Genomic DNA, 57,671 nt, shown 5'->3' on the forward strand with positions numbered 1-57,671 from the left:
AGTTTTCGCGACTGCAATCATCTCATCAGCAAAATCCACAGCTGTAATATGTGCTTGCGGAAATAAATTCGATAATTGCTCTGTGACATACCCTGTCCCGCATCCAAGTTCTAAAATACGTATTGATGATGTTTCACTATATCGCCGATTCAATGTAGAAAGTAACGAATGTGCCATCTTTTTTTGTACGTTTGCATATTGATCGTAAGATACGGCCGCCCCGTTAAACCGTTTTTGCAGTAACGTTTTGTTAATCATGTCGTATCCCCTCTACAAATTGGATAATTTCATTCGCGCAATATTCGAAATTCGTTACACATAATGCATGACCAGCCTCGCTTACTACTTTTAGCGTAGCATTCGTATTCTCTGCCATACTATGAGCTGCGGATAATGGACATATCACATCCTGTTCTCCATGAAGAAGTAACAACGGGACTTTGACATCTGTTAATTCGTTTCTCATATCTGTTTCTATTAAATAGTCTAAGCCTAATTGTAATGACTGAATCGAGTCTCCTTTAAAATTCAGCGCAATCTCTTCAAAACTCGTATTCTCCTTCAGCTCATTTTTTGTAAACATATTCTCATAGAAACGCTTCAAAGTATCTTCTTTCTTTCTCGTTAAATTCTTTTTCATACGTTCTACATGCAAGGAATTCCATCCACTTGTATAATCACTTGTATTGGTAAATTTAGCGGTAGCACCGATTAGTACGATACCTTTTGCCTTAATCTTTTTATAAGCTTGTACTGCTGCTAACGCTCCTAGCGACCATCCAACTAAAATTACATTTTCATCATGCGCTACCTCTATTATTCGTCCCGCAAATTCACTTTTCTCTTTCACGTTACGCCAATCTATGCATTGAACAGAATATCCTTTAAAATACGGCAGAACTAAAGTCCAAACACCTTCTTCCATTCCCCACCCAGGAATAAAAATAATCTTTAGCTCTTTCATACGAAAAACCCCTCTTCTTTACCAATGCGTATAATATGCTGGATAGCCCATTTCAAATCAGCTATTGTATGTTGTGACGTAACTGCAAAGCGAATTCGGGAACTCCCCACTGGAACAGTTGGCGGACGAATTGCAATGGCTGCGATACCTACCTCTTGTAATCTTTCACTAAACCGTAAAGCATTTTCATTTGAACCGACTACAATCGGTACAATATGAGTTGAGCTATTCCCAATGTCAAAACCAGCTTCTTGTAAATGCGTTCTGAAATATGCACCATTCGCTATAAGATTCTCTCTTCTTTCTTTATCTTCTTTTACAATCTCAATTGCTTTTTGCACTGCTCCTAATGTTCCTGGTGGTAAAGCTGTAGTAAAAATAAAGCTTCTCATCATATTTTGTAAGTACTCTATATAAATTGTATCACCTGTTAAATACGCACCATAACACCCTAAAGCCTTACTAAACGTCCCCATATGTATATCAATTTTTTGAGCAATATCCTTTTCTATATGAGATAATCCAGCTCCGCCGATTCCATATATTCCACTCGCATGCGCTTCATCAACTATAATAATCGCCCCGTATTTCTCTTTAAGCTGCACTAATCCTCTCAAGTATGCAGTATCACCATCCATACTAAAAACAGTATCTGTTACGATTAATTTCCTCTTTTCAGGTGACGCTATTTTCAACATCTTTTCTAAATAATCCAAATCATTATGACGATATCTTTTATGCTCTGCTCCGCTTAATATAATTCCATCAACGATACTTGCGTGATTTAATTTGTCACTAAAAACAATATCATGGCGACCAACTAATGAAGAAATCGCCCCAACATTCGCGGTATATCCACTATTTACAATTAAGGCTTTTTCAGTGCCTTTCCAATCGCATATACTTCTCTCAACCTCTTCATACAGCGGATAATTCCCTACAACAAGACGAGATGCTGTCGCTCCAGTTCCATATTTTCTCGTGCAGGCAATAGCAGCTTCTTTCAGCCTTTCATCTCCAGCTAACCCTAAATAATTATTTGACGCTAAATTTAGCATCCTTTTCTGATTTCGAATAAGCCATGTCTCTTCTGATCGCTCTGTTACATACAAATTGCGATACTGCTCTTGCTCATGTAATTGTTGTAATTTAGATTGAAGATGTGTGCGCCACATTTGATTCATTTTGAATGAACTCCTCTAATTTCGAGATCATAATATGTTCTTTTGCAGATTCTACTACTTCTTCCCGAGTAAATTCATCTGTAAAGAATGGTAATAAACCTAAAACCGGTACTCCGCTTAACTCTTCAATCATCTCTTTATTCTCTTGTACTCTTTCCATTTCAGACTCTTTACAACCAGATAAAATTACACCTGCTACTTTTAAACCATGCGCTTTTGCATAAGAAATTGTTAAAACAGTATGATTAACTGTCCCTAGCGTAGGACGTGCTACTACAATAAGAGGAAGCTGTAATTCTATTGCAAAATCAATTACTAGAGCATCTTCTGTATATGGGACTGCAAGCCCACCAGCCCCTTCTACAAATAGGCTATTAAACTCTTTTAATAGTTCATTGTAGTGCTCAGTAATTTCTTTTAACGTTACTGTCCTTCCAGCTCTTTGCATAGCAAGTCTCGGAGCAAGTGGTTCTTCAATAGAATACGGACAAATTTCTTCTTCTCTTGTCGATACACCCGATAAGGCTTTTAACCTTGCTGCATCTCCCTCTGCGTTTGATGCAGCATGTCCACTTTGCAACGGTTTATATACCCCTACGTTATATCCCAATTCTCTAAATACACCTGCTAACGCACCAGCAACCACAGTTTTTCCAACTTCAGTATCTGTTGCTGTTATAAAGAAACCACTCATTACTCTCCCTCCGTAACATCCGAGATTGATTTATATAAAATGCGTAACATCTCATCAATTTCAGCAATTGTAGATGCAAGAGGAGGCATAAATACAATGGTGTTACCAAGCGGACGTAAAATCATACCTAACTCTCTTGAACGTTTACACACTTGAACACCGACTCTTTCTGTCCATTCAAACGATTCTTTCGTTTCCTTATTTTTCACAAGTTCAATGCCAATCATTAACCCGCACTGACGAATATCTCCCACGTGCTTATATTCATTAAGCGCTTCTAATTGCTCTGCTACATATTCTGTTTTATGCGCAACAGCTTCTATTAATTTAGTTTTTTCATATAGTTCTAAATTCGCAATTGCTACGGCACACCCTAACGGATTACCTGTGTAACTATGCCCATGGAAAAATGTTTTTTGTTCTTCATAGTCTCCTAAGAAGGCATTATATATTTCGTCTGTCGTTATTGTAACTGCAATTGGTAAATATCCACCTGTTAAACCTTTCCCAGCCGTTAAAATGTCTGGCGTCACATTTTCATGTTCACATGCAAACATTTTCCCGGTACGCCCAAATCCAGTCGCTACTTCGTCTGTAATAAATAATACATTGTATTTTGTACATAAATCGCGAAGCCCTTTTAAGTATCCTTTTGGCATTGTAATCATCCCGCCAGCACCTTGCATTAATGGCTCCACAATGATAGCTGCTACTTCTTCATGTTTTTCTTTCAACAACTCTTCCATTTCTTCTAAATGTTTTTTTACAATTTGCTCCTTATTGTTTCCGTAAGGAGAACGATATGTATATGGATACGGCATTTTAATTGCCTCAAATAATAGTGAACTATACACTTGGTGAAACAAGTCTATCGCTCCTACTGAAACCGCTCCAATTGTATCGCCGTGATACGCTTCTTTTAATGTAACAAATCTTTGTTTTCTCGGTTTCCCTTTGTGCTGCCAATATTGAAAAGCCATCTTAATTGCAATTTCAACAGCTGTTGAACCAGAATCTGAATAGAATACTTTCTTCAAACCTTCTGGTACAACATCAATTATTTTTTCTGCTAATAAAATAGATGGAACGTTAGCAAGTCCTAGCATAGTAGAATGAGCGATTTTATTTAATTGCTCACGAATTGCCTCATCTAGTTCTGGTACTTGGTGCCCATGAACATTTAACCAAATAGATGAGACACCGTCCCAATATTCATTTCCATTTACATCGTATAGCTTTCTTCCCTCTCCACGTTCAATAATGACAGGATCTTCTTCTAAATAATCTTTCATTTGTGTGAATGGGTGCCATACATAAGCTTTATTTTTCTCAGATAATTCTTCATATGTATAAGACGATTTTTCAGTCGTTTTACTATTAACAGTCACAATTGTCACCCCTAATGTTAACTTGTTTATAAATATAGTTAACATTAAAATTAAAAGACTGTCAATTATTTTTAAATCAAATAGTTCTTAAAAAAGAACAACTTATCATACGATAAGTTGTTCTACTTTCCATGTTGTATCTTTCCAATTTCTAAAATAATCTCTTCATCTTTTTTTCCTTCTGTATCAATTCCAAGTTGCTTCGCATGTTCAATTAATAAATCATGGCGCTGCTCAAATCTTGCAGTATTTACTTCTTTCGTAATCTCTTCTTTTGTTTTTCCCTCAGTAGAAACTCCTAGTTTCGTAGCTGCTTTTTCCATCGACTTCTTCTCTTCAGTTTCTTTCACTTTCTTCACTTCTGACTGCTGCATTTGTTTTTGTTTCGACTGCTCTGATTCAGCTGCAAAAGCTGTGTAAATTCCAGCACTTCCGCCAACGACTAGTAAGGTGGTAAAAAGAATTATTTTTTTCTTCACTCTTTCCTCCCCTTTCAAATTCATTATAACGCACAATTTTAGAACATTAAAAACATTTCTCCTTTATTTACCTAAAAAATTATTGAATGTTTTTATTGACATGTAAGATGAAAATATGATAAAAATTTAACTAACATCATATGAATCGGCGTTGATAGGATTTAGTAGTATTTCGATTTCTGATTTCAGAGAGCTGGTGGTCGGTGCGAACCAGTACAGAGCGAATTATGAATTACCCCCTGGAGCTTCTTTTACGAAACGTAAGGAGTAGTGAAAGACGGTTATAGACCGTTATGTCTAAAGAGTGGTGAAACGATACTGTTTCACAATTTAGGGTGGTACCGCGAATTTTTCGTCCCTGCATATATTGCAGGGGCGTTTTTATTTTATTAGCGCATATCATATGACCCTTTATTTTGTGATACATTCATTTTACAAGCTAGGGTGGTACCGCGATTTCTTCGTCCCTGCATAATTATATGCAGGGGCGTTTTTTTATCCAATCATTTCCGTATCATATTGAGATATTGACAATTACCGGTAATTTGTCACAAGATTCTAAATTTTAGAAGGAAATAAACAGTATTGGCGAATTTTATATAAAAAAGTCTATTTTCGATCAATTAGGAGGGAAAAACAATGGTTTCAAAAATTGAATCTGTTCTTTTAACATTTTTTATCTTTTTCTGCATTGGCTTTAGTGTTATTCAATTAGAAGTTTCACCGCATATCCCAATTTTATTTGGTATTGTTCTTTTATTAGCATTTGGATTTATGAAAAAAATCTCTTGGTCTACTATGGAAAAAGGAATGATCAGTAGTATTTCAGCTGGTATTCCATCTATATTTATTTTCTTACTTGTAGGAGTATTAATTAGTGTTTGGATCGCAGCTGGAACAATTCCAACTTTAATGGTATACGGATTCCAACTTGTATCTCCAAAAATTTTCGTTCCTACCGTTTTTGTTGTTTGTGCGATTGTTGGAACAAGTATCGGTAGTGCATTTACAACTGCTGCAACTGTAGGACTTGCCTTTATGGGAATGGGCACTGCCCTTGGATACGACCCAGCTCTTATCGCTGGCGCAATTATTTCTGGTGCATTCTTTGGAGATAAAATGTCTCCTTTATCTGATACAACAAATTTAGCTCCAGCTGTAACGGGTGTAGATTTATTTGAACATATCCGTAACATGCTTTGGACGACAGTTCCAGCTTTCATTATTGCTTTTATTGCATATTTCATTTTAGGAAGCGGCACTGGAGGAGACGTTGATTTCACAAACTTTATTAGCACGTTAGAAAAAAACGCAACGATTTCTATCGTTACACTGATTCCAATTTTATTACTATTTTTATTCGCATTTAAAAAAGTTCCAGCAGTTCCAACATTACTTGCAGGAATCGTAGTAGGAATTATTATTCTCTTTATTTTTAAACCTAGCACTTCTTTAGCTGATTTAATGAAAATTATGCAAGACGGTTACGTTTCTAAAACTGGTATAAAAGATATTGATAGCTTATTATCTCGCGGCGGTTTACAAAGTATGATGATGTCAATTGCTCTTATTTTCCTAGCTCTTTGTATGGGAGGATTATTACAAGGAATGGGTATCATCACGCAGCTGATGAATATCATCTCTAGCTTCGTAAAAACTAGTACACGCCTTATTATTTCTACTGCATCAACTGCAATTGGTGTAAACTTCTTACTTGGTGAACAGTACTTATCCATCGTTTTAACTGGACAAGCATTCGCTAACAAGTACGATGAAGTCGGTTTAGAACGTCGTAATTTATCACGTGTACTAGAAGATGCAGGTACAGTTATTAACCCGCTCGTACCATGGGGAGTAAGTGGCGTATTCTTAACAAACGTCCTTAGCGTTCCAACACTCGATTATGTTCCATACGCAATCTTCTGCTTAGCTTGTCCAGTCTTAACAATTATTGTTGGTTTCACTGGGTTTGGTCTTTCATGGAAGAAAGAAAAAACAGTACCAGTTTCATAATATGCATACAAAAAAGGATTACCGATTACGGTAATCCTTTTTTGCGTGCAACACTTTACTATCTATTCGCTTTCTTCCTTCTAAATAACATAAGTACTCCTGCACCAACAAACGCCAGACCCGCTCCTATTGTAGAAGCAACACTTGCACCTGTTTTCGGTAGATCACGTTCCTCTTTATCTGCTTCTTTATTTTCACTTACAGTTGTTTCTTTTGTATTTTGATTGTCCGTCGTAGTTTGTCCATTTCCTGCGTTATTTCCATTATTACCTTCATCCGTTGGTGGTGTCGTTGGATTTCCTCCGTTATTGCCTTCACCTGTTGGTGGTGGCGTTGGATTTTCTCCGTTATTACCTCCATCTGTTGGTGGCGTTGTCGGATTCTCTCCACCAGTTTCCTTATCATCATTCTTCTTCGTTATATCAATTGCATATTTAGCAAATTCGTTTTCAGATGGTCCAACATATGATATTTTCCCATCCTTCTTTATATACTTTTGTGCATTTGGTGAAGAATCAAATGTTGTATTTAATTTATCTGCAACAATCGGTTTGAACGTCCAATTTTGATCAGCCGCTGGATCAATAACTGGCGTTTCTTGCATATACTTCACAATGATTTGACGTGTTTCATCTTGGGATTGGTAGACAACCTCCCCTTTACTTACACCAGGGAACGTTTGGCTACTCCCGCGATAGTTATTTGTCGCAACGATGAACTCTTGATTGTCAGCTACAGGCTTACCTTCATACGTCATATTTATAATACGATTCGTATTTGCATTTACAACTTTTCCATCTTTATCGTATTTCGCCGGTTGTGTCACATCAATCTCGTATTTTAAACCATCTAAAATATCAAAGTTATATGTAGGGTAGCCTATATTTACTAATGGCTGTTCTTCTGTTTTCTTTGGATCAATTTGATTAAATTGACCTGCAGACATTTCAAGCCATTCTTTCACTTGCGCTCCATTTACTTTCACAGCATATAATGTATTCGGATATACATATAAATCTGCAACGTTTTTAATCGCTAACGTTCCAGCTGGAATATCAGTATAATATGTAGCACCGTTTCGGCCACCTGCTTTAAATGGTGCTCCTGCAGATAAAACTGGAATTCCTTTATATTTACTATATTGTCCATTTTCCGCAAATAGCTTTTCTACATACCATTTCTGTGCATTTGTCACAAGTTGTACAGAAGGATCATCTTGTACTAATGAGAAATAACTATTAATTGGCGCTGTCGTTTTTCCTACAGCTGTATTCACATAATCAATTGTCGCTTGATGATCGTCTTTAATTTCATTCACTAATTTTTCATCAGATTGTACTAATGGGTTCCCTTTACTATCAGCAATCGGACGAAGTTGTGGCTTCGATTGCTCTTTTTGTACTTCCCATTTTCCGTTTACCTTTTTCAATTGCATATCAATAATACCTAAGTTACTTCCAAAGACACCAGGCATTACAACTGGAACCCCATTAAATACATCCTTCACTTCAGTATGTGAATGTCCCATTAATACTGCATCTACACCAGGCACTTCTGTTAAATAAAACGATGCGTTTTCCATCCCAACATTGTATCCACTCTTATCAACACCTGAATGAGCTAATGCAACGATAACGTCTGCACCTTCTTCTTTCATTTTCGGTACCATTTTCTTCGCTGTTTCAACAATATCTTTCGCTTTTACTTTTCCTTCTAAATTCGCTTTATCCCAGTTCATAACTTGAGGTGGAACAAATCCCATTACACCAATTTTCACCTTTTGCTTTTGACCCGCTTCATCTTCTACTTCTTTTTCAATAATATGATATGGTTTAAAGTAATTTTGGTCGTTCTCTTCATTATTATCATGATCATCTTTATAAACATTCGAGTTAATAACCGGGAATGTCGTTTTACTAATCACTTTGTTTAAATAGTCTAAACCATAGTTAAATTCATGATTCCCAAGAGAGATGACGTCATACTTCATTAAATTCATTAAACGATATAATGGATGTACATAACTAGAATCAACAGGATTCTTCGGATCATTGATTTTATTCGCCACATAATCCCCAAGCGGCGTCCCTTGTAATGCATCCCCATCATCAAATAGGACAGAGTTCTTCGCTTCTTCACGTGCTTTATTAACAAGTGTTGCTGTTTGCACGAGACCTACTTTATTATCTGTTTTCGTTTGATAATAATCGTAATTCATTAAGTTAACATGAATATCCGATGTTTCTAAAATTCGTAAGTTAACTGTACTCTCCCCAGATTGCTCCTCCGCATGAACTGTTGTTGGCAAGACTTGTGGCGCTATAACACCAATTGCAAGTGTTGCTCCAGCTATCATTTTTTTTGACTTTTTCACAAAAAATCCCCCTTATACAATTACCCCAAAATAATGAAATGAATCTCTATCAGTCCCTAATCACATACCTTTTTCTTCTATTAGAGCGATGATTTTCACCTTATCTGACATTATCATATATAATGTACTTTCATATCGTCAATATTTTTTGACATACTTCTACAAATTTTCTGTAAAGTTATTGTGAATTTTTCATAAATATATACTATGCCCTTACATTACTAATACTGCTGAATATGATACAATTACCAATTACAAGGAGGATGAATTTATGAAAAAAGTCATCTTAACAATTGTTTGTCTCCTCCTTCTAATCATTTCTTATTCTTATTTTGAAAAGAACGATGAGACAAAACAAAATGAACCCGAAGAAAAAACTGAAAAAACAGCTGCTCCAAGTTGGATTGATAAGCAAACAAACGACTCCTTTTATCACCTTGTTTTAGGTGATTCACTCGCTAAAGGATACGGATCAACACAAGGCGGATTTGCTGAATTAGCTTCTAGACAATTAGAAGGACAAATTCACAAACCAATTACGGTAGAAAACCTCGGTGTAAATGGTCTTACAACAGATCGTCTCGTTAAAAAAGTTCAATCAGAAGAGGTTCAACAAAAAATTAGAGCAGCAAATATCATTACAATTAATATTGGAGGAAATAATTTATTCCGTTTAAATCGTGATGTCGGTGTTATAGATGGTATTAAAATGTTAAATAAAGAAAAAGCTCTTTTTGAAGCGGATATAAAAAGTATTGTAAAGACAGTTCGAGATCAAAATCCGAATGCTTTACTCATTCTCTCCGAACTCTATAACCCGTTACAACTTGATGACTCCATCGCAAGTTATGCAGATATGTTTTTAGATGGCTGGAATGAATCCGTTTATTCCATTTCCAAAGCAAATCAACCGTCTATCGTTTTACCAATTCGCAAATTAATTTCGAATGATAAAAAAGAGTTACTATTTGACCAAGTACACCCAAATGATAACGGTTATACGATTATTGCCAATACACTTACAAAAAAAGTGTTGGCCTACAAATATTAAAGCGACCATGAAACAATTCTATTTTTATACCTTGTCTTTTTTGTTACAATGATAGTGGAAGGGGGCCTTTATATGGAATCACGCGAGTGGGAACGTATTGTTGATCATCTTCTTTCGCTAGTGCCTCTTTTTTATCGCAAATTTATGCTTCCTGGAGAATTTACTTCTCAAAGACATATGCCGCCATCACATACACAAGTATTACTGCTTTTGCATGAAAACGGCACATTAGCAGTTTCCGAAATTGGCAAGCGGCTAGCGATTTCAAGGCCTAACATGACACCTCTATTAAACAAACTTATTCAAGAAGAACTAATAGAGCGTCATTATAGCGAAAAAGATCGACGGGTCATTTTAATTTCCCTAACAGCTGAAGGGAAATTGTTAGTAAATCAGTATCAGCAATTCATTTTAGACAAACTAAAAGAAAATTTCCAAACATTATCTGAGGAAGAGCGTGAAAAGCTCATTCATTCTCTTCAAACCATTCAAAATTTAATTTTGAAAACAAACGCATAAAGCTGCTTCTAAATAGAAGCAGCTTTATGATTCGTAATAATTACCGTAGTATACATTTGAATATGGCCATGTCGTTAAATATGGTTTTTGTTCTTGCGTAGGCTGTTGCGGTGGTATTTGTGCTAATTGCTGCAAATGTTGCTGTCGATACCATTCGTATTGTCTACTCATATCATATACAGGATAATAATTTACATATGGATATACTTGAGGTACGTAATAATAATACATCCATTCTCTCCCCCTTTTTCTTAAACATATTCACAGGAGAAAATGAATGTGACATTCTTTATATTTGTACAAGTGGTTCTCTCACTCGTTTTTTTCTTTTCTTCAAACGTAACTTACGATTCTTTTCATATAAATAATGCACAATGAAATATGAAATTACCCCAAACACCACTCCTATTATCGTCATACCAATCAATACATACACTTCACTCTGTAATAAACTCTTTAGCATCGTGAAAATATGGCTAGAAAACAAATCTGATATCGTGAATGGTTCATGATGTATTTGCTTTACATGAAATGGATAAATCACTTTCCCTAACGCGTAAGCAAATGGAAATAAAAATACCGGGAGAAACGATATTTTCCCAATAATATTGCCAATAACTGCAGCTGGAAACGATCCTTTTGCTAATCGAACTATCGGATAAAATATTAAATATACGAGCGATGCTGTATAAATCACCAACATTTCTAAACCGAATCCAATAGCAAAACCTAACGATACTTTCTTGGCTCCTTCTGGCGATCGAAGCAACTTATAATATTGAAACTTTAATATTCGCCACATCCGGTGAAAAAACGAATATGTCTTCTTAGTTGTTTTCAAATTCATCATCTCTTTAACTATATTTTTAATGTCTAGTATGTCCCTACATAATATGAAAAACAAAATTAATTTTCTCTTTTTATTATAAAGGATATAAAGCTAATTAACCAAATATACATCCGACATTTTAATATAAAAAAGCACACCTCCAATTGTTATTCGTGTCTAACAATTGGGGTGCACATCATTTAGGAAGACTCTTCTACATTTTTAAATAAACTCACTAATAATGCTTTTTGCGCATGCAATCGATTACCAGCTTGCTCAAAGACGATAGACTGTGGTCCATCTATAATTTCCCCTGTTACTTCTTCTTCACGATGGGCGGGTAAACAGTGCAAGAAACGATATGTTTGCTTCGCATTTGTAACAAGCTCTTTATTTACTTGGAACGGCTGGAATAACGTGTATTTCTCTTCTTCTCCTTCTTGCCCCATACTCATCCAAACGTCCGTATAAATGAAATCTGCTTCACGTACCGCTAATTCAGGACTATGCAAAATTTCAATTTCAGCTCCTGTTTCCTCAGCAATGGCTAATGCTTTTTTAACAATTTCCTCATTCGGTTCATATCCTACGGGAGTGGCAACTGCCATATTCATTCCGACTTTTGCACTCGCTAACAACAATGAATGGCATACATTATTCCCATCACCTACGTACGCCAATTTAATTCCTTTAAATGTATTCACTTCTTCATATATTGTCATTAAATCTGCCAATGCTTGACAAGGGTGATGATCATCCGTTAATCCATTAATAACAGGAATGCTTGATTCTTTTGCAAGCTCTTCTACATCCGCGTGTGAGAATGTACGTATCATTATCCCATCAATATAATGAGATAATACTTTTGCAGTGTCTGAAACAGTCTCCCCTCTTCCAATTTGCATTTCTTTCCCACTTAAAAACATTCCATGTCCTCCGAGCTGTACCATTCCTGCTTCAAAAGAAACGCGAGTACGAGTTGAATGCTTATCAAAAATAAGCCCTAATATTTTGCCTTGTAGTAAAGGCTCCTGCTTATTCTTTTTTAAATATATAGCAAACTCAATTAAAGAAATGATTTCTTCTTGCGTCAGTTCTTCTAGTGTTAAAAGATCTTTCGTATTTAATTTCGGTACTTGTACAGTTGACATGAAACTTCCCCCTTATATGATTGATACGTTTTTTGTACAAACTACTTTTTTTATCATATATACTGCTTGTTCTAGCTCTTCATTCGTTACAATAAGCGGTGGTAATAGTCTTATAACATTAGGACCTGCTTGTAATACGAGAAGTCCTTCTTTTTCTAGTTGTTCTATAAAACTTGCAACTTCATGCTTACACTCAATCCCAATCATAAGCCCCTTACCACGTATATTTTGAATACAGTCGACATGTCGTAATTCCTCTCGCAACTTCTCTAATACGTACTCGCCCTTTTCCTTTACTTCTTTTAAAAATGATGGTTTCTTACTTACTTGCACTACTTCTTTCGCTGCAGCCATTGCAATATAATTTCCACCAAACGTTGAACCGTGTGATCCTGCAGTAAACGATGTTCCGAGTTCTTTCTGGCCGATCATCGCTCCAACAGGAATGCCATTTCCAAGAGCCTTAGCGGTAGTAACGATATGAGGATTTATTCCCATTTGTTCGTAAGCAAATAATGTCCCTGTTCTTCCAATTCCTGTTTGTACTTCGTCTATAATAAATAAGGAACCGAACTTATTACATAATGTTTCAATCGCTTTCAAAAAAGATAGATCAGCAGGTATTACCCCTCCCTCTCCTTGAACAACTTCTACCATTACCGCCGCAACCTCTTCATTCATTACTTCCTCTAATACCTTAATATCGTTAAAAGGGATATGTAAAAAAGACGGAAGTAGTGGACCAAATCCCTCTTTCACTTTATCTTGGCCTGTTGCACTCATCGTTCCAAAGGTTCTACCGTGAAAAGATTGCTCACATGTTATGACGAGAGATTTTCCAGTATGCTTGCGTGCTAACTTTAAAGCTGCTTCATTTGCCTCTGCCCCACTATTACAAAAAAACACATAATCTAATGCTATATCTTCTGTTAACAACGAAGCGACTTCTTCTTGTAAGGTATTTGTAAATAGGTTAGAGATATGCCATATATCACCAAGTTGATCTTGTACTACCTTCATAACAGTAGGATGACAATGTCCTAAGTTACATACTCCAATACCAGAAGTAAAGTCTAAATATTGCTTACCATTTTTATCAATGACTTTCGTTCCATTAGCCTTTACAAACTCAACGTTCCGTCTTCCATACGTTTGAAAAAGATGACTTGTCATACAATACTCACTCCTTTCGTTACCGTCGTTCCGATAAATTCACCTGTAACCTCGGTAAAATCCTTCGTACCATTTACAATACTAATCTTTTGCACTCCCATTTTTAATGATGTAAGTGCCGCCTGTACTTTCGGAATCATCCCGCCTGTAATGACACCTTTTTCTATAAAAGTAACAATTTCAGATTCATCCGTTTTCTTTATCAATTTCCCTTCATGTAATATCCCATCTACATCTGTAATAAAAATAAGTTCTTTTGCCCCTAGCGCGGCCGCAATCCCAGCTGCTGCAGTATCAGCATTTATGTTATAAACCTCATTACTATTTATTCCGATTGGAGCAATAACAGGAATATAATTCATATCTATTAATCTTTTTAATAAGACTGTTTCTACATAACTTACTTCTCCTACATATCCTATCTCTCCGCCAACAGGTTGGACTTGAAGTAAATTACCATCACACCCTGCAAGCCCTACCGCAAGTAAATTATGTTTTTGTAAATTCATGACACACTTTTTATTTATACTTCCGCATAGCACCATTTGAACAACATCCATAACTTCTTTTGGTGTTACTCGTAATCCATTTCTTTTTTCTACTTTGATATTATAGTCTTTTAATTTGGCATCAATTTCTGGACCACCGCCATGGACAATCACTACCTTATACTTCTGTTGCAATTTCTTTATACAATCAAAAAACACATGATTTAACTGATCCAACATACTACCGCCGCATTTAACTACAATATATTCGCTCATCTGCTCTCTCCTTATGTACGATAACAAGCGTTTATTTTCACATAGTCATAACTTAAATCACAGCCCCAAGCTGAGCCTGTTTCTTCTCCTAAATGTAAATACACATCAATGACTATTTCATGTTCTTGTAATCTCTTTTTCATTTCCTCTTCAGAAAACATTTGAGGCTCACTGTTTTTTAACACAGCGATAGATTGCAGAGTCATACCAATTGTATTTGGATTAATAGCTACTTCACTTTGTCCAATACTACTAATAATTCGCCCCCAATTTGGATCCTCACCGTATATCGCTGTTTTCACAAGACTTGAACCGACTATTTGTTTTGCAATTTTCTTTGCTTCTTCATTTGTTCGAGCCCCTAACACGTTTACTTCTATTAACTTCGTAGCCCCTTCACCATCTTGTGCAATTTTTTTTGCTAAATCTTCACATACCTTCTGTAAAGCACATACGAAAGTTCCCCATTCTTTATGTTCCATACTCATCGTGTTCGTTTCTGATAATCCACTTGCCATAACGATGACCATATCATTTGTAGAAGTATCCCCGTCTACCGTAATTTGATTAAATGTATGATTCGTAACTTGTGATAATGCTGTTTGCAATACTTCATGCTCTATATTGACATCTGTTGTAATAAAACTAAGCATCGTTGCCATATTCGGATGGATCATCCCTGAGCCTTTAGCGACACCAGCAATGGTCACTTCTTTTCCATCAATGATCAACTCATAGCAAGTGTCTTTCGTTATAAGATCCGTCGTTAAAATCGCTTCAGAAAAAGAACGTGCCCCACTTACGTTTTTTGTTGGTATAAGAGTTTCAACTCCATGCCGAATTATATCCATCGGTAAAGGGACACCAATTACACCTGTTGAAGCTATCGCGACGTAATTTTCTTTCACATCAAGATGTTCTGCTCCTAATCCGCGCATCTCGTATGCATCTTGTAGCCCCTTCATTCCCGTACAAGCATTTGCATTTCCGCTATTGACGATAATTGCTTGTAATTTCCCCTCAGCTGCTATACTTTCTTTCGTTACTTGCAGGGGAGCTGCTTGTATTTGATTTGTTGTATAAACAGCGGCACATGCTGCTGGTACTTCACAAACGATTGCACCTAAATCCTTTTTCTCTTGTTTCAGACCATTTGCAGTACCAATTGCTGAAAATCCTTTCGGCGTTACAATTGAACCATTTTCTAATTTTGTAATAGACGATACTTTAATCATAATGTCCCCCTTATGGATAAAGCGGCATATGTTGTAAACCTGTTGTCTCTTCCAATCCCGCTAATACATTTGCATTTTGAATCGCTTGCCCAGCTGCACCTTTCATCATATTATCTATAACAGAAACGACCGTGACTCTTTCTGTTCTTTCGTCGTAAGCTATCCCAATATCACAATAATTTGAGCCTCTTACTTCTTTCGGACTTGGAAATTCTCCTTGAGCGCGAACTCGAACGAAAGCTGAATGTTCATACGTTTCTTCATACAAAGTTTGAAGTTGCTTTATTTTCATTTCCTGTTTCACTTTCGCATAAAGCGTAATCATAATCCCCCGCGATATCGGTATTAAATGTGTACTAAATGTAATTGGTTTCATTTCACTATTCCACTCTGTAAGCATTTGCTCAATCTCGGGAATGTGCTGATGTTGATTTACTTTATAAATGTGTAAGTTATCATATAGCTCAGGAAAGTGAGTCATTGTTGTTGGCGTTTTGCCTGCTCCAGATACCCCTGATTTCGCATCAATAATAACGGAATTTCCTTCGATCATGCCGCTACGTACTAACGGCGCTATCGCTAATAATGCGGCTGTTGCAAAACATCCTGGGTTTGCAATTAAATCTGCATTTTGAATCTCGGACCTTTTCCATTCGCTTAACCCATAAACTGCTTTCTTAAGAATTTCTTCTTGTGCAGCTGGCCTTTTATACCACAGTTCATATGACGAAGGATCGATCATACGATAGTCTCCAGATAGGTCAATTACCTTTAAACCTACTGCTAATAATTTTGGAGTTAACTCTGCCGATACTCCTGCCGGGGTCGCTAAAAATACGATTTCCGCTTCCTTCTCCATTGCCTTTACATCAATTTCTTGTAATGTATGTACGAAAACATTTCGAAAATGCGGGTATACATTTGTTATACACTCGCCAACTTGCGAAAAAGAATGGAGAGATGCTATCGAAAAATATGGATGTTGCTCTAATAACCGAATTAACTCAATCCCTCCATATCCAGTTGCTCCAATAATTGTGACTTTCATAAGCTCCTCCTCATATCGATTCTTTAAATTAAGTATGATTATAATATTGTATATTTATAGAGTCAATTAAATATTTATAAATTTTTAAAACTTAAAATTCTTAATTTTACTAGAAAAATAATATACATAATCGAATTTTTATGCAAAAACAATGTATAGTAGTATTTCCATTTCACTTCAAGTACAATAAAACAATACATGTATACATACAGGCGGGGAAAAACATGAATGAAAAATTAATCGAGAAAATGATTACAAAAAGTTTTCGGCAATATCAATGTAATCCTGTGTCAAAAGAAGATCAGGAAATGCTAATTAAACATATTCAAACGATAATTCATTCAAATACTGAAATTGATGTATACGAGGCAGTTGAGGATATCGTTTACGATTATGTGACTGGAAAATAAAAAAATAGGAGATTTCCATATGGAAATCTCCTATTTTTTACTTAATGATTTGCCTGCAACACGTTCAAATAAACCTGGGAATAATGCGTAGAGCTTTGGCCCAATTCCCATCCACTTCGGCAAGTTTACTTCACGTTTTTTCGTTTGCATCGATTTTACGATTTGTTCTGCTACATATGTTGGTTTTAACATGTAACGTCCCATATTTTTTACATATGTACCTGATTGATCGGCTATTTCAAAAAAGTTCGTATCTATCGGACCTGGATTAATTGCTGTTACATAAACATCTGTATTCGATAATTCCATACGTAAACTATTCGTAAATCCTAATACGGCATGTTTCGTTGCTGCATAAGCACTCGATTTCGGAGTTGCAATTTTTCCAGCAAGCGAAGCGATATTAATAACATGCCCTTCGTTCCTTTTTACCATATAAGGTAATACCGCTTTCGTACAAGCTACTAAACCGAATACATTTACTTGGAACATATCCTTTACCTCGTCCATTGACGCATCTTCAAATGTTTTAAAAATACCAAATCCCGCATTGTTTACTAATATATCAATACGTCCCACTTCTTGTAATACCTTTGCGAACACAGTTTGTACTTCCGCCTCATTACTTACATCCAATACATAGTAGTAGCAAGGCGTATTATAAGTTTCTTTAATCTTTTTTGCTAATGCTCGTAGTTTTTCTTCCGTTCGAGCTATTATTACTGGAGTCGCACCTTTCTCTGCAACTTGCATTGCAACTTGCTCTCCAATTCCACTAGAAGCACCTGTAATGACGATTACTTTTTCTTGTAAACGTCCCGTCATTGCTGTCACCTACTTTGCATAATAAATCAATTGTTGCGAAGACTCATCAATCATCACTTGTTGATTATATGCTAAAAAGTCTAATTGTCCAACAGTTTCTGAGATAGTAAGTGGCAATTGCTCCTTATATAATACTGGGAATAGTTTTACACATACTTCAAATGCTGTCATTGGTTTTTCCTTCAATAACTCAAGCACTTTAAACGCACGTGTTTCTTGCTTTTGTAACCTCGTTTCAATAAGTTGTTTCACATTTAGAACATCTTCCCCATGTCCTGATAAAATACGTGAAATATTCATTTCACTTAAACGTTTTAACGTTTGATTATATTGTAGTAATGGACGTGCCCTTTCTGTTTGCCCTTCATATGGTGGTTCTAAGATTGGATTCGAAGAAATATGACTAATGAGAGCATCACCACCAATTAATATTCCATCAGATTCTCTATATAAAGAAATATGAGTAGAAGCATGACCTGGTGTTTCAATTACTGTAAACCCAGGCAGAGAATCAATACAATCTCCCTCTCTCACAGTATGCGTTAACGATCTATTACAAGAATATTTTAGTGTCTTTGTCGTCAATAATTCCTCATCTTTCAAAAATGCTGCTGGAACACCGAACTGCAAGGCTGTCTCTTTAAAAAACTCATGATACCACTTTAAAAATTGTGGATTTTGTGTGATCCAAGGCTCATTCCAAGGGTGTCCAATAATATTTGTTTCCTCAGAGAATATATTTAACAGCCCACAATGATCCGCATGATGATGTGTAATCACTACCGTTTTAATATCTTCAATCGTATATCCTAATGCACCTAATTGGCTTTCTAACGCACTCCTTGCTCCTTCTGTATTCGTCCCTGTATCAATTAGCGTTAATGTCTCCCCCTCAACTAAAAACACATTCACTGTCTCAACTGCAAATGGCACAGGAATCTCCATTCGGTGAATCGCCGTCATGCCTAGCCCCCCTGTCTCTTTCCGGTTCAAAAATGAATACCTCTTCAGTTTACAACTTCCTTATTAATTTGTCATTATTTTCAGATAAAAAGAGGTGTTTTCTATAAAAAAACGAATGTATGTACATTTATAAGAATTTCTAACCAAATTTTAAGGAGGAACATCATGTCTATTCAAAATATTTCCTTTCTCGGTGCAGGCTCCATTGCCGAAGCAATTATTGGTGGCTTGGTACAAGCAAATGTTGTTAAAGGCGAACAAATTACCGTAAGTAATCGTTCTAACGAAACAAGATTACAGGAACTACATAAAAAGTACGGTGTTAAAGGTACGCATAACAAAAAAGAACTACTTGCTAATGCAAATATTCTTTTTCTAGCGATGAAACCAAAAGATGTTGCAGAAGCAATTATCCCGCTTAAAGAATATACGGATCCTAATTTGCTTATTATCTCGTTATTAGCAGGTGTTTCTACTCATTCAATTAGAAACCTACTTCAAAAAGACGTTCCGATTATTCGTGCGATGCCAAATACATCTGCGGCTATTTTAAAATCCGCTACCGCTATCTCACCTTCAGAACACGCAACGGAGGCACATATTCGCATTGCAACATCGTTATTTGAAACAATCGGTCTCGTCTCTGTTGTAGAGGAAGAAGATATGCATGCTGTCACTGCATTATCCGGAAGTGGACCAGCTTATATTTATTACGTAGTAGAGGCGATGGAAGAAGCAGCAAAAAAAATTGGTTTAAAAGAAGATGTTGCAAAATCACTTATTCTTCAGACGATGATTGGTGCTGCTGAAATGCTAAAAGCAAGCGAAAAACACCCTTCTATTTTGCGAAAAGAAATTACTTCTCCTGGGGGAACAACTGAAGCAGGTATTGAAGTGTTACTGGAGCATAATTTTCAACAAGCATTAATTTCATGTATTACACAAGCAACGAAACGATCACATGATCTTGGAAAAACATTAGAACAATTAACAAAAGAAAAATAAAAAATGGAGCTCAACCTTACTTGAGCTCCATTTTCTATAATCCTATATTTTTAGTTATTACTCTTCCCAAAAATCTCTTCTTGCAGACGACGACCTGTCGGTGTTGCTGCAAGTCCACCCTCAGCTGTTTCACGAAGTGCTACTGGCATCGTTTGTCCAATTCTAAACATTGCCTCAATCACTTCATCACATGGAATTGTACTAGTTACACCAGCTAATGATAAATCAGCTGAAATCATCGCATTTGCAGCGCCTGCTGCATTACGTTTCACACAAGGTACTTCTACAAGTCCTGCAACCGGATCGCATACTAAACCAAGCATGTTCTTTAATGAAATTGCCATCGCTGTAGCTGCTTGATCTGGTGTTCCACCAGCCATCTCAACTGCGGCTGCGGCTGCCATCCCACTTGCTGAACCTACTTCAGCTTGACATCCTCCTGCAGCACCAGAAATACAAGCATTATTCGCAACAACCATACCGAAAGCTCCTGCTGTAAATAAAAATTCAATCATCTCTTCACGTGTAGGCTGTAATTTTCCTTTCAGTGCAAACAGTACGCCTGGCACTGTTCCAGCAGAACCTGCTGTTGGTGTTGCACAAATGATTCCCATCGCCGCGTTTACTTCATTTGTTGCGACCGCTTTACTCACAGCATCCAAAATCGTATCTCCAGATAACCCTTTTCCGCTATTCATATACGTTTGAACTTTTACAGCATCTCCGCCAGTTAAACCAGTCGGTGATTTCACACCGCGAATACCGCGTTCTACTGCTTGTTCCATCACGACTAAGTTCTTTTCCATACCAGCAATTACTTCTTCACGTGAAATACTTCTTGTTTCCATTTCACATTGAATCATAATTTCTGCAATTTTTACATTTTGTTCTTTAGCTTGCGCCACTAGTTCCGCTGCGTTCCGAAACATGGTGTGTCCCCCCTGCAATTAATCCATAATGGTTACTTGACAAATATTTTGTTGCCCGTTTATCTCTTCAATCACTTCATCTGCTAACAATTCATCTGTTTCGATGACCATAAGTGCTCTTCTTCCTTTTTCTTTACGAGAAACACTCATTGTACTAATGTTAATCTCATGTTTCGCAAGGATTGAAGCTACTGCTGCAATAGCACCAAAGCGATCGTTATTTACAATAAGAAGTGCTGGGCTTGTTCCTGATAATTGCAGATCAAAGCCGTTTAACTCTACAACCTCGATCTTACCACCACCAATAGAACATGCAACAACTTCGATTTCCTCTTCACCTTTATACAGACGAATTTTCGCTGTATTCGGGTGCGGAGCATTTGCATCTTCTTCAATGAATTCCACTTCAATTCCGCGTTCTTTTGCAATGTCTAACGCGCTTGGAATACGTAAATCATCCGTTTCAAATCCAAGTATTCCACCAATTAACGCTACATCCGTACCGTGCCCACGATACGTTTTTGCAAATGATCCATATAATGAAATGCTAACTCTCTCTGGTTCATGACGAAACAGCTGGCGAGCAACTTGCCCCATTCTTGCTGCCCCTGCTGTATGTGAACTTGATGGACCAATCATAACTGGACCAATAATATCAAATACCGAGCGATACTTCATTATAACTCCCCCTAAACCTCTATGAAAATTATTTTCTACTATTCTATTAAGCTACCGCATCTGCTGCTTTTCCAGCCGTACCACGAATTTGCTCCGCTGTACGAATTGGATAGTTTTTGAATAAAAGTGAACCAATATATCCTGAAATAATACCAGATACCATAGTACATAAGAAATATAGCATTACTTTCATTTAAAATGATATAAAATACCAGCAATAAATCCTGGTAGCAATCCAAAGTTTAACACAGAAGCCCCTACAAGCATAGCATAAAAAGGTGATACACCCATTACTAATGTAACTAAAGTTGCCCCCACTACTCTGCTTAGACTACCTACTGATTTTTCGACTTCTTTTAAAGAATGGTATACCAATTAAATCTCCACCAACGTATAATTGAAAAGCTTCTACTAAGAAACTTGCAACAGCTACACTTGCTAAAGATCCTATCGCTTTCATACCGTTTGCGCTTTAAAACTAAAGAGTGGAAAAAGATATAGTACAAATAATAGTAATATCTTTCCTTATAATAATCTCCATGTTGCTCTCTCACTATTTAGTCAATTTCGTTTGTTACAAAAAATGGCTAACACGTATGATGTAAATTATAATGTGCCCTCATTATAGCTCGTTTTTTATTAAACGCTTACTTTTATTGAATTTTAAAGTTTCTGAATAAAAGTCTTCTTTTCTTCTTTGTATTACTTGTACGTACATCTTCTTATATAACAGTTTTTCTACATAATCGTTAAAATGTATTTTTACCTTATATACTCAAACCATTATAAATTTCTGTATTATCCAAGTATAAGTATGAAATGATAACAGTTTTATTTTAAATTTTTTTTAGAAATAAAAAAATGGTAAACCGATGTCACCATTTTTTCATGAAATTATTATTTTTATACTGGAAATGATTTCAAATCCGTTGCTATTTCCGTATTAGAAAATAACTCCCTTGCTTCTTCCAATAATTCCTTATATGTATCTCCTTGATAACGAGAACTAATATGAGTCAATATTAATCGTTTCGCATTTGCTTGAAGTGCAATACTCGCAGCTTGCTTAGATGTGGAATGGAAATAATCATACGCTTGTTGTTCGTCTTCTGCCGCAAAAGTTGCCTCATGAACAAGTACATCGGCGTCTTGTGCTAGCTCTCTACTCGCTTCGCAATATCGTGTATCACCTAAAATGGTAATAATTCTCCCTTTTTGAGGCGGACCGATAAAATCTTTTCCATTTAACATTGTACCATTCTCTAACTCAACTACTTCTCCATCTTTTAAACGTTTGAAAATCGGACCCGGTTTCACACCCATTTCTAACAGCTTATCGACTAAAAGTGCTCCTTGTATATCTTTCTCTACAATACGGTATCCAAAACATTCAATGCCATGTGAAAGTCTTTTCGTTTCCACATAGAACTCATTATCTTCAAACACGGTGCCTTCTTCCTCTATCTCAACAACTTCAAGTGGATATTTGACATGTGTCGTACTTACCGATAATGCTACTTCAATAAATTGTTTAATTCCTTTTGGCCCGTACACTGTTAACGGTGTTATTCCACCTTGAAACGAACGGCTGCCCAATAAACCAGGTAATCCAAAAATATGATCGCCATGTAAATGCGTAATAAATATTTTTTCAATACGGCGCGGACGTACAGACGTATGTAATATTTGATGTTGCGTCGCTTCACCACAGTCAAATAACCAAGTCTGTCCTCGTTCTTCTAACAATTGCAAAGCAATTGCTGAAACATTCCTTCCTTTTGAAGGAACACCTGCACCAGTTCCTAAAAATACAAATTCCACTTTCTTTCCTCCAGCTCTTTATATAATCTATCTTTCATCTTACGGAATGTTATTTCAAATGGCAAATTGAATTTATATAACCAATCATCTAGACAACTATATAACACGAACGTTATACTTAAAAAATTTATCCATCGTTCGTACTTTGTGTTAAAATGATTGTACCACATTTAAAGGAGCGTTTTATTATGAAAGAAGTATTTCGTTTACAAACTGATTTTTCATCTTCATTTGATCGCTGGGTAAGTTCTTTCGTTTCTGATCACCCAGCACAACTAGAATGGACGACTTTAAAAGAATTAATTCATGAATATACAACATCACATACAAATGAGACGTTGCCAACATATATTTCTTCCGCTTTAACATATTACGCACAACGCGTTTCAACAACAAATAGTTCAGAGATTGTTATTTTTGAAAATCCTACAATCTCGTAATTTATAAAAAAAAGCACTGTAATCAGTGCTTTTTTTATGTTCATTAATTTTTTATTTTCAAGTTATTAGAAACTGCTTGAAATAACTTGAAGTAATCCATACTCTTTCAATCTTTTTGTTTTAACTTGGTTTGGGGCTAAAAAAGGATCTGACCGCTTCTACGCATGGCCGGATTCTCTGTTCTATCTAAAAAAAGAAGGGTTTATATTCATAATATCTTCTACATAAACTTATTTTCTAATTTTTGTTGAAACGACTTCTCTTGCTTACGTAATAGTTGACTACCTCGCTGTAAAAGCGGTGTCCCATACTTATCATTAATTTGATCAATAACAGCAAGTAGCGGTTCTTTTTTTGCATCCTCTTCAAACGAAAACAAATCTAATTGTTTCACCGATTCTGTCTTCCACTCTATTTCAGTAGCTGTAACACCTAGTAAACGAACGGAATCACCATCCCAATGTTGCTTCCATAAACGGGAGGCTGCTTGAAAAATATCTCGTTCTTCCCAAATTGCATTTTTCAATTGCTTACTCCGTGTTACCGTCCGTCTATCATGGTATTTAATCGTAATTTGAATATTATAGCTGACAAGAGTTCGCTTTTGTAATCTTTTACTCACTGATTTTGATAAACGTTCTAACATATCAAGTAATTCTTTCTCTTCATCCATATCCTTTGAAAAAGTCGTCGAATTACCAACGCTTTTATGTTGTCCCATTTGACTCGGATCAACTTCCCTATCATCCATGCCTTTTGCACGCCGTTGTAAATCAACACCATGTTTTCCAATTTTAGCGCGAATGATATGCTCGTCTCCCTTTGCTAACTGTTCAATTGTCAGTATATGAATGTCATTTAATTTTTCAGCTGTCTTCTGTCCAATTCCATGCATTGCTTCAACTGGAAGTGGCCAAATCATTTCTGGGATATCACGTTTTCGAAGTACAGTAATGCCAAGTGGTTTTTTCATATCAGAAGCCGTTTTTGCTAGGAAAAGGTTTGGAGCGATTCCAATACTACATGGAAGCTGTAACTCTGTTAATAGTGCTTGTTGAATCATCTTTGCTATTTCAAGAGGCGAACCAAGTGCGTAGCAATCTGTAATATCTAAATATCCTTCATCTATAGAAACTGGTTGTATTTTTTCTGTAAAACGGGAAAGTATTTGAAACATTTGAAATGAAGCTTCGCGATATAATGTAAAATTAGGACGCCTTACAACTAATTGTGGACATAACCTTTTCGCTTCCCAAAGAGGCATCGTCGTACGTATACCATATTCTCGCGCCTCATAACTACATGTTATGATAATTCCTTTTCTCTCTTTTTCATTTCCTGCAACCGCTAGTGGTTTTCCTTGTAATGATGGGTCATGAGCAATCTCAACAGATGCGAAAAAACAATTCATATCTACATGCAAAATTACACGACCATTTTTCGGATACATTTCTCGCATAGTACTCACTCCCTCCAGAGAACGTTCGTTCCTTTATTATATCAAACTCATGTACAATATAATAATTACTTATTCTTTTTATCCTTATTTTTGCTATACTTAACATAAAAGATGGATATTATTGTAAAAGGAGTGACTTATTATGAAATCAAATAGTAAACTCAACTATACCTTTCTCATTATTATATTAATCATCTTAATTAATTACTTACTACTCCCGATTTTTAATATTAATACAGCCGGACTCCTCCCTCGTTTACTAAGTATCGTAACAACTTATATACTGCCATGGATTTTCTTATACTGGCTTATCCGCCTTGTGAGAGCAATTGAATCAAAATAAAAAAAGACGTGTAAACCATAATTGGTTCACACGTCTTTTTTACTTTATTACTTACTTCGCTACTTCTTCAATAATCGCAACAACTAATTCTGCTGTTTTTGCTAACTCTTCAACAGGAATCTTCTCGTTTGTTGTATGAATTTCTTCATAACCAACTGCTAAGTTCACTGTTGGAATACCATGTCCTGCAATTACGTTTGCATCACTTCCGCCACCACTTTGGTGTAGAGAAGGTGTACGACCAATTTTTTCAGCTGCACGTTTTGCAACTTCTACAACATGGTCGCCATCAGCAAATTTAAAACCTGGGTACATAACGTTTACTTCAACGTCTGCTTGACCGCCCATTTCTTTTGCAGTTGTTTCAAATGCTTCTTTCATTTTCGCAACTTGGACTTCCATTTTCTCATTAATTAAAGAACGAGCTTCCGCAAAGATTTGTACATGATCGCAAACGATATTTGTTTGTGTACCACCTTCAAAACGACCAATATTTGCAGTCGTTTCAGAATCAATACGACCAAGTGGCATCTTTGCAATTGCTTTCGCAGCGATCGTAATTGCAGATACACCTTTTTCCGGTGCTACACCAGCGTGAGCTGTTTTCCCGCGAATAATTGCGTTCACTTTCGCTTGTGTTGGAGCTGCAACAACGATTTCACCAACTTTTCCATCGCTATCTAATGCGTAACCATACTTCGCTGTAATACGCTCACGGTCTAACGCTTTTGCACCAATAAGACCAGATTCTTCTCCAACTGTAATAATAAATTCAATTTTACCATGAGGGATGTTTTTCTCTTTTAAAACGCGAATTGCTTCAAACATTGATGCTAATCCCGCTTTATCATCCGCACCTAAAATTGTAGTACCATCTGATACGATATATCCATCTTTAATAGAAGGCTTAATGCCATTACCAGGAACTACTGTATCCATATGAGAAGTAAAGTAAATTGTATCAACACCATCTTTTGTTGCTGGTAAAGTACAAATTAAGTTACCTGCACCATGACCAGTTACAGCCATTGTGTCATCTTCAAATACTTCTACACCTAAAGCTGTAAATTTCTCTGTTAATACTTTGCAGATTTCTGCTTCAAATTTCGTTTCAGAATCTACTTGTACTAATTCCATAAATTCATTTACTAAACGTTCTTGATTAATCATAAGACTGCGCCTCCTGCACTACCATTATGTATGTAACACTACTAATTATAACAGAATTTCACAAAAGTTTCGAAATACAAGACAAAAAACAGATGGTTTATATGTCTAGATAACCATCTGCTTCCTATTATTCATTTAACAATACCCAGCGCATATGATCTTCCCACACGCCATTTACCATTAACATCTTCCTAGATACTCCCTCATATTGAAAGCCTATCTTCGTCACTACTTGTATAGATGCTAAATTACGTGGCATAATCGGCGCTTCTATACGATGTAAATGAGATTCCTCAAAAGCAACTTGAATTGCTTTTCTAAGCGCTTCTGTCGTATAGCCTTTATTCAACTCTTCTTTATCTAATTTGTAACTGAGTACACAAGATTGATAAATACCACGAACGATTAAATTAAATGAAATACATCCAATTATTTTCGTATCATCACCCTTTTTAAAAATCCATAACCTAATAATCTTTCCTTCTGCAAACTCTTTTCTATCCTTTTGTAACCTTTTCTTTTGATAATCTAATGTAAAAAAACCCTCCGGTCTATACTCTTCCCAAGCTTTTAAAAATTCACGATTTCTGTCGTAATATTGAAGAACTTTTTCCGCATACGACTCATCAATTTCCCTTAAATGTAAACGATTTGTTTCATATATTTTCATCATCGTATCTCCATTCTTCAGCTTGCATAAAAAAATTAACCATCTATCTTTTAATATATTCTCTACTCATACGCAAATTTCCTGTTATATTTTGCAACCCCTTCCCGAATTTTGTCCTTGCTCTCCCCTTGTCCATAATTTCATTTCTCGTTACAATGAAATGGTACTGATTTGCAAGGAGGTTTAACGATGCATAAAAAAGCTCAAAAAATTATGGTTTATATAATGTTAATTTCTATACTTGTAACAACACTACTTACTGGCGCAAGTATGTTTTGGTAAAAAGGACGACTCACTCGTCCTTTTTTTACTTTTTACACATCATAAAATAAACCATCTCGAAATCGAGATGGTTTATTTTGTATAAATCATAATTGCTACAATACTAAAGGAAAATGCCATTACTAATGCTATTACAAAACTTGTATACTGTTTCTGCTGAAATGCCCCAATAACAAATGTAAGATTAAGCAGTGCCATCAATATAATCGCTACAACATAAGAACATATATTAAAAGTTGCCAATATGAATGTAATCACAAATAGAAAACCAATAAAAAACTGCATATACGAGATTTTTGGATTCAAGTACATATGAGCAACCCCTTTTTCTTTTTTTATCTTTCTATATCTTCATTAACGCATGCTTATGTACACATGTCAAGACAACTTATAATAAAAGAAAAAGCCAACCTTTTCGTTGGCTTTTTCATATGCAATAGCACCTTTTTCTTTTGCCAATTGCTGAAAGGATTTTTTTGATTTCACAATCCATACTTTCGTTCCAATTGGAATACGATCAAATAAATATTCCACATCGTTTTTTTTCATTCTTATACATCCTTGTGAAATATACTTTCCAATTGAACTAGGTTGGTTTGTTCCATGTATTCCATATTTACTCCCATCAGTTTCTCTTGCATTAAATCCCATCCACCTTGATCCAAGTGGATTTTTTGGTGATCCCCCCGGAATATCCTTTGCAATATAGTACGGATCCTTCGCTTTCATTACAATATCAAAAGTTCCTTCTGGGGTTAATTCATTTGTTTTTCCTGTCGCTACTGGAAAAACCTTTTGAATCTTTCCATCGTCTATGTAAGCTAGTTTATTCGTCGCTTTATTTACAATAATGAAAGGATCACCGGCACGTGGATTATCACCAAGAGGCCAAATCGGTGATAAAGAAAGGCATAATAATAAAGAAAGAAGATACGGCATACATAATTCCTACCTTCTATATAAGTTCTTTTATATTATCCTTTCCCTTAAAACGACTTTTAATGAGTAAATATTGCTCCATCTCATAAACAAGTTGAACGAGTTTTGCACGTATTTCAAATTCTTCTCGTGTGACTGGTAAAGGCATTTCTCTAAATACTTCTCGCATTTCTTGCAGTTGTCTTAACGAAATGACCCCTGTACTTTCAGGACGAATAGAATTCCCTATATTTTCAATTACGTCTGCAATCATATCAGCTTGTTCATACGTCCAAGATAATGACGCAGCTAATGGTATCATCCGCTCCAAAATTTCAAATTGTTGCATGCGCATATTGAAATAACGATAGTAATAGTCATCTTCTCGCATAAATGCATTCTCAAGTTTCTTAAACGATAAATCTCTCGCTTCATTTAGCATGTTCTCGGTTTCGATGAGTTCTGCCCCACTCCAACTACTTTCTCTATTTCGCAAATAAACAACCATTTCAAACAAAATTGTTTTAAAATTACTTTCTATTGTATCCTGATACTCTCTTAGCTTATTTTCACTACTTGGCATATACATATTCACTAATAGCGCCACACTAATCCCTATCGTTAATATAGCAATTTCATTTCCAACTATAAGCCATGTAATGTGTTTCAATGAATATAGATGCATGACAATAACTGAGCTCGTGACAATCCCTTCTTGAATTTTAAACATAACTGCAGTCGGGATAAATGTAAGTAATAATACACTAATCGCAAGTGGTGTATAACCAATTGTTTCAAAAATACAAAACGCGAATGCCATTGATAATACACAAGCTAAAAAACGATGTAACGATACTTGAAGTGATTTACGCTTCGTATTTTGTACACATAATATAACTAAAATACCCGCTGAACTATAAAATTCTAATCCTAATAACTGAGCAAGAAAAACCGCTGCCCCTGTTCCAAGCGCTGTTTTGACTGTACGATATCCAATTTTAAACATATCATTGCTCCTATATGTATAAATGTATTTAAAGTTAGTATAAAAAAAGGATGACACAATGTCATCCTTTTCTGCTTATTATTCACCTAACCTTTACATATTACAATATCTTTTGTAAAAATTGTTGCGCACGTTCACTCTTCGGTGCTGCAAAAAATTCTTCTGGGGCACTATCTTCTACAAGCTTTCCTCCGTCTAAGAAAAGAACACGATCTGCCACTTCTTTTGCAAATCCCATTTCGTGTGTAACGATAGCCATCGTCATTCCTGTCGTTACTAATGATTTCATAACTTCTAGCACTTCTTTCACCATTTCTGGATCTAGTGCTGATGTTGGTTCATCAAATAACATAACTTCCGGTTCCATCGCTAACGCTCTTGCAATTGCTACACGTTGCTTTTGTCCTCCTGAAAGACGATTCGGATACGTATCTTTTTTATCTAATAATCCTACTTTTTCTAAAAGTTTCTCTGCTTTCTTTTCCGCTTCTTGCTTCGTTACTCCTTTTACATTAATAGGAGCATACGTAATATTTTCTAATACCGTCATATGAGGGAATAGGTGAAAATGCTGAAATACCATTCCGACATTTTCACGAACATGCATGATATTCGTTTTCGGGTTCGTTACTTCTTCCGTTCCAATCCAAATGTGACCATTTGTCGGTGCTTCTAACATATTCATACAACGTAAAAATGTTGATTTTCCTGATCCCGACGGCCCGATAATTGCAACAACTTCTCCTTTTTCAAGCGTTGTCGTAATCCCTTTTAATACTTCATTTTTCCCAAATGACTTATGAAGGTTTTCAATTTTAATCACTTTTTTTCATTCTCCCTTCAATGGCTTTCCCGACTAATGTAAGAATAATGACTAGCATATAATAAATCAGTCCAACAAATAGTAATGGCTCAAGATATTTAAACGTTTCACCGCCTACAATGTAAGCACGACGCATTAAATCTGTCGCTCCAATTACAGTTACTACAGCCGATTCTTTCGTAAGAGTCGCAAACTCGTTTACAAGTGCTGGTAATATATTTTTTAAAGCTTGAGGAAAAATAATATTTCTCATCATTTTTCCGTAAGGAACCCCTAAAGCCATAGCCGCTTCTGTTTGTCCTTTATCAACTGCTTGAATGCCGGCACGAATTACTTCTGACATATATGCACCTGAATTTAAACTAAATGCAAGTACAGCTGCTAAAAAGGCCGGTATCTCATACCCAATCATTTGCGGAACACCGAAATAAATAATCATTAATTGCAATACTAGCGGTGTACCACGAAAAATTGATGTATAAATATCTGCTGCAATATTTAATGCTCGTATTCTAGCAATTTTACAAAGCGCTAATAACATCCCTAAAATAAATCCTGCCAAAGCTGATGCAGCTACAATTTGCAAAGTAACCTCTAGCCCTTTTAATATATATGGTATTGAAGGCGTAATTGCCGAAAAATCTAGATTCATCCTTTTCATTCCCCTCACAGAAAAGTGAAAGGCAGCTTATTTTTCGCTGCCAAACCACTTCTTCACTAATTTATCCATTTCTCCATTTTCTTGCATTTTCTTAATTACCTTATTAAATTCTTCTGTTTTATCACTGTTTTTCGGAAGGGCAATTGCTGCTCCTACTTCTTCTGGTGCTTCTTTAATTTCAATTCCTTGTAATTCTTTCATTTTCTCTAAATAATTTTTCGCTACTGTATCTTCTAAAATCGCTGCATCAAAACGACCCGCTTTAATTTCTTGTACGATTTCTGGTATACGGTCACGTCCCTCAGCTTTGAAATCAACTTGTTTTTTAAATTCAGCTGCCTTTTCTTCTTGAATAGATCCTGTTTGTACCCCTACTTTTTTCCCTTTTAAATCTTCTACTGATTTAATGTTAGAATCCTTTTTAGAAACAATCATGTTATTAGCAACAAAATATATATCTGTGAAATCAACATTATTTTTACGCTCTGCAGTTGGCGTCATACCTGCCATAACGAAATCAACTTTTCCTGAGCTAAGAGATGCTAATAAACCACCAAAATCCATATCTTTCACTTTCACTTCATAGCCAAGTTCTTTTCCGATATATTTTGCGATATCAATGTCAAATCCGATGATTTCATCGCTCTTTGACGCTTCCACGTATTCATAAGGTTTATAGTCCGCTGAAGTACCCATAACAAGTACTTTTTCATTTTTTTCAGTAGCCTTTTCTTCCCCATTACTACAAGCACTGAACATACTTACAATTAAAATAAGTGCAAACGATATTGATAAAAACTTCTTCATCTTTCTTCCCCCTAATAATGTATATTTAAAAGTTAATTAGAATATTTATTCGATGTTTGTATTGTATCAGTAGTTTAATTTTTATGCAATATATAAAATAAAAATAAATGAAATTACCTTAAATACCCTGTTATCTATGCATAAAATAACGCATAAAACTATATCCATATGCATATCCCATCGTTTTAAATACTAAATAAAAAAAGGCGGTACATCCACGTAACCGTGGATGTACCGCCTTTTCACTTATTTATAGTTCTTCACAATTATCTTCGAAATACGACTGTAGTTTCGCAATGACTTGCATTGGTTCATGCCCTTCAATTTCATGACGTTCTACCATCGTTACAATTTTTCCATCTTTCAATAAAGCAAATGATGGAGATGAAGGTGGATATCCTTCAAAATATTCACGCGCTCTTGCTGTTGCTTCTTTATCTTGACCTGCAAACACCGTTACAAGATGGTTAGGACGTTTATCATAATGTACGGAATGCGCAGCAGCAGGACGAGCAATACCACCTGCACAACCACATACAGAGTTCACCATTACAAGTGTTGTTCCATTTCTTTTAAACGCTTCTTCTACTGCTTCTGGCGTCGTCAATTCTGTATATCCAGCAGAGACAATCTCTTCACGCGCTTGGCGAACAACATCATTCATAAAAAAGTTAAAATTAATCAATCTTTTCCCTCCTCTAATTCTACCTATTTGTATCTTACCAGTTAATGTTTATGAAATACAAGTAAGTTTACTTGTATTTGGGTATAGAAAAGGTGTTAGAGCAGGGCTCTAACACCTTTTTGTCACTTTTCCATAATCTTCATATATTCAACAATCATTTTTTTATGTGATCCTACAATATAGTCAGGTAGTTCTGTTACTGGGAAAAATTTAAGCTGAACCGCTTCTTCTTTATTCATAACAAAATCCCCTTCGTATTCATCCGTATAATAGGCTGTCGTTACAGATTGAAATTCATCACCGTTTGCTAATTTTGTAAAATAGTTCGCCCCAGAAAATACATTTATTAATCGTAGATTCTTTACTTTTATCCCAGTCTCTTCATATACTTCACGGCACGCTGTTTCTTCTGGTGATTCACCAAGCTCCATCAGTCCACCAGGCAGCCCCCATTTTCCGTACGGTTCTGTTCTTTGCTGTAATAATACATCTCCATTTTCATTTATAACGAGTACAACAGCACCAACTAAAATTAAAGGGCGATGACCAACTATTTTTCGCAATTCTTCTACATATCCCATCGTATCGCCTCCTTTTTCGTTGTCCACACTATTGTATCATATGTATGAAACGACAAAATGCGTATATTTTTCATTTTTTTAACAAAATATTTATTTTATGTGCTTCATCTACTGTAGCTAGCATAATGGATTCGATTTCCGCACTCTTCTCTAAAAATTCTTTCGCCGACTCCTCTGTTTTTCCTATTAAAGCGAGAACGTCCTGCTGGATTTTTCCATCCTTCACTAAAATAAAAGCAACTGGAGATTTTTTCCCTGCCACTTTAAGGTCAAGGCGAGAAACTGCTTCATATTCTGGATACTGAAATATAGAAACGACGCCACTCGCTTCCCATAGAGCCAATTTAATTGTAGAAATATCACTCACATTTTGCACGCGAAGTTCTGAAAATAAGTATTCTGCCGTAATCCTCGCCTTTTTCAAATTACTAAAATCAATGGAACCATTATGTATAAGAATAATAGGCGCAGGCTCTAAAAAGCGTCTCCATCTATCCCATTTCAACATTAAAACAGAGCTTATGATGTGAAGTACAACGAGTATAAACGTTGTAATCATCGAACCGAGTAATCCAACTTTTTCATCAGATAGCGCGTTAGAAATATTCCCACCAAGCAATAACACTAATACAACATCTAAAAATCGAAGTTGTGCGATGGACCTTTGTCCCATCGCTTTCGCGACTAATATTAAAAATATGTACGCTATAATAGCTCGAACAACCCATTCGCTATTAGAAAGGTGCCGTGCTCCTTCAAAAATATGCATATACATCACATTGCACTCCTTAAACATTCCAACCTACAAGTCTGTTTTAGTTTGCAACGTTTGAGAGCATATATGTAAAAAAGCTGGTTCGTTTTTACACGAACCAGCTTTTTTACTTAACCGAAAACATATATTTTTTATATGTTTTCCGTACCGATAATATGAGACCCATCATAATCATATTCGAGAATAAGGAACTTCCCCCATATGATAAGAAAGGTAACGCAATACCTTTTACAGGCATTAATCCAACGATCATACCGATATTTTGGAATATTTGAACCGTTAATATACCGATAGATCCAGCACATAATAATGTACCGAATAAATTATCAGCAGAATAACCGATAATAATTGTTCGATATAGTAGTAATAGGAACAAGAATACCACTAACGCTGCTACTATAAATCCACCTTCTTCGGCAATTGTAGCGAAAATAAAGTCAGTATGCTTCTCTGGGATATAGACGTTTCCTTCGCCAAACCCTTTCCCTTCCATGCCTCCACTACCTACAGCTAAAATCGATTGCTGTGTTTGATACCCTTGATCTGTATGTTCAAACGGATCTAACCAACCCAATATACGCGATTGTTGGTGAGGCTTTAGTAAAGTAACTAAATTATTAAAGAAGAAATCCTCATACCTTACGTAAATAAATATTAACGCAGATAATATGGTCACCGGAATAACTGTACATAATGCTATCAATTTCTTCTGAATACCTGACATAAATAAAATACATGCAATTGCAGCGGCATATAAGAACACCATACCTGTATCTGGCTGACTATATACAACGGCCATAGGAGGAAGGGATACTAGCATAATTTTACCTACTAGTTTTAAATCTGTTTGGAATGTCCTTGCCATATACTGTGCATTATGTTTCACTGCTATACTTGCTACCACAAGCAGTAATGAAATTTTGAAAAACTCAGATGGCTGAATTTGTCCAAATACCGGGAAAACGAACCATCTTTTTGCACCTAATTTTTCAGGTGTGAAACTGGAAACCGGTAGTATTTTCAAAAGAATAAGTGAGCCAAATCCAACAATATAAAGCGGCCAAGACAATTTTTGTAATTGATCTAAGTCGATGCTGGCAACAAGCAATAACAAGACAGCTCCAATTATGTAGTTCAAACCCTGCTTCATAGCAAAGTTTGCATCTCCATACTGTCCGGTTTGTTGACTGCTGTATATAGCAGTTATACTTATAACACAAAATGCACACAAAATTAAAATTAATTTTACATCTAAACTTTTTAGAAACTCGGTACTTCTTTTCATGACATCCTCCTGAAACATTGTTACGGCAAAATAAAAAACCAGGAGTCAATACTCTTCATGTTTTGACGACTGATTACACATTATCTATAAAACACTTATATAGAATAACTCTCTTTTTCATACAATACAATATATTATACTACAGTTTCGTCAGTAAGATTTGCCAAAAAAATTATTCTTTTTTTATTTTATATCCATATACCATATATCAGCAATGGATTTTCGTAAATTCCTAATACATAATCGTCCATTGTAAGATTACTGGGAAAAGTGTCGTACATATAGTAGGAGCAGCAGAAGAAATAAGATGATAAAAAGCTCGCCTAAGCGAGCTTTTTATTAATATACAGATGTATTATTTTCTGACGTATTTTCTAAAATTTCTTTTACACGTCCTAAGAACTTACCACAAATTAAACCATCAAGTACACGGTGATCAAGTGATAGACATAAGTTAACCATGTCACGAGCACCGAACATACCATTATCCATAATTACTGGTCGTTTTACAATTGATTCAACTTGTAAAATAGCCGCTTGTGGGTAATTAATAATGCCCATAGATTGAACAGAACCAAATGATCCTGTGTTATTAATTGTAAATGTTCCGCCTTGCATTTCGTCCGCTTTTAACGATTTCGTGCGTACTTTTCCTGCAAGTTCTGTAATTTCGCGAGCGATACCTTTAATTGTTTTTTCGTCTGCTTGCTTAATTACTGGTACAAATAGTTCATCTTCTGTTGCAACAGCGATAGAAAGATTAATATCTTTCTTCTGAACGATTTTATCGCCAGCCCACATTGAGTTAATTTGAGGATACTCTTTTAACGCTTGTGCTACTGCTTTTACGAAGAAAGCAAAGAATGTTAAGTTAAAGCCTTCACGCTTTTTAAAATCACCTTTAATTGAATTACGGTATGACACAAGGTTTGTCACATCTACTTCAATCATCATCCAAGCGTGTGGCGCCTCATGTTTACTACGTAACATGTTCGCTGCAATTGCTTTACGCACACCCGTTACTGGAATTTCGATATCGCCAGGCATTGTTGGTACAGAAACTGGTTTTGCAGCTTCTACTTTTTGCGCTACTAGTGCTGCTTTTGGTGCTTCTGGACGCGCTTCTACTACTGCTGCTACCGCTTCCTCTTTTTTCGCACCTGCTTGCGGAATATTTCCAGATTCCACTAGCTTTAAAATATCTTTACGAGTAATACGACCATTTGATCCTGTACCTTCTACTAGATCTAAATCAACATTATGCTCACCCGCAAGTTTTAACACAGCTGGTGAAAAACGTGGTTTTCCATCAGTTGGTTGTTTTACTTTCGGTGCTTTCTCAGCAGTAGTTACTTCTGACTTTGATTCTTCTTTCGTTTTTTCCTCTACAGCTGTTGCAGCTACTTCATCTGCGCCTTCTACTTGAATGACACAAACAACCTCACCTACAGCTAACGTATCACCTTCACCAGCGATTAACTCTTTCACAATACCAGTGAAAGAAGATGGTACTTCTGCATTTACTTTGTCAGTCATTACTTCTGCAAGCGGATCATATTTATTTACGTGATCCCCAACATTAACGAGCCATTTGCTAATTGTACCCTCTGTAACGCTCTCCCCGAGCTGAGGCATTGTGATATTTTCTACAGCCATGTATAGTCCCCCCGATTAAAATTCCGCAAGTTCACGCATTGCTTTTTCAACTTTATCTGGATTTACCATAAAGAATTTTTCCATTGTTGGTGCATATGGCATTGCTGGAACGTCTGGACCTGCAAGACGTGCAATTGGTGCATCTAAATCAAACAGGCAATTTTCAGCGATAATAGCTGCCACTTCACTCATAATACTTCCTTCTTTATTGTCTTCTGTTACAAGAAGAACTTTACCAGTTTTTGAAGCAGCTTCAATGATTGCTTCTTTATCTAATGGATACACAGTACGTAAATCAAGAATATGTGCAGAGATGCCATCTTGCGCTAACTTCTCAGCTGCTTGAAGAGCAAAGTGAACACATAATCCGTACGTGATAACAGTAATATCATCACCTTCACGTTTTACATCTGCTTTTCCGATTGGTAATACATAGTCATCTTCTGGCACTTCACCTTTAATTAAGCGATATGCACGTTTATGTTCGAAGAATAATACTGGATCTTCATCACGGATTGCTGCTTTTAATAAGCCTTTTGCATCATATGGTGTAGAAGGGATAACAATTTTTAAACCTGGTTGGTTTGCAAACATCGCTTCTACAGATTGTGAATGATACAATGCACCGTGAACACCGCCACCAAATGGCGCACGAATTGTAACTGGACAAGTCCAATCGTTGTTAGAACGATAACGAATTTTTGCTGCCTCAGAAACAATTTGGTTTACTGCTGGCATGATGAAATCAGCAAACTGCATTTCAGCGATTGGGCGCATACCATACATTGCCGCACCAATTGCTACCCCAGCAATTGCAGATTCTGCAAGCGGTGCATCAAGCGCACGATCTTCACCAAATTGATCATATAAACCGTGTGTCGCTTTAAACACGCCACCTTTTTTACCAACATCTTCTCCTAAAACGAATACTTTCTCATCGCGTTCCATTTCTTCGCGCATTGCTAATGTAATAGCATCGATATAAGACATTACAGCCATGAAACGTTCCCCCCTATTCTGCGTATACGTGCTTCAATGCATCTTCAGGTGCTGCATACGGAGCATTTTCTGCATATTCTGTTGCTTCATTTACGATATGCATAATTTCGTCTAACATTTGTTTTTCAAATTCCTCAGTTAACACGCCAGCTTCTTTTAAATAAACTGCAAATGTTATAATTGAATCTTTTTTCTTTGCTTCTTCTACTTCTTCTTTATCACGATAAACACGATCATCGTCGTCACTAGAATGTGCTGTTAAACGATATGATACTGTTTCAATTAAAGTCGGGCCTTCACCACGACGGCCGCGGTCTGCTGCTTCTTTTACAGCTTTGTATACTGCAAGCGGATCGTTTCCGTCTATTGTATATCCAGGCATACCGTAACCAATTGCACGATCTGATACGTTTTTACATGCTAATTGTTTTTCAACTGGAATAGAGATTGCATATTTGTTATTTTCACACATAAAAATAACAGGTAGTTTGTGTACACCAGCAAAGTTTGCGCCTTCATGGAAGTCACCTTGGTTTGAAGAACCTTCTCCAAATGTAACAAACGTTACTAAATCTTTCTTCTCCATTTTTCCAGCTAGTGCAATACCAACTGCATGTGGTACTTGTGTTGTTACTGGAGATGATCCTGTCACAATACGATTTTTCTTTTGACCGAAGTGACCAGGCATTTGACGACCGCCAGAGTTTGGATCTCCAGCTTTCGCGAAAGCAGACAACATAAGCTCTTTAGCTGTCATACCAAACGCTAGTACAACACCCATATCACGGTAGTATGGTAATGCATAATCTTTCTCTCTATCAAGAGCGAACGCCGCTCCAACTTGCGCAGCCTCTTGTCCTTGACAAGAAATTACGAATGGAATTTTACCTGCACGGTTTAATAACCACATACGTTCGTCAATTTTACGTGCAAGTAACATCGTACGGAACATTTCTAATACTTGCTCATCACTTAAGCCAAGCTCTTCATGGCGCTTTTCTTTTACTTCTGCCATTTTTCATAACCTCCTAAATCCACATTTTTATGCGTGTAACGCTTTTCCATCTACAGCTAGTGCTGCTTCACCAATCGCCTCAGATAATGATGGATGCGGATGAATTGTATGTGCTACTTCCCAAGGTGTTGCATCAAGTACTCTTGCAAGACCAGCTTCAGAAATCATATCCGTTACATGTGGTCCAATCATATGAACACCAAGAATGTCATTTGTTTCTTCATCAACTACAAGTTTTACAAATCCATCTGATTCTCCGTATACAAGTGCTTTTCCGATTGCGCGGAATGAGAACTTACCTACTTTTAACTTATAGCCTTTTTCTTTCGCTTCTTGTTCTGTTAAACCGACAGAAGCAACTTCTGGGCTGCTATATACGCATTTTGATACCATAGAGTAATCAATTGGTGTAACTTCTTTCCCTGCAATATGTTCTACTGCTACAATTCCTTCATGAGAAGCAACGTGAGCAAGTTGCAGGCCACCGATTACATCTCCAATTGCGTAAATATGAGATTCTTTCGTTTGATAAAACTCATTTGTTTGAATGTATCCTTTTTCCACAACGATATCAGTATTCTCTAAACCAATATTTTGCGTATTGGCTTGTCTTCCTACAGATACAAGCATTTTTTCTGCTTTAAATTCTTTATTCTCACCGTTATGTTCAGCTTGAATTGTTACTCCATTATCTTTTACCAATGTTTCTGGTAATACTTTTGCACCAGTTACCACTTTAATACCTTTTTTCTTGAATAGACGTTGCATTTCTTTTGAAACGTCCTGATCTTCTAGTGGTAATATAGTTTTCGCATACTCTAACACTGTAACTTCTACACCAAAGTCAGCAAGCATAGATGCCCACTCAATACCAATTACACCGCCACCAACGATAATAATCGAGCTGGGAAGCGTTTCCATTTTTAGAGCATGATCTGAAGACATTACGTACTCTCCGTCTAATTCTAAACCTGGTAATGAATTTGGGCGAGAACCTGTTGCAACAAGTACATTTTTTGGAATTAACATTTCATTCTCTTCTCCACTTGCAAGTTCAACTGAAATTGTCCCTGGCATCGGAGAGAAAATAGATGGGCCAAGAATACGGCCAATACCTTCAAACACATCAATTTTACCTTGTTTCATTAAATGTTGAACGCCTTTATGGAGCTGCGTTACAATCTTCTCTTTACGCTCTTGTACTTTTGCAAAGTTCAGTTCTACATTACTTGCAATAACTCCGAACTCTTCGCTTTTTTTAGCAGTTGCGTATACTTCTGCACTACGTAAAAGAGCTTTACTAGGAATACATCCTTTGTGCAAACAAGTACCACCAAGATTTTCTTTTTCAACAAGTGCTGTTTTTAATCCTAGTTGTGATGCGCGAATAGCAGCAACATATCCACCTGTACCGCCGCCAACGATGACTAAATCATATTCTCTTGCCATTATCTCAACCCCTAGCTACTGTTTGTTTTTCTCTTACAACATACTCTTTCGGCGCTTCTTCTTCACGTAATACACGAAGTGCTCCTTCTGCTAATGCTTGTAATTCATCTTCCCCTGGATGTACGATAACATCTGCAATCCAGTCAACACGTTCTTTTATTTCATCGACAAGAATTTTACTGTACGCAAGTCCACCAGTTAAAACGATCGCATCGATTTTCCCGTGAAGTACAGCACTAGCTCCGCCAATCTCTTTTGCAACTTGATATGCCATTGCTTTATAAATAAGAGTTGCTTCAGGATCACCTTTTTCAACCATTTGTTCTACTTTAATTGCATCATTTGTACCGATAAGACTTACAAGTCCACCTTGTCCGACAAGTTTTTTAACCATTTCGTCTCGGTAATACTCGCCAGAGAAACACATTTCAACTAATTGTCCTACTGGTACTGTACCAGCACGTTCTGGACTAAATGGTCCTTCTCCGTTTAAGCCATTATTAACATCAATAACTTTTCCTTTTTTATGAGCACCGACTGTAATACCGCCGCCCATATGTGTAACTAATAAATTTAAATCCTCGTATTTGTGATTTAATTCTTCAGCTACTTTACGAGCAACTGCTTTTTGGTTTAATGCATGGAAAATACTTTTACGTTCCATACCAGCAATACCGCTTATACGAGCAATTGGGTCCATTTCATCTACAACAACAGGATCCACAATGAATGCAGGAATATTTAATCCAGAAGCAATTTCATATGCTAAAATGCCTCCAAGATTTGAAGCGTGATGGCCGCTAAATCCATTTTTTAAATCTTCTAACATCGCATCATTTACTGTGTACGTACCGCCTTCGATTGGACGAAGTAATCCACCACGACCACAAACAGCGTTTAATTTTGAAATGTTAATACCATGTGAATGTAGAACTTCTAAAATAGTCTCTTTGCGAAACTCATATTGATCAATTATTCTTTTATATTTTCCAATTTGTTCTTCATCATGACGAATAGTTTCTTCTAAAACGGGTCTTTCATTATCAAAAACACCAATTTTTGTAGATGTACTACCCGGATTAATAACAAGAATTCGATTTAAGGACAATTTTGCTACCTCCACTACTAAATTCAAAAGGAGGTGGAAACCTCATAAGAGGTAACCACACCTTTTGTAAAAGTTATATATGAATGATTAGCGACGGCTAATAATGTCGTGACCGTTGCGTAAGTATGTGCTACGAGTGTTTTTCAAGCTTGCAATACGTTCTTCAGCTAAACAATCGGCTGCCACATAAGTTGCTACACCATCACGTTTTGAAATTTCGATTACTTTTGCAATTGTGTCATAAATAGACTCAACACGTTTTAGTGCACGCTCTCTATTGTATCCATATAATTCGTCAGCTACGTTAATTACACCACCTGCATTAATTACATAGTCTGGTGCGTATACAATACCCATTTCATGAATGATGTCACCGTGACGATCTTCTTTTAATTGGTTATTTGCAGAACCTGCGATTACTTTTGCTTTAAGTTGTGGAATAGTTTCATCATTAACTGTTGCCCCTAGTGCACATGGTGCATAAATATCACATTCAACACCGTAAATTTCATTTGGTTCAACTGCTGTTGCACCAAATTCTTCTACTGCACGTTGCACAGCTTCTTTATTAATATCTGTAACGATTAATTTTGCTCCCTCAGCGTGTAAATGTTTGCATAGGTGATATGCTACGTTACCAACACCTTGAACAGCAATTACTTTTCCTTCTAAATTATCTGTGCCGAAAGCTTCTTTTGCAGCTGCTTTCATACCACGGTAAACACCGTATGCAGTTACTGGAGATGGGTTACCAGAAGAACCGAATGATGGTGAAATACCTGTTACAAAATCAGTTTCTTCGTGGATAATATCCATATCATCTACAGTTGTACCAACATCTTCAGCCGTGATGTAACGTCCGTTTAGTCCTTGAATGTAACGTCCTAACGCGCGGAACATTGCTTCACTCTTATCTTTACGTGGATCACCGATAATTACTGTTTTCGCACCACCTAAGTTTAAACCAGCTGCTGCGTTTTTGTATGTCATCCCTTTTGCAAGACGCAATGCATCTTCAATCGCCGCTTCTTCAGAATCATATGTCCACATTCTTGTTCCACCAAGTGCTGGCCCAAGTGTTGTATCATGGATTGCAATGATTGCTTTTAAACCAGATTCTTTATCTTGACAAAATACCACTTGCTCATAATCATATTTTTCTAAGTATTCGAAGATTTCTAATGTCATTGTCGTTTCCCCCTAATGTTTTACCCTTTTTGGTTTATTTTGAAGCAGTCGTAACTGCCAATGCTAATGAATATACTTTTGTTTCTGCTGAATCAGCACGAGATGTTAAAACAATCGGTGCTTTTGCGCCTGCAATCATTGCTCCTACTTTTGCGTTTGCAAAGTAAATAAGTGATTTATATAGCACATTTCCAGCTTCAATCGTTGGGACGAGTAAAATGTCTGCCTTACCTGCTACATCACTTACTATGCCTTTATGCTCTGCTGCAATTTGTGATACTGCATTATCTAAAGCAAGTGGTCCATCTACGATACAATTTTTGATTTGTCCGCGGCGATTCATTTGTGTTAGCATCGCTGCATCAATTGTCGCCTGCATCGCTGGATTCACAACCTCTACTGCTGCAATTGGTGCAACTTTTGGCAACTCAATTCCTATTGCCTGGGCAACTTCTACAGTATTTTGTATAATAGCAGCTTTTTGTGTTACATCAGGTGCGATGTTCATCGCTGCATCTGTAACGAAAATAAGACGATCGTAATTTGGAACTTCAAATGCTGCTACATGTGAAAGTACGCTACCTTTACGTAACCCCCACTCTTTATTTAACACAGCCTTCAAAATATTCGCTGTTGGGATGTTACCCTTCATAAGCACATCTGCTTCACCGTTTCTCACGGATTTAACAGAAAGTTCTGCAGCCTCAGCACTTGACGACGCCGCAATCACTTCAATATGTTCTGAAGTTTGTAAACCATGTTCTTGTAGCATCCCCATTATTTTTTCTTGATTTCCATATAGACGAAATTGAGCTAGCTGTAACTTAATTGCTTTTGCTACAGCTTCAATTACTTCATGATCTTCAGCTACTGCTACAGCTACAGTTTTTTTAGGCTGTCCTGCTGCTTGATCAATTAAGTGTTCTAACTTCATATTTTGTAATCAACCCTTTCCGTCGTCCCTCGTCTATTTATTAAGCAAATACCGTGCCAACTTTTTAAAGTGGTCTTACCAATAATGAAAACGCATTCAAAATGCAGTAAAATCAATACTTTGGAAAATAACAAAATATTCTGTCTTATTTTGTCGCTTTTTATATACCATGCAATAAATTGCACGGTACGCAATTTATTGCATGCTATTTTTTGCACAGTCATACTTTTCTAGCTTGTAATATAAATTTCGAACTGAAATTCCTAACGCCCTTGCAGTTTTTGTTTTATTCCCATCAAACTTCTCTAAATATTCATGAATAATATTCCCTTCAAACTCTGTCACTAAATGTTCAAGCGGCTTTTCTTCTAATTCAGGTAATAAATTAGTTTGCTTTAACTCCGTCTGCTCTTCTTTATGTAAGGGTGGTAAATGATGCACCTCAATATATATCTCGTTATAATTCATAAAGATAATAGCTCGCCCTAAAATGTTTTCAAGTTCCCTAACATTTCCTGGCCATTCATATGATTGCAAATATGAAATGGCTGCATCCGTGAGTCCCTCTACATTCCGGCCATAATCTTGATTAATTTTTTGAATCAATCTTTCTGCAATTGCCGGTATATCTCCTTTGCGCTGACGCAGAGACGGGATTTGAATCGGAATTTTATTTAATCGATAATATAAATCCTCCCTAAACTCTCCTTCTAAAATAGCCTTTTCTAAATTCACGTGCGTTGCTGCAATCACCCGGACATTAATAGGTATCGCTTTCGTTCCACCAACTTTTACAATTTCTTTTTCTTGCAACACGCGAAGGAGCTTCGCCTGTGTATTGGCAGATAGCTCTCCTATTTCATCTAAAAAGATACTGCCATTATTCGCTTCCTCAAAGAACCCTCGTTTTCCGCCTCTTTTCGCTCCAGAAAATGCACCTTCCTCATAACCGAATAATTCACTTTCTAACAACGTCTCCGAAATCGCCGCACAGTTCACACGGACGAACTTATTGTACTTTCGATTACTTCCATTGTGGATTGCATGCGCGAATAGTTCTTTACCCGTTCCAGATTCTCCGCGTAGCAATACTGTTGCTGGTGTATTTGCTCCAAGTTTCGCCTGTTCAATGGCTGCCGTTGTTTCATCTGAATTTCCTACAATATCATCGAATGAATATTTCGCTTCTAATGTTCGAATAATTTGCCTTGCTCTATTCAATTCATTTGTTAACTTTTGAATCTCTGATACGTCACGAATTACACCGACGCTTCCTTTCAATATTCCATCAACAATAACTGGCGCTACGTTTACAATTACATCCCGCTTTTTTTGACCAATTTTCATATGTATTCCGCGTACCGCACGGCGTGTTCGAAGCACTTTCATATGCATACTTTCACCTTCTACAATATCTGTTGTAGCTGGTTGTCCAAGAATATCTTCTTCTGTCAATCCAGTTAGCTTTGTATAAGCAGGGTTTATAACTAGCCCTCTTCCTTTCTCATCAACAACCGAAATTGCTTCCTCAGATGAGTTAATAATCGCCTCAAGTAACGTTTGAATCTCTTTTAAATCCGTAACTTCTTCCGCGAGATCTACGACTTCTGTAATATCTTTAAAAATCGCAAACGCTCCTTGTACTTCCCCTCCCTCTTTCAATATCGGAATACGTGTTGTAATAATTTTCTTTTCATTCTCTAACGTCAGTTCATAATTCACTTCTATTTGTTTCGTACGTATGATGCGAAGCAACTTACTCGTTGGAATCACGTCTAAAATATGTTTCCCTATTGCATCTTCTTTTTTATATCCGATAATACGTTCTGCACTTTTATTAAAAAGACGAACTTGCCCCTCTCGATTGATTACAATCATACCGTCATGTGTAGAATTTAAAATTAATTCCCCTTGTTGCGTTTGCTCCTCTAATTTTCCTATTAAGCCTTCCTTCTCATGTGCTAATCTCGTAACAATTTTTGCAATATCTCCTGGTATAAGAAGGGTATCTTTATGTTTTTTCTCCAATAAAACTTTATGTAAATCATAATCACCTGTCATATCAAACATTACATCAATATGCATAGAAAGAAACGGCGTTACACTCTCTCCAATTGTAATCCCATATTCCTTAGCAATTTGTAATCCTTTCGCTATCGGATTTATATCAATAATCCCTATAATTTGAAATATATTCGAACTTTGTAACAGATTCAGTAGTGTACTTCCACCTTCACCTGCACCAACAATTAACACCTTTTGTTTCATATCGTACACTTCCTCTCGAAGTATCTCTGCAATTTTTTTCACACCCTTATCTTACTCGTTCAGCAACCTCTTGACAAACCCCCTTCTCATATAACATCATTAAAATATACTAAATAATCTGAAAAGGAGCGTTATGTATGCAGCGTTACCTCGCTCTATTATTAGCACTCATTCCTATTTCATTAGCTGTGCTTGGCATTAAGTTGATGAGGGATACTTTATTTGGCATTCTTTTTCCACCAATCTCTATACTATGGTTACAATTTTTAATCGGAGTTCTCTGCTTCGCACTCGGCTTTTATATATTTGGTGGCTTCGTATTACATCGGGACCGTAAACGAAATAAAGTTCAAGCCCGCTTTAGAAGGTAGAACAAAGTTTTTTTCTATTAATAAATAAAAAAATGAGACCTTTATATTTAGGTCTCATTTTTTTATCGACAATAAAGTTCTTGCTGTTTCGGGATAATCAGTAATAATCGCCGATATGTTCATATCAAAATATTTACGCATAAGCGTTTCTTCATTTATCGTGTAAGGACGAACCTCTACACCACTTTCCATCGTTAGTTCGGCAATGGCATCTTGAAGATAACGATAATTCGGATGCACTGCTGTAGCCCCCATCTTTTTTGCATATGCCCACGGGCTATGCAAACCTTCGCGATACAAAATAGCTGTTTGAATATCAGGAGCCATCATATGGCACCGTTTCATACTATAGTGGTTAAATGAAGAAAATATAACCCGATCCTCCAGACTAAACTTACGCACCAGTGTTATAACCTCTTCTTCTAAACCTCTGTATGGAATTTTATCATTTTTAAGTTCAATATTAAGTAGCAATTGCGTTTTGTCGAGCCATTCTAATACCTCCTCTAGAAGAGGTATTTTGCAAAATCCTACTTTTTCACTAAATTTATAACTCGCATCTAACTTACATAAATCCTCATATACATAATTTCGAACCGCACCTTTTCCATTTGTTGTCCGGTTCACCGTTTCATCATGAATGACGACAATCTTTCCATCTTTCGTTAATTGAACATCAAGTTCAATTCCATCTGCTCTAAAAGACTCTGCCGCTTCAAATGAAATCATTGTATTTTCTGGGTATGTTCCCGCTGCACCACGATGTGCAAATATAAGAGTCATCCTCACTCCCCCAATCTTATGCTATACTATACGAAAAAGGAGGTACTTCTATGAAACCATTACAAATTTCTCCAGACACTGCAGTCCGCCTATCAAAAGCGCTAGGTGTTCCGCTTGAACAACTTATGCATATGCCACAACACATTTTAATTCAAAAGTTAGTTGAATTGGAAAAACAAAATAAAGACGAAGAGTAATATGGTCCTGTTTTGCAGGGCTTTTTATTATTCTCTATTATATCATGATGACTTCCCTACCAAAATCCTTTAACAGATATACTACGATGCGATTTATTCTTTCCTGCATCAATTAATACTGCATTATAAATTAAAACTCCTCTTCTTATAAAAAAGAGGTTTTCTTTCCATTCTCAACAAAATAAAAAAACCAATGAACTCTAAAATTCATTGGTCTTTAAATAACAAGTTTATTGTTTTTAAAATTAATACCGAGTATAGGTTGCAAGAATTCTTCGGCTTTACTACAGCTTAAATCCCTTACTATCTTTACTCTCAGCTAGCCTTATGTTCAAGTCTTAGCTTATCCGCAACCATTGCGATGAACTCGGAATTCGTAGGTTTTGCTTTTGACATGGATACTGTATAACCAAATAAGGACGAAATAGAATCAATATTCCCACGGCTCCACGCTACTTCAATCGCGTGACGAATTGCGCGCTCGACACGGCTTGCTGTTGTATTATATTTCTTTGCGATATCCGGATACAATACTTTCGTAATAGACCCTAACAATTCGATATCATTGTACACCATAGAAATCGCTTCTCGTAAATACATATATCCTTTAATATGAGCAGGTACACCAATTTCATGGATAATGCTCGTAATACTCGCATCTAAGTTTTTCGGTTTTCCATCTATTGTTGTTGCTGATCGGAAAGATGGCAATGGACGTTTAATAGTAGCATTTGCCTTGCCACTCACTTGACGAATATGACTAGTTAAATTCTCCATATCAAATGGTTTTAATATGAAATATGAAGCGCCTAAGTCAACAGCTTTCGTCGTCACATCTTCTTGTCCAAATGCAGTTAACATAATTACGCTAGGCTGTCTTAGCCTTTCAATATGTCGCATTTTCTCAAGTACAGCTAAACCGTCTAAATGTGGCATAATAATGTCTAAAACGAGTACATCAGGTTGCTTATCTTTTAATAAGTTTAAACACTCTTGACCATTATAAGCAGTACCAATTACTTCCATATCATCTTGAGCAGCTACATAACTCTCTAGCATTGATACTAATTCTTTATTATCATCCACAAGACATACTTTAATTTTTTCCACAGCTTTTCCTCCCTTACCGAATGGATTCTCCGACATGTGTATCCTTCTAGGCTACATGAATTGTTCGACAATTGTGTGAAAATTCCCTTTTAAAGTTTCTTACTTTCCGATAAAATCACAAAAAAATATGTTTATCGTTCATTTATTCCCTTTCACAACACATTCCATCATAGAAATACAACGAAACGTTCAACCCTTTCCTTTTATTTTACAACAAAAAACACCTCTTGCGGAGCTTTTACAAAATTTCAACGAATTTTTCAACAGAAAAGCGAGCTAATTAATAAATTAGCTCGCTTTTTTCTCTTGATCATAAATATTAATTCCAGCCTCATGTAACATCCATTCAATATGAACGCCGTACCCTGACGTTGGATCATTTACAAATACATGTGTAACGGCACCAATTACTTTCCCATCTTGTACGATTGGACTTCCGCTCATTCCTTGTACAATACCACCTGTTTTCGCCAATAAACGTTTATCCGTTACTTTTATTACCATACCCTTTGTAGCTGGAAACTTTTGTGGCACTGTACTAACCACTTCAATATCAAACGATTCCACTTTATCTTGATCAATAACTGTTAATATTTTTGCCGGTCCCTCTTTTACTTGATTTGATAAGGCGATAGGCATTGCTTTATCCATTATGCCATTTGTCATATTCGTATTTAATTTCCCAAAAATACCAAATGGACTGTTTATTGTAATATTGCCGATTACTTCACGATCTGGCGAGAACCTTGCTAATTTCTCTCCCGGATTCCCATGACTGCCTCTTTCAATCGATGTAACTGTCGAACGCATAATTTGTCCGTCTTCCACTTGAATTGGTTTTTTTGTATCATTATCAGAAATGACATGACCAAGTGCCCCATATTTCATAGAATCCGGATGAACAAATGTCATCGTTCCGATTCCAGCTGCCGAATCACGAATATATAAACCAATACGATAAGACGATTCCCCGCTGTCTTTTTGTGGTGTTAACTTCGTTCGAATGTATTTTCCATCTCGTAACAAAACAAGATTAAGCGGCTCACCTGTTTCACCACTACTATGAACAAATGGTGCTACATCACTCATTCTTTCAATTGTTTTACCATTAATTTCAGTAATCATATCCCCAATTTGCACACCAGCTGTTTCACCAGGAGATATTTTACCTTTTTCAGTTTGAATTAAATGATGGCCTACAACAAGTACACCTTTTGTATTTAATTTCACACCAATCGATTGTCCACCTGGAATCACTTTAAAATCTTTCAACACTTTCACATTTACTTTTTTCACTGGAAAACCAGCAAGCTGAAACACCATATCTGCCTCACCATTTTGATGAGAATTTACCATAAGTCCTTGTTTTTGTTCATTTGAACTCACTGTAAATACATGACGATCTGTAGATGAAGCTTGAAAAACTGGTAATGAAGCTACTTCTGATTGTTGTCCTTCAAAAACAACAAGTTGCTTCGGCGATGAAATAAACGTCCGAAGCGGTTTAAAACATCCAATAAAAACTAAAGACACAAGGAGACAAAGACCTATTATTTTGCGAAATCTTTCTAATTTCAATTTGTTCACTCTCCTCGCTCCTACCCCACATTCAGCCTCTTGGCTTCACTTTTTAATCTCTCCTTGCAGTGCTTTATTTATAACCGGAAGAATTAAGAAATCGTCATTTGAGAAAAAAAGCTATCCATTACTGGATAGCCTCTGCTGTCTCTTTAAAATGATGCGCTTGCGTAAGTAGCTCTTTCGCATGTTCTGTCGTTAAATCTGTAATTTCCACACCAGAAATCATTCGAGCTATTTCTGTTACTTTATCCTCCATAGTTAAAACAGTAACTGATGTAATTGTCCGATCATTCGCTACCTGTTTTCGAATAAATAAATGTGAGTCCGCCATTGAAGCGACTTGAGGTAAGTGCGTAATACAAAGTACTTGCGAGTTTACTGATACACGATAAATTTTTTCTGCAATAGCCTGTGCAACTCGACCACTCACACCCGTATCTACTTCATCAAAAATAACAGATGCAATGCCTTGATGCTTAGAAAAAATGCTTTTTAAAGCTAAAATAATACGAGATAACTCTCCGCCAGAAGCGACCTTTGAAAGTGGCTTTAGCGGTTCACCTGGGTTCGTTGAAATATAAAATTCCACATGATCATAACCATCCGCCGTCAGTCTTACCGGTGAACCTTCCACAAGTGGTTCTTCTGTATTCCCTTCTCTCTTCATGATTCTCACTTCAAATTTCGTTTTTTCCATATATAATTCTTTCAATTCCTGATGAATGGCATTTGTAAGATGATCTGCAAGTTCATGACGCATATTACTTAACAACATTGCTTCTTTTAGAATCACACTTTCTAATTCCTTTAACTGCTTCTTCGTTGTTTCAATATGAACATCTTTATTTTCAATCGTAAAAATTTCTTGTTCAATTTTATCAGCATACGCTAAAATCTCTTCTACAGTATTTCCATATTTTCTCTTTAGCATACGAATTTCATTTAAACGTGTTTCTATTTCATCTAGACGATTCGGATCGTATTCCATCATATCAAGCTTTTCTCTAAGTTGATACGCAACTTCTTCTAATAAATAATAACTATTTGCAATCGAATCATGATTTTCTTGATACGCTTCATCTAAATGTGTAATACTCTCCATTTGCCCCATTGCGCTTCTTACATTATCTAATCCTTGTCCGTCAGCGCTTAACGAACGATATGCATCACCTAACGCTTTATAAATCTTTTCAAAGTTAGAAATTTGCAATCGTTCCTCAGTTAATTCATTTTCTTCATCCATTTTTAAATCCGCCTTACAAATCTCTTCATGTTGGAATTGAATTAAATCTAAGCGATGGGCCATTTGTTGTTCATTTTCACTTAAAGATTTCAACTGTTTTTTTAATTTCTCGTAGTCAGCGTATACATTTTGATATATATCCAATTGTTTAACAATACGCTCTCCATCAAAATGATCGAGCATAAACAGATGTCGCTCTTCATTCATTAAATCTTGTGTTTCGTGCTGTCCATGAATATCAACAAGCGTTTTTCCAAATTCTTTTAATATACTAAGTGTAACAAGTTTTCCATTTACACGACATACACTCTTTCCGTTTGCAGCGATATCTCGCTTCAAAATAATCATGCCATCTTCTATTTCTATATCCAACTCTTCTGCCTTTTCAATACATGGATGCTTATCATCTTCTATATAAAATAGCCCCTCTATCTCAGCCTTTTCTGTTCCGTATCGAACAAATTCTGCTGAACCACGGCCACCTACAAGCAAACTAATCGCATCAATAATAATTGATTTCCCGGCTCCTGTTTCACCACTTAAAACCGTTAAACCTTTTTGAAAAGAAATATTTAATGCCTCAATAATAGCAAAGTTTCTAATCGATAATTCCGATAACAATGCCCCATTCACCTCGTTATAAACTAATCCCCTACTAAGGGCTTTTTCAGTTCTTCATTCAAATAGTCATACTGTATGTTTGTATGTATAGATTACTTTTCTAACCCGCTCCATTGTACCAAACATTTGTTTTTCGGGTCAATCCACCTATCTTCTAACTTTATTCAAACAAAATAGTATATTACAATTGAAAATTCATATCTTTAACCCATAAAAATATCCTGTTTGCTTCCCACTTTACAGCGGAAAGCAAACAAGATTTTTTTGTTACAGCATATTTAAGAAACGATCAGAGACAACACCTGTATCTTCAGGTGTACGGCAAATAATTAAGCAAGTATCATCACCACAAATGGTTCCGATGATCTCATCCCACTCCAAGTGATCAATTAGTGCTCCAAGTGAATGAGCGTTACCAGGCAATGTTTTTAGCACCAGCATATGTCCTGCCGTGTCTAATTTTACAAATGAATCCACTAGATTTCGTTTTAATTTTTGTAACGGGTTAAATCGTTGATCTGCTGGCAAGCTATATTTATAGCGACCATCCTGTAATGGCACCTTCACTAAGTGCAGTTCTTTAATATCGCGCGATACTGTTGCTTGCGTTACATTAAATCCCTCATTACGTAAAATATCAACTAATTCATCTTGTGTTTCAATTTCTTTGTTCGCAATAATTTCCCTGATTTTAATATGGCGCTGACCTTTATTCATACATTTGCACCTCACACTATCTCTTACCATAGTTTAAACATTGGTATACTTCACTTATTTATGTTAACGTATAATTCGTTACTTGTACACAATTGTTTTTACAATCATTATACAATTACAACAAAAAGAGGAACAACATATGTTATTCCCCTTTTCCTTTTTGTTTTAGAACGTTATGTGCTTCTGTAACAACTTGCTCTACAGAAACTGGAGAATGATTTTCGCCATTCTCACGCTCTCCATGCCATTTTAGATGAATTAAAAATTCGATATTACCATCTCCACCCGTAATCGGTGAGAATGTTAAACCTTCGACATCATAGCCTTCTTTTAAAGCAAAATCGACAATCATTTCTACGACAGCCTCATGTACTTTTCTATCACGAACGATGCCTTTTTTCCCAACTTGCTCTCTTCCAGCTTCAAACTGTGGTTTAATTAACGCTGCTACATCGCCATTAGGCGTAAGCATTGTTTTTAAAACTGGCAGTATAAGCTTTAATGATATAAATGAAACATCGATACTAGCAAATTGCGGTAAACCACGTTCTAAGTCTGCTGGTGTCACGTAACGGAAATTTGTGCGTTCCATTACGACAACACGCTCATCTTGACGCAATTTCCACGCAAGCTGATTGTATCCTACATCTAATGCATAAGATAATTTCGCTCCATTTTGAAGCGCGCAATCTGTAAAGCCACCAGTTGATGAACCAATATCTATCATAACTTTATCTTGTAAATTAAGATGAAATGTCTCTAACGCCTTTTCAAGTTTATAACCACCACGGCTTACATACGGCATAACTTGTCCCTTCACCGTAATCTCTGTGTCTTGCGAGATTTTCTCTCCTGGCTTATCCAGCCTCATCTCATTCGCATATACGAGTCCAGCCATAACAGCACGTTTTGCTTTCTCACGAGTTTCTATAAGTCCTCGCTCTACTAATAGTACATCTACTCTTTCTTTTTTTACACTCATTTGTTACGCCCTTTTTTGTTTTGATGGAATCATTGTATGAATACGGTCTACAACAGCATCTGTCGTTAAACCAATTTCTTCTAATAATTTTGTTACACTACCGTGCTCTATGAAACGGTCTGGAATACCCATTCGTTCAATTAATACACTATGGTATCCGTTCTCTGACGCAAATTCAACTACTCCCGTTCCAAAACCACCGATTAAACAAGCTTCTTCAATCGTTAATATCGGTATATTCTTACCTAAGAGATCATGCAAATATGATTCATCCATTGGTTTAATAAAGCGAGCATTCACTACTTTCACTGAAATTCCAGCCTTTTCAAGACGTTCAGCTGCTTCCATTGCCATTGGTATTGTTGTACCAAATGTTAAAATAGCTGCTTGTGTACCTTCTTTTAACGTTTCCCAAGTACCGATTGGAATCGCCTTTAATTCTTCATCCATATGAACGCCAAGTCCATTACCACGCGCATAACGTAATGCGATTGGCCCATCTTCATATTGCATCGCCGTATATACTAAATGTTGCCCTTCATTTTCATCTTTCGGCATCATCAGCACCATATTCGGTAAGTGACGTAAAAATGAGATGTCAAATACCCCTTGGTGTGTTTCACCATCTGCTCCTACTAATCCAGAGCGATCTATCCCAATGAAAACATTTAAATTTTGGCGGCATATATCATGAACAACTTGGTCATATGCTCTTTGTAAAAATGTTGAATAAATTGCTAAGAATGGCTTCATTCCTTGCGTTGCCATACCTGCTGCCATTGTTGTCGCATGCTGTTCTGCAATACCTACATCAATCATGCGGTTCGGAAATTCTTTTTGGAATTTCTCAAGTTTCGATCCAACAGGCATTGCCGGAGTAATCGCAACGATACGCTCATCCGTTCTCGCTAGCTTTAGCACTGTTTCACTAACAACAGCACTCCATGCCGGTGCAACTTCCTTCGGTTTAACGAAGTCACCTGATTCAATTTTATATGGTCCTGTACCATGCCAAGTTCCAATAACATCACTCTCAGCTGGTTTGTAACCTTTTCCTTTTTTCGTAATAACATGTACAAGTACTGGGCCTTTTGTTTTCTTTGCATATTGTAACGTTTCGAATAACTTTTCATAATCATGCCCATCGACCGGACCTAAATATGTAAAGCCTAACTCTTCAAAGAAGACGCCTGATACTAATAAATATTTTAGGCTATCTTTTATTTTCTCTGCTGTCGCAGCAACTTTCCCGCCGACTGCTGGGATTTTCTTCAATATATACTCTAGTTCATCTTTTACCCAGTGATATTTCCCTGCGGTACGTAAACGACCAAGTACATTATGAAGCGCACCGACGTTTGGTGCAATTGACATTTCATTGTCATTCAAAATAACAATCATGTCTGTTTTTTCATGTCCAATATGGTTCAATGCCTCTAAAGCCATTCCGCCTGTTAATGCACCATCGCCAATGATTGGTATAACGTATTCTTCCGTTTTCTTTAAGTCACGTGCTAGAGCCATTCCCATTGCAGCGGATAACGATGTCGAGCTATGACCAGTTTCCCATACATCATGCTCACTCTCGCAGCGTTTTGGGAAGCCACATAAGCCTTGATATTGTCTTAATGTACCGAATTCTTTCGCACGTCCTGTTAAAATCTTATGTACATAGGATTGATGTCCTACGTCCCATAAAAATTTATCTTTCGGACTATCAAATAATTTATGCAGAGCAATTGTGAGTTCTACTACACCTAAATTAGGTGCAATATGTCCACCTGTTTGAGAGAGCTCTTCAATTAAAAACTTACGAATATCCTCACTCAATCCCTCTAGTTCACTGATAGACATATCTTTCAAAAAACTAGGGTTTTGAATTTGCGTTAGATCCACATGGATCACTCACTTTCATTTCATAATCTGTCAACATGTCAAATACTATAAAAAGATTTACACAACACAAGAACTTCTCTTTTCTATTTTTCATCTCGTTTTGCTATTCACCAGTCTATTGTACCCTAATCCTATTATAAACCATATTTCTTTCGGCGATGAAAAAAATAGCCGCTAACACGAAGTGATAACGGCAATGTAATCTACATATATTTTTGCCAATAACAAGAAAAGAAAAACCTTTTCCTACATTTATATCATAAATTGATAAATGACTCAACAAATGAAAACGCTGTTATATTAGTTATTACGTTTTGCGATTACATCACAAATAGATAATAAATATTCATCTTGTAATTGCAAGGAGCTAATAGCGTCTTTTGCTTTTGCAATTGTTTCTTCTAAAATAGCCTTTGCTCGATCTACAGTAAATAACGTCGTATATGTGCTCTTTTCATTGGAAACGTCACTACCAATCGGTTTTCCGATTTCCTCTTCGTTTCCTTCTACATCTAAAATATCATCTCGAATTTGAAAAGCTAGGCCAATATTTTTCGCAAACACAAGTAATTTCTCTTCCTGCTCTTCTGTAGCATCAGAAAGTATCGCTCCTGCAAGTACCGCATACTCTAGCAATTTCCCTGTTTTATGTTTATGGATGTACTCCAACTCATCAATTGTAAGTCGTTTCCCTTCCGCTTCCATATCTGCCACTTGCCCGCCAACCATTCCTTCTGGTCCTGCTGCTTTTGCAAGTTCGAGTACAAGTCTTACTTTTTTTTCAGCAGAGATTTCTTTTTGCTCATATGCCATAATGACTTGAAAAGCGTACGTCAACAAACCGTCTCCCGCTAACACTGCCATCGCTTCACCAAATACTTTATGGTTTGTGGCCTTTCCTCTTCTTAAATCATCATCATCCATACAAGGTAAATCATCATGAATTAACGAGTATGTATGAATCATTTCAAGAGCACAAGCTGCTCCTACTCCAAGATTTCTTTCTTTCCCAAACGCTTGTAATGTTGCAAATAAAAGTAACGGGCGAAGACGTTTCCCACCCGCTTCCAAAGAATATGCCATCGCTTCACGAAGTACATCTGGACATTGTAATTCATTTGCATAGCTTACAAGTTTCTCTTCTACGAAAGTTTTACTTTCTTTCAAAAAAGTATCAAAAGCGATAGTCACTATGCTTCATCTCCTAAAGCAGTAAACGGTTCAAGCTCTCCATCTTCCCCAAGAATAACTGCCATTTGTTCTTGTACATTCTTAAGCTTCTCATCACAAAACTTAGATAATTCCATACCTTCTTTAAAGTAAGAAATTGCTTCTTCTAACGGTACGTCACCTTGTTCTAGCTTAGAAACGAGATTCTCAAGTTGCGAAATTGCCTCTTCAAAGCTTAATTTATTTTTCATTATTCAATTCACGCTCCTCTATGCCTGATACGCTACAATCTAGTATTCCATCTTGTAATTGAACTGAAACAGCATCTCCAAGGCTGACATCTTTCACACTTTTTAACACTTGCTTCTCTTCATCATATACAAGCCCGTACCCTCTCATCATTACTTTAAGCGGACTTAACACTTCAAGTTTTTGAGCAGCTCTTACAAAAGCAAATTCTTTCGTTTGAAGTAAGGTATGCATTTCACGTTGCAATTGTTTTTGCAGCGTTTCAACAGCTACCTTCGTTTGCATAATTTTTTGAGACGGGTGGTGCTTCTCTAAATAAAATGAAAGCTGTTTTAACTGATTTACTTTTTTATCAATATAGCGCTCTTTCGCTAAAACAAGCTGTTCTAATGCGCGATCTAATTGCTCTTCCTTTTGTTCATATACTTGTCTTGGATAACGGAACGCATAAGATTTTTGCAATACTTGTAGTTTTTCTTCTTTTTTATGTACTAACTCCCTCATCGCTCTTTGCAATCTCAGAGTTCTTTGTAATACCTTTTCTTGCAACTCTATAATATTAGGTACTGCTAGCTCAGCTGCTGCAGTCGGTGTTGGTGCACGTAAATCCGCGACAAAATCTGCAATTGTAAAATCTGTTTCATGGCCTACAGCCGAAATAATAGGAATTTCACTCTTAAAGATCGCCCTTGCAACCACTTCTTCGTTGAAAGCCCACAATTCCTCAATAGA

The 57,671-nt window shown here is 36.5% G+C and carries 61 protein-coding genes, 1 pseudogene and 1 other annotated feature (2 of these 63 only partly in view); of the genes and pseudogenes, 10 read left to right on the forward strand and 52 right to left on the reverse strand.

Going from position 1 to position 57,671, the window contains the following annotated elements; translation table 11 throughout:
• The 6 genes from bioC to MR065_RS01015 form a co-directional block, all read right to left on the reverse strand.
• A protein-coding gene (gene bioC / locus MR065_RS00990) for a malonyl-ACP O-methyltransferase BioC (RefSeq protein WP_242212183.1) crosses the window boundary here: on the reverse strand, positions 1–258 show its start. 552 nt of this gene lie to the left of the window's left edge; the window shows 258 of its 810 coding nt (coding positions 1–258); it begins with the start codon at positions 256–258; its stop codon lies off the left edge, out of view.
• A complete protein-coding gene (locus MR065_RS00995) occupies positions 251–964 on the reverse strand; it encodes an alpha/beta fold hydrolase (protein WP_242212185.1) in 714 nt (237 codons plus the stop codon). The genes bioC and MR065_RS00995 overlap by 8 nt, the downstream gene beginning before the upstream one ends.
• Complete coding sequence (gene bioF / locus MR065_RS01000; protein WP_242212188.1) at positions 961–2,148, reverse strand: 8-amino-7-oxononanoate synthase; 1,188 nt, start codon at positions 2,146–2,148, stop codon at positions 961–963. Before bioF ends, MR065_RS00995 begins: the two co-directional genes overlap by 4 nt.
• Complete coding sequence (bioD, locus tag MR065_RS01005; protein WP_242212190.1) at positions 2,114–2,842, reverse strand: dethiobiotin synthase; 729 nt, start codon at positions 2,840–2,842, stop codon at positions 2,114–2,116. Before bioD ends, bioF begins: the two co-directional genes overlap by 35 nt.
• Positions 2,842–4,275 (reverse strand): adenosylmethionine--8-amino-7-oxononanoate transaminase, encoded by a 1,434-nt coding sequence (gene bioA, locus MR065_RS01010; protein ID WP_242212192.1) that lies wholly within the window; start codon positions 4,273–4,275, stop codon positions 2,842–2,844. Before bioA ends, bioD begins: the two co-directional genes overlap by 1 nt.
• Before the next feature lie 77 nt (positions 4,276–4,352).
• On the reverse strand, positions 4,353–4,709 hold the full coding sequence (locus tag MR065_RS01015) for a hypothetical protein (protein WP_242212196.1): 357 nt from the start codon (positions 4,707–4,709) through the stop codon (positions 4,353–4,355).
• A 142-nt stretch (positions 4,710–4,851) separates the two neighbouring features.
• Positions 4,852–5,072, forward strand: a binding site (T-box leader).
• A 276-nt stretch (positions 5,073–5,348) separates the two neighbouring features.
• On the opposite strand from MR065_RS01015, the gene nhaC reads away from it, so the two are divergent.
• On the forward strand, positions 5,349–6,722 hold the full coding sequence (gene nhaC / locus MR065_RS01020) for a Na+/H+ antiporter NhaC (protein ID WP_242212198.1): 1,374 nt from the start codon (positions 5,349–5,351) through the stop codon (positions 6,720–6,722).
• Positions 6,723–6,780: 58 nt separating this feature from the next.
• Here the strand turns inward: nhaC and cpdB are convergent, their stop codons facing one another.
• A complete protein-coding gene (gene cpdB, locus MR065_RS01025) occupies positions 6,781–9,096 on the reverse strand; it encodes a bifunctional 2',3'-cyclic-nucleotide 2'-phosphodiesterase/3'-nucleotidase (RefSeq protein WP_242212199.1) in 2,316 nt (771 codons plus the stop codon).
• Between the two features lie 271 nt (positions 9,097–9,367).
• On the opposite strand from cpdB, the gene MR065_RS01030 reads away from it, so the two are divergent.
• Positions 9,368–10,147, forward strand: a complete 780-nt coding sequence (locus tag MR065_RS01030; RefSeq protein WP_242212200.1) for a GDSL-type esterase/lipase family protein — start codon at positions 9,368–9,370, stop codon at positions 10,145–10,147.
• Positions 10,148–10,219: 72 nt separating this feature from the next.
• Positions 10,220–10,666: a MarR family winged helix-turn-helix transcriptional regulator gene (locus MR065_RS01035; RefSeq protein WP_242212201.1), complete on the forward strand. Its 447-nt coding sequence runs from the start codon at positions 10,220–10,222 to the stop codon at positions 10,664–10,666.
• Positions 10,667–10,690: 24 nt separating this feature from the next.
• Here MR065_RS01035 and MR065_RS01040 read toward each other — a convergent pair whose 3' ends face one another.
• The 7 genes from MR065_RS01040 to argC all read right to left on the reverse strand — a co-directional run bounded on the left by MR065_RS01040 (position 10,691) and on the right by argC (position 16,866).
• A complete protein-coding gene (locus MR065_RS01040) occupies positions 10,691–10,897 on the reverse strand; it encodes a hypothetical protein (RefSeq protein WP_242212202.1) in 207 nt (68 codons plus the stop codon).
• A gap of 58 nt (positions 10,898–10,955) precedes the next feature.
• Positions 10,956–11,507, reverse strand: a complete 552-nt coding sequence (locus MR065_RS01045) for a DUF2062 domain-containing protein (protein WP_242212203.1) — start codon at positions 11,505–11,507, stop codon at positions 10,956–10,958.
• Positions 11,508–11,695: 188 nt separating this feature from the next.
• On the reverse strand, positions 11,696–12,646 hold the full coding sequence (gene argF / locus MR065_RS01050; RefSeq protein ID WP_242212204.1) for an ornithine carbamoyltransferase: 951 nt from the start codon (positions 12,644–12,646) through the stop codon (positions 11,696–11,698).
• A 12-nt stretch (positions 12,647–12,658) separates the two neighbouring features.
• Positions 12,659–13,819: an acetylornithine transaminase gene (locus MR065_RS01055; RefSeq protein WP_242212205.1), complete on the reverse strand. Its 1,161-nt coding sequence runs from the start codon at positions 13,817–13,819 to the stop codon at positions 12,659–12,661.
• Entirely contained in the window at positions 13,816–14,583 is a 768-nt protein-coding gene (argB, locus tag MR065_RS01060) for an acetylglutamate kinase (protein ID WP_242212206.1), read from the reverse strand. Before argB ends, MR065_RS01055 begins: the two co-directional genes overlap by 4 nt.
• Before the next feature lie 11 nt (positions 14,584–14,594).
• Positions 14,595–15,818: a bifunctional glutamate N-acetyltransferase/amino-acid acetyltransferase ArgJ gene (gene argJ, locus MR065_RS01065; protein WP_242212207.1), complete on the reverse strand. Its 1,224-nt coding sequence runs from the start codon at positions 15,816–15,818 to the stop codon at positions 14,595–14,597.
• A gap of 10 nt (positions 15,819–15,828) precedes the next feature.
• Positions 15,829–16,866, reverse strand: coding sequence for an N-acetyl-gamma-glutamyl-phosphate reductase (gene argC / locus MR065_RS01070; RefSeq protein ID WP_242212208.1), 1,038 nt, complete (start codon positions 16,864–16,866; stop codon positions 15,829–15,831).
• Between the two features lie 224 nt (positions 16,867–17,090).
• Between argC and MR065_RS01075 the strand changes: the two genes are divergently transcribed.
• Complete coding sequence (locus MR065_RS01075) at positions 17,091–17,276, forward strand: YqzH family protein (protein WP_002145860.1); 186 nt, start codon at positions 17,091–17,093, stop codon at positions 17,274–17,276.
• Positions 17,277–17,306: 30 nt separating this feature from the next.
• On the opposite strand, the gene MR065_RS01080 is transcribed toward MR065_RS01075, so the two are convergent.
• On the reverse strand, positions 17,307–18,101 hold the full coding sequence (locus MR065_RS01080) for an SDR family oxidoreductase (protein ID WP_242212209.1): 795 nt from the start codon (positions 18,099–18,101) through the stop codon (positions 17,307–17,309).
• A gap of 9 nt (positions 18,102–18,110) precedes the next feature.
• Positions 18,111–19,064 (reverse strand): MBL fold metallo-hydrolase, encoded by a 954-nt coding sequence (locus MR065_RS01085; RefSeq protein ID WP_097902588.1) that lies wholly within the window; start codon positions 19,062–19,064, stop codon positions 18,111–18,113.
• Between the two features lie 165 nt (positions 19,065–19,229).
• Here MR065_RS01085 and proI point away from each other — a divergent pair, with 165 nt between their 5' ends.
• Positions 19,230–20,069 (forward strand): pyrroline-5-carboxylate reductase ProI, encoded by an 840-nt coding sequence (proI, locus tag MR065_RS01090; RefSeq protein ID WP_242212210.1) that lies wholly within the window; start codon positions 19,230–19,232, stop codon positions 20,067–20,069.
• Between the two features lie 50 nt (positions 20,070–20,119).
• Here the strand turns inward: proI and sdaAA are convergent, their stop codons facing one another.
• The 5 genes and pseudogenes from sdaAA to rnz form a co-directional block, all read right to left on the reverse strand.
• Complete coding sequence (sdaAA, locus tag MR065_RS01095) at positions 20,120–20,998, reverse strand: L-serine ammonia-lyase, iron-sulfur-dependent, subunit alpha (protein ID WP_242212211.1); 879 nt, start codon at positions 20,996–20,998, stop codon at positions 20,120–20,122.
• 18 nt (positions 20,999–21,016) lie between these two features.
• The gene (gene sdaAB, locus MR065_RS01100) at positions 21,017–21,676 is read right to left on the reverse strand and encodes an L-serine ammonia-lyase, iron-sulfur-dependent subunit beta (RefSeq protein WP_002173372.1); all 660 of its coding nucleotides are present in this window, start codon (positions 21,674–21,676) and stop codon (positions 21,017–21,019) included.
• A 46-nt stretch (positions 21,677–21,722) separates the two neighbouring features.
• Complete coding sequence (locus MR065_RS01105; RefSeq protein WP_242212212.1) at positions 21,723–21,860, reverse strand: hypothetical protein; 138 nt, start codon at positions 21,858–21,860, stop codon at positions 21,723–21,725.
• 11 nt (positions 21,861–21,871) lie between these two features.
• Positions 21,872–22,195 (reverse strand): annotated as a pseudogene (locus MR065_RS27655) (PTS sugar transporter subunit IIC); the annotation flags it as partial.
• Between the two features lie 384 nt (positions 22,196–22,579).
• Positions 22,580–23,497, reverse strand: coding sequence for a ribonuclease Z (rnz, locus tag MR065_RS01115; RefSeq protein WP_097902592.1), 918 nt, complete (start codon positions 23,495–23,497; stop codon positions 22,580–22,582).
• Positions 23,498–23,685: 188 nt separating this feature from the next.
• Here rnz and MR065_RS01120 point away from each other — a divergent pair, with 188 nt between their 5' ends.
• Positions 23,686–23,937, forward strand: coding sequence for a DUF3932 family protein (locus tag MR065_RS01120; RefSeq protein ID WP_002111702.1), 252 nt, complete (start codon positions 23,686–23,688; stop codon positions 23,935–23,937).
• Positions 23,938–24,157: 220 nt separating this feature from the next.
• Here MR065_RS01120 and MR065_RS01125 read toward each other — a convergent pair whose 3' ends face one another.
• Positions 24,158–25,396, reverse strand: a complete 1,239-nt coding sequence (locus MR065_RS01125; RefSeq protein WP_242212213.1) for a DNA polymerase IV — start codon at positions 25,394–25,396, stop codon at positions 24,158–24,160.
• A 142-nt stretch (positions 25,397–25,538) separates the two neighbouring features.
• On the opposite strand from MR065_RS01125, the gene MR065_RS01130 reads away from it, so the two are divergent.
• The gene (locus MR065_RS01130) at positions 25,539–25,739 is read left to right on the forward strand and encodes a hypothetical protein (RefSeq protein WP_242212214.1); all 201 of its coding nucleotides are present in this window, start codon (positions 25,539–25,541) and stop codon (positions 25,737–25,739) included.
• Between the two features lie 51 nt (positions 25,740–25,790).
• On the opposite strand, the gene MR065_RS01135 is transcribed toward MR065_RS01130, so the two are convergent.
• Positions 25,791–26,909: a tripeptidase T gene (locus MR065_RS01135; RefSeq protein WP_242212215.1), complete on the reverse strand. Its 1,119-nt coding sequence runs from the start codon at positions 26,907–26,909 to the stop codon at positions 25,791–25,793.
• Positions 26,910–27,036: 127 nt separating this feature from the next.
• Positions 27,037–27,582, reverse strand: a complete 546-nt coding sequence (locus MR065_RS01140; protein ID WP_141436243.1) for a GNAT family N-acetyltransferase — start codon at positions 27,580–27,582, stop codon at positions 27,037–27,039.
• A 186-nt stretch (positions 27,583–27,768) separates the two neighbouring features.
• Between MR065_RS01140 and prli42 the strand changes: the two genes are divergently transcribed.
• Entirely contained in the window at positions 27,769–27,861 is a 93-nt protein-coding gene (gene prli42 / locus MR065_RS01145) for a stressosome-associated protein Prli42 (RefSeq protein ID WP_150985251.1), read from the forward strand.
• Positions 27,862–27,933: 72 nt separating this feature from the next.
• Here the strand turns inward: prli42 and MR065_RS01150 are convergent, their stop codons facing one another.
• The 18 genes from MR065_RS01150 to MR065_RS01235 all read right to left on the reverse strand — a co-directional run bounded on the left by MR065_RS01150 (position 27,934) and on the right by MR065_RS01235 (position 46,019).
• Entirely contained in the window at positions 27,934–28,173 is a 240-nt protein-coding gene (locus tag MR065_RS01150; protein ID WP_097902599.1) for a DUF3894 domain-containing protein, read from the reverse strand.
• Positions 28,174–28,239: 66 nt separating this feature from the next.
• Complete coding sequence (locus MR065_RS01155; RefSeq protein ID WP_097902600.1) at positions 28,240–28,800, reverse strand: L,D-transpeptidase; 561 nt, start codon at positions 28,798–28,800, stop codon at positions 28,240–28,242.
• Positions 28,801–28,816: 16 nt separating this feature from the next.
• Positions 28,817–29,785, reverse strand: coding sequence for an aromatic acid exporter family protein (locus tag MR065_RS01160; protein ID WP_242212216.1), 969 nt, complete (start codon positions 29,783–29,785; stop codon positions 28,817–28,819).
• A 100-nt stretch (positions 29,786–29,885) separates the two neighbouring features.
• Positions 29,886–30,608 (reverse strand): amino acid ABC transporter ATP-binding protein, encoded by a 723-nt coding sequence (locus tag MR065_RS01165; RefSeq protein ID WP_242212217.1) that lies wholly within the window; start codon positions 30,606–30,608, stop codon positions 29,886–29,888.
• Entirely contained in the window at positions 30,601–31,260 is a 660-nt protein-coding gene (locus MR065_RS01170) for an amino acid ABC transporter permease (RefSeq protein ID WP_097902603.1), read from the reverse strand. Before MR065_RS01170 ends, MR065_RS01165 begins: the two co-directional genes overlap by 8 nt.
• Positions 31,261–31,296: 36 nt before the next feature.
• Positions 31,297–32,076: a transporter substrate-binding domain-containing protein gene (locus MR065_RS01175; RefSeq protein ID WP_242212218.1), complete on the reverse strand. Its 780-nt coding sequence runs from the start codon at positions 32,074–32,076 to the stop codon at positions 31,297–31,299.
• 250 nt (positions 32,077–32,326) lie between these two features.
• Complete coding sequence (locus MR065_RS01180) at positions 32,327–32,740, reverse strand: BrxA/BrxB family bacilliredoxin (RefSeq protein WP_002015097.1); 414 nt, start codon at positions 32,738–32,740, stop codon at positions 32,327–32,329.
• A gap of 143 nt (positions 32,741–32,883) precedes the next feature.
• Positions 32,884–33,342 (reverse strand): NUDIX hydrolase, encoded by a 459-nt coding sequence (locus MR065_RS01185; RefSeq protein ID WP_242212219.1) that lies wholly within the window; start codon positions 33,340–33,342, stop codon positions 32,884–32,886.
• 70 nt (positions 33,343–33,412) lie between these two features.
• A complete protein-coding gene (locus MR065_RS01190; protein ID WP_242212220.1) occupies positions 33,413–34,117 on the reverse strand; it encodes a DUF421 domain-containing protein in 705 nt (234 codons plus the stop codon).
• A 106-nt stretch (positions 34,118–34,223) separates the two neighbouring features.
• Entirely contained in the window at positions 34,224–35,402 is a 1,179-nt protein-coding gene (locus MR065_RS01195; protein WP_242212221.1) for an FtsW/RodA/SpoVE family cell cycle protein, read from the reverse strand.
• A gap of 339 nt (positions 35,403–35,741) precedes the next feature.
• Positions 35,742–37,058: a dihydrolipoamide acetyltransferase family protein gene (locus MR065_RS01200; protein ID WP_242212222.1), complete on the reverse strand. Its 1,317-nt coding sequence runs from the start codon at positions 37,056–37,058 to the stop codon at positions 35,742–35,744.
• Positions 37,059–37,073: 15 nt separating this feature from the next.
• A complete protein-coding gene (bfmBAB, locus tag MR065_RS01205; protein ID WP_000290071.1) occupies positions 37,074–38,057 on the reverse strand; it encodes a 3-methyl-2-oxobutanoate dehydrogenase subunit beta in 984 nt (327 codons plus the stop codon).
• Positions 38,058–38,070: 13 nt separating this feature from the next.
• Positions 38,071–39,072, reverse strand: coding sequence for a 3-methyl-2-oxobutanoate dehydrogenase subunit alpha (bfmBAA, locus tag MR065_RS01210; protein ID WP_242212223.1), 1,002 nt, complete (start codon positions 39,070–39,072; stop codon positions 38,071–38,073).
• Positions 39,073–39,099: 27 nt separating this feature from the next.
• Positions 39,100–40,521 carry a dihydrolipoyl dehydrogenase gene (gene lpdA / locus MR065_RS01215; RefSeq protein ID WP_000090438.1) on the reverse strand — a complete coding sequence of 474 codons (1,422 nt, stop codon included), beginning with the start codon at positions 40,519–40,521 and terminating at the stop codon, positions 39,100–39,102.
• A 4-nt stretch (positions 40,522–40,525) separates the two neighbouring features.
• On the reverse strand, positions 40,526–41,629 hold the full coding sequence (gene buk / locus MR065_RS01220) for a butyrate kinase (protein ID WP_242212224.1): 1,104 nt from the start codon (positions 41,627–41,629) through the stop codon (positions 40,526–40,528).
• Positions 41,630–41,716: 87 nt separating this feature from the next.
• On the reverse strand, positions 41,717–42,817 hold the full coding sequence (locus MR065_RS01225) for a Leu/Phe/Val dehydrogenase (RefSeq protein WP_242212225.1): 1,101 nt from the start codon (positions 42,815–42,817) through the stop codon (positions 41,717–41,719).
• Between the two features lie 34 nt (positions 42,818–42,851).
• Positions 42,852–43,751 (reverse strand): phosphate butyryltransferase, encoded by a 900-nt coding sequence (gene yqiS, locus MR065_RS01230; protein WP_242212226.1) that lies wholly within the window; start codon positions 43,749–43,751, stop codon positions 42,852–42,854.
• A 195-nt stretch (positions 43,752–43,946) separates the two neighbouring features.
• Complete coding sequence (locus MR065_RS01235) at positions 43,947–46,019, reverse strand: sigma-54 interaction domain-containing protein (protein WP_242212227.1); 2,073 nt, start codon at positions 46,017–46,019, stop codon at positions 43,947–43,949.
• 137 nt (positions 46,020–46,156) lie between these two features.
• Here MR065_RS01235 and MR065_RS01240 point away from each other — a divergent pair, with 137 nt between their 5' ends.
• Positions 46,157–46,390: a DUF2627 domain-containing protein gene (locus MR065_RS01240; protein ID WP_098268056.1), complete on the forward strand. Its 234-nt coding sequence runs from the start codon at positions 46,157–46,159 to the stop codon at positions 46,388–46,390.
• Between the two features lie 54 nt (positions 46,391–46,444).
• Here MR065_RS01240 and MR065_RS01245 read toward each other — a convergent pair whose 3' ends face one another.
• Entirely contained in the window at positions 46,445–47,173 is a 729-nt protein-coding gene (locus MR065_RS01245) for a glycerophosphodiester phosphodiesterase (RefSeq protein ID WP_242212228.1), read from the reverse strand.
• Between the two features lie 50 nt (positions 47,174–47,223).
• Here MR065_RS01245 and MR065_RS01250 point away from each other — a divergent pair, with 50 nt between their 5' ends.
• Positions 47,224–47,370 carry a YycC family protein gene (locus MR065_RS01250; RefSeq protein ID WP_000803575.1) on the forward strand — a complete coding sequence of 49 codons (147 nt, stop codon included), beginning with the start codon at positions 47,224–47,226 and terminating at the stop codon, positions 47,368–47,370.
• 315 nt (positions 47,371–47,685) lie between these two features.
• Here the strand turns inward: MR065_RS01250 and spo0A are convergent, their stop codons facing one another.
• The 9 genes from spo0A to xseA form a co-directional block, all read right to left on the reverse strand.
• Positions 47,686–48,480, reverse strand: a complete 795-nt coding sequence (gene spo0A / locus MR065_RS01255) for a sporulation transcription factor Spo0A (RefSeq protein ID WP_141436244.1) — start codon at positions 48,478–48,480, stop codon at positions 47,686–47,688.
• Positions 48,481–48,768: 288 nt separating this feature from the next.
• On the reverse strand, positions 48,769–50,067 hold the full coding sequence (gene spoIVB / locus MR065_RS01260; RefSeq protein WP_097902618.1) for a SpoIVB peptidase: 1,299 nt from the start codon (positions 50,065–50,067) through the stop codon (positions 48,769–48,771).
• A 118-nt stretch (positions 50,068–50,185) separates the two neighbouring features.
• A complete protein-coding gene (recN, locus tag MR065_RS01265) occupies positions 50,186–51,925 on the reverse strand; it encodes a DNA repair protein RecN (RefSeq protein WP_242212229.1) in 1,740 nt (579 codons plus the stop codon).
• A gap of 267 nt (positions 51,926–52,192) precedes the next feature.
• Complete coding sequence (gene argR / locus MR065_RS01270) at positions 52,193–52,642, reverse strand: arginine repressor ArgR (RefSeq protein ID WP_001032582.1); 450 nt, start codon at positions 52,640–52,642, stop codon at positions 52,193–52,195.
• Positions 52,643–52,784: 142 nt separating this feature from the next.
• The gene (locus tag MR065_RS01275) at positions 52,785–53,624 is read right to left on the reverse strand and encodes a TlyA family RNA methyltransferase (protein WP_242212230.1); all 840 of its coding nucleotides are present in this window, start codon (positions 53,622–53,624) and stop codon (positions 52,785–52,787) included.
• Positions 53,625–53,627: 3 nt separating this feature from the next.
• Positions 53,628–55,520, reverse strand: a complete 1,893-nt coding sequence (gene dxs / locus MR065_RS01280; RefSeq protein WP_242212231.1) for a 1-deoxy-D-xylulose-5-phosphate synthase — start codon at positions 55,518–55,520, stop codon at positions 53,628–53,630.
• Between the two features lie 300 nt (positions 55,521–55,820).
• Complete coding sequence (ispA, locus tag MR065_RS01285; RefSeq protein WP_242212232.1) at positions 55,821–56,711, reverse strand: (2E,6E)-farnesyl diphosphate synthase; 891 nt, start codon at positions 56,709–56,711, stop codon at positions 55,821–55,823.
• On the reverse strand, positions 56,711–56,941 hold the full coding sequence (gene xseB, locus MR065_RS01290) for an exodeoxyribonuclease VII small subunit (RefSeq protein WP_097902623.1): 231 nt from the start codon (positions 56,939–56,941) through the stop codon (positions 56,711–56,713). Before xseB ends, ispA begins: the two co-directional genes overlap by 1 nt.
• Positions 56,931–57,671, reverse strand: the 3' portion of a protein-coding gene (gene xseA, locus MR065_RS01295) for an exodeoxyribonuclease VII large subunit (RefSeq protein WP_097902624.1). The gene runs 618 nt beyond the window's last position; 741 of the gene's 1,359 nt are visible here — the last part of the coding sequence; its start codon lies beyond the right edge, outside the window — the gene reads right to left on this strand; the stop codon is at positions 56,931–56,933. Before xseA ends, xseB begins: the two co-directional genes overlap by 11 nt.

Origin of the sequence: Bacillus cereus group sp. BfR-BA-01383, assembly GCF_022663495.1 — a bacterium.
Classification (GTDB): Bacteria; Bacillota; Bacilli; order Bacillales; family Bacillaceae_G; genus Bacillus_A; species Bacillus_A cereus_AU.

What these genes read in the sequence shown, in the direction of transcription:
- MR065_RS01085 (WP_097902588.1), bottom strand. Translation starts at nt 19,064, where the DNA reads ATGACGGCGATTCACCGAATGGAGATTCCTGTGCCATTTGCAGTTGAG.
- MR065_RS01155 (WP_097902600.1), bottom strand. Translation starts at nt 28,800, where the DNA reads ATGCCGTATCTTCTTTCTTTATTATTATGCCTTTCTTTATCACCGATT.
- argF (WP_242212204.1), bottom strand. Translation starts at nt 12,646, where the DNA reads ATGTCAACTGTACAAGTACCGAAATTAAATACGAAAGATCTTTTAACA.
- MR065_RS01185 (WP_242212219.1), bottom strand. Translation starts at nt 33,342, where the DNA reads ATGGGATATGTAGAAGAATTGCGAAAAATAGTTGGTCATCGCCCTTTA.
- argB (WP_242212206.1), bottom strand. Translation starts at nt 14,583, where the DNA reads ATGAGCGAATATATTGTAGTTAAATGCGGCGGTAGTATGTTGGATCAG.
- MR065_RS01170 (WP_097902603.1), bottom strand. Translation starts at nt 31,260, where the DNA reads ATGAATCTAGATTTTTCGGCAATTACGCCTTCAATACCATATATATTA.
- sdaAB (WP_002173372.1), bottom strand. Translation starts at nt 21,676, where the DNA reads ATGAAGTATCGCTCGGTATTTGATATTATTGGTCCAGTTATGATTGGT.
- MR065_RS01235 (WP_242212227.1), bottom strand. Translation starts at nt 46,019, where the DNA reads ATGAAACAAAAGGTGTTAATTGTTGGTGCAGGTGAAGGTGGAAGTACA.
- sdaAA (WP_242212211.1), bottom strand. Translation starts at nt 20,998, where the DNA reads ATGTTTCGGAACGCAGCGGAACTAGTGGCGCAAGCTAAAGAACAAAAT.
- bioA (WP_242212192.1), bottom strand. Translation starts at nt 4,275, where the DNA reads ATGTTAACTATATTTATAAACAAGTTAACATTAGGGGTGACAATTGTG.
- MR065_RS01075 (WP_002145860.1), top strand. Translation starts at nt 17,091, where the DNA reads ATGAATGAAAAATTAATCGAGAAAATGATTACAAAAAGTTTTCGGCAA.
- MR065_RS01245 (WP_242212228.1), bottom strand. Translation starts at nt 47,173, where the DNA reads ATGACTCTTATATTTGCACATCGTGGTGCAGCGGGAACATACCCAGAA.
- MR065_RS01080 (WP_242212209.1), bottom strand. Translation starts at nt 18,101, where the DNA reads ATGACGGGACGTTTACAAGAAAAAGTAATCGTCATTACAGGTGCTTCT.
- proI (WP_242212210.1), top strand. Translation starts at nt 19,230, where the DNA reads ATGTCTATTCAAAATATTTCCTTTCTCGGTGCAGGCTCCATTGCCGAA.
- bfmBAB (WP_000290071.1), bottom strand. Translation starts at nt 38,057, where the DNA reads ATGGCTGTAATGTCTTATATCGATGCTATTACATTAGCAATGCGCGAA.
- MR065_RS01030 (WP_242212200.1), top strand. Translation starts at nt 9,368, where the DNA reads ATGAAAAAAGTCATCTTAACAATTGTTTGTCTCCTCCTTCTAATCATT.
- MR065_RS01135 (WP_242212215.1), bottom strand. Translation starts at nt 26,909, where the DNA reads ATGATTAATCAAGAACGTTTAGTAAATGAATTTATGGAATTAGTACAA.
- MR065_RS01275 (WP_242212230.1), bottom strand. Translation starts at nt 53,624, where the DNA reads ATGAGTGTAAAAAAAGAAAGAGTAGATGTACTATTAGTAGAGCGAGGA.
- argR (WP_001032582.1), bottom strand. Translation starts at nt 52,642, where the DNA reads ATGAATAAAGGTCAGCGCCATATTAAAATCAGGGAAATTATTGCGAAC.
- MR065_RS01180 (WP_002015097.1), bottom strand. Translation starts at nt 32,740, where the DNA reads ATGAATGATGTTGTTCGCCAAGCGCGTGAAGAGATTGTCTCTGCTGGA.
- lpdA (WP_000090438.1), bottom strand. Translation starts at nt 40,521, where the DNA reads ATGGCAAGAGAATATGATTTAGTCATCGTTGGCGGCGGTACAGGTGGA.
- MR065_RS01160 (WP_242212216.1), bottom strand. Translation starts at nt 29,785, where the DNA reads ATGTTTAAAATTGGATATCGTACAGTCAAAACAGCGCTTGGAACAGGG.
- MR065_RS01055 (WP_242212205.1), bottom strand. Translation starts at nt 13,819, where the DNA reads ATGACAAGTCATCTTTTTCAAACGTATGGAAGACGGAACGTTGAGTTT.
- MR065_RS01195 (WP_242212221.1), bottom strand. Translation starts at nt 35,402, where the DNA reads ATGAAAAGAAGTACCGAGTTTCTAAAAAGTTTAGATGTAAAATTAATT.
- MR065_RS01105 (WP_242212212.1), bottom strand. Translation starts at nt 21,860, where the DNA reads ATGCTATATTTCTTATGTACTATGGTATCTGGTATTATTTCAGGATAT.
- argJ (WP_242212207.1), bottom strand. Translation starts at nt 15,818, where the DNA reads ATGATTAAAGTATCGTCTATTACAAAATTAGAAAATGGTTCAATTGTA.
- MR065_RS01130 (WP_242212214.1), top strand. Translation starts at nt 25,539, where the DNA reads ATGAAATCAAATAGTAAACTCAACTATACCTTTCTCATTATTATATTA.
- MR065_RS01190 (WP_242212220.1), bottom strand. Translation starts at nt 34,117, where the DNA reads ATGTATATGCATATTTTTGAAGGAGCACGGCACCTTTCTAATAGCGAA.
- MR065_RS01150 (WP_097902599.1), bottom strand. Translation starts at nt 28,173, where the DNA reads ATGTACTTGAATCCAAAAATCTCGTATATGCAGTTTTTTATTGGTTTT.
- MR065_RS01035 (WP_242212201.1), top strand. Translation starts at nt 10,220, where the DNA reads ATGGAATCACGCGAGTGGGAACGTATTGTTGATCATCTTCTTTCGCTA.
- MR065_RS01225 (WP_242212225.1), bottom strand. Translation starts at nt 42,817, where the DNA reads ATGACATTAGAAATCTTCGAATACTTAGAAAAATATGATTATGAGCAA.
- xseB (WP_097902623.1), bottom strand. Translation starts at nt 56,941, where the DNA reads ATGAAAAATAAATTAAGCTTTGAAGAGGCAATTTCGCAACTTGAGAAT.
- prli42 (WP_150985251.1), top strand. Translation starts at nt 27,769, where the DNA reads ATGCATAAAAAAGCTCAAAAAATTATGGTTTATATAATGTTAATTTCT.
- MR065_RS01120 (WP_002111702.1), top strand. Translation starts at nt 23,686, where the DNA reads ATGAAAGAAGTATTTCGTTTACAAACTGATTTTTCATCTTCATTTGAT.
- MR065_RS01125 (WP_242212213.1), bottom strand. Translation starts at nt 25,396, where the DNA reads ATGCGAGAAATGTATCCGAAAAATGGTCGTGTAATTTTGCATGTAGAT.
- argC (WP_242212208.1), bottom strand. Translation starts at nt 16,866, where the DNA reads ATGAAAGTCACAATTATTGGAGCAACTGGATATGGAGGGATTGAGTTA.
- MR065_RS01200 (WP_242212222.1), bottom strand. Translation starts at nt 37,058, where the DNA reads ATGGCTGTAGAAAATATCACAATGCCTCAGCTCGGGGAGAGCGTTACA.
- MR065_RS01250 (WP_000803575.1), top strand. Translation starts at nt 47,224, where the DNA reads ATGAAACCATTACAAATTTCTCCAGACACTGCAGTCCGCCTATCAAAA.
- MR065_RS01140 (WP_141436243.1), bottom strand. Translation starts at nt 27,582, where the DNA reads ATGATGAAAATATATGAAACAAATCGTTTACATTTAAGGGAAATTGAT.
- MR065_RS01040 (WP_242212202.1), bottom strand. Translation starts at nt 10,897, where the DNA reads ATGTATTATTATTACGTACCTCAAGTATATCCATATGTAAATTATTAT.
- nhaC (WP_242212198.1), top strand. Translation starts at nt 5,349, where the DNA reads ATGGTTTCAAAAATTGAATCTGTTCTTTTAACATTTTTTATCTTTTTC.
- MR065_RS01175 (WP_242212218.1), bottom strand. Translation starts at nt 32,076, where the DNA reads ATGAAGAAGTTTTTATCAATATCGTTTGCACTTATTTTAATTGTAAGT.
- yqiS (WP_242212226.1), bottom strand. Translation starts at nt 43,751, where the DNA reads ATGAAGTTAGAACACTTAATTGATCAAGCAGCAGGACAGCCTAAAAAA.
- bfmBAA (WP_242212223.1), bottom strand. Translation starts at nt 39,072, where the DNA reads ATGGCAGAAGTAAAAGAAAAGCGCCATGAAGAGCTTGGCTTAAGTGAT.
- MR065_RS00995 (WP_242212185.1), bottom strand. Translation starts at nt 964, where the DNA reads ATGAAAGAGCTAAAGATTATTTTTATTCCTGGGTGGGGAATGGAAGAA.
- bioF (WP_242212188.1), bottom strand. Translation starts at nt 2,148, where the DNA reads ATGAATCAAATGTGGCGCACACATCTTCAATCTAAATTACAACAATTA.
- bioD (WP_242212190.1), bottom strand. Translation starts at nt 2,842, where the DNA reads ATGAGTGGTTTCTTTATAACAGCAACAGATACTGAAGTTGGAAAAACT.
- MR065_RS01240 (WP_098268056.1), top strand. Translation starts at nt 46,157, where the DNA reads ATGCAGCGTTACCTCGCTCTATTATTAGCACTCATTCCTATTTCATTA.